Here is a 57,671-nt window from a genome sequence, read left to right as displayed (position 1 = left end):
TCAACCGGGCGCTGGTCGGTGCCAATGATGAACTGGAACAGCGGGTTGAACGCCGCACCCTGGCCTTGACCCAGGCCAGTACCGCGCTACAACGCGAGATCGACGAGCGCAAGCTGCTGGAGAGCCAGCTGGTGCAATCGGAAAAACTCGCCTCCCTCGGCCAGTTGGCCGCAGGCGTTGCCCACGAGGTCAACAACCCGATCGGTTTCGTCTCCTCCAACCTGGGCGCGCTGGACGATTACTTCGGCCGCTTGCAGGGCATGCTCAAGGCCTACCGCGAGGCGGAACCCGGCCTCGACCCGGCGGCCTTGAGTGCAAGTCTTGCGACCCTGCGTACCGAGATCGAGCTGGACTACATCCTCGACGACATTCCCCTGCTGATTCGCGAGTCCAAGGACGGCATCAGCCGGGTCGGGCGCATCGTCAAGGACCTCAAGGACTTCTCCCGGGTCGACTCGAACCAGGACTGGCAATGGGCCAACCTGCAGCAAGGCATCGAGTCGACCCTGAACATCGTCGCCAGCGAACTCAAGTACAAGGCCGACCTGGTCAAGGACTATGCGCCCTTGCCGGAGGTCGAGTGCCTGCCCTCGCAGATCAACCAGGTGATCATGAACCTGGTGGTCAATGCCGCCCAGGCCATGGGCCCGCAGCGTGGCACCATCACCCTGCGCACCGGCTGCGACAGCGAGCAGGTGTGGATCGAAGTGGCCGATAACGGCTGCGGCATTGGCGCCGACAACCTGCAGAAAATCTTTGACCCCTTCTACACCACCAAGCCGGTTGGCCAGGGCACGGGGCTGGGGCTGTCGCTGTCCTACGGCATCATCAAGCGCCATCGCGGCGAAATCCGCGTGCACAGCGAGGTCGGTGCCGGCACTACCTTCAGGATCGAGCTGCCCATACGCCAGGCGCGGGCCGCCTAGGTCAGCAGTTGCTGCAACAGCAAGGCATCCGCCACTGCCGCGCCGCTGGCGGTATTGTCGAAGATGCACCAGGTCGGCACGCCGGCATTGACCGAGCGCTGCAGCTCAACGGCGAGCACGGCCAGGCGCTGCGGCCCGTAGGCACTGAAGTAGATCCGTGGCGAACCGTGCAGGCGCCAGTAGCGCAAGCCTTGCCAACCACCCGGCTGGTCACCCGCGTGCAAGGGCGAAGGATCGGCCGCCACCCGGGCAATCTGCAGGTGTTCCAGCAGCGCCTGGGCCTGCAGCCAGCTGGCATGGCGCGGCTCCAGCACCAGCGCGCCGTCGAAACGGCTGCGCAGCTGCTGGAAGAACCGCTCGGCAGAGTCTGCCTCATAGGCCAGGGACGGCGGCAGCTGTACCAGCAGGCAGCCCAGCTGCGGGCCAAGGCCGTGGCACTGGCCGAGGAAACTGTCGAGCAACGCCTGGCAGTCGACCAGCCGCTGAACATGGGTAATCTGCTTGGGCAGCTTGACCGAGAAGCGAAAGCCTTTGGGCACGCTCTGTGCCCAGCGGGCGTAGGTTTGCGTCTGGTGCGGGCGATAGAACGAGCTGTTGATCTCGCTCGCCTGCAATTGCCACGCGTAGCGTTGCAGGTGCGTGCCCTGCGTCGCAAAGGCCGGCCAATGCTGGCGCGGCAAGCTCCAGCCGGCACAGCCAAGGTGCAACAGCGGTGACAGGCTCACGCCGGGGCCTTGAGTTCGATCCACACCGGCGCATGATCGCTGGCGTGCGCCTCGTTGCGCACCCAGGCATCGACCCCGGCGTTTTTCAGCTGCGGGGCCAGGGCCGGGTTGAGCAACAGGTGATCGATGCGCAGGCCCGCGTTTTTCTGCCAGTGCTGGCGAAAGTAGTCCCAGAAGGTGTAGACCCGCTCGTCCGGGTACAGGTGGCGGATGGCATCGGTCCAGCCCTGGGCCAGCAGGCGCTGGTAGCAATCGCGGCTCTGGGGCTGGAGCAAGGCGTCCTTGAGCCAGGAGCGGGTGTTGTAGATGTCGAAATCGGTGGGCACGACATTGAAATCACCGGCCAGCAACACCGGATGATCGTTGCCGACCAGGGTCTTGGCGTGGGCGATCAGCCGCTCGAACCAGGCCAGCTTGTAGGCGAACTTGGGCCCCGGTTGCGGGTTGCCGTTGGGCAGGTACAGGCAGGCGATATGAATGCCCTGCACGGCGGCCTCCAGGTAGCGGCTCTGGCTGTCGTCCTCAAGGCCCGGCAGGCCGCGGCGGATCTCCAGCGGCTGGGCCTCGCGGGCAAGAATCGCCACGCCATTCCACGAGGCCTGGCCGTGGTGCAGCGAGCCATAGCCGAGGGCCTCGAAATCGGCGGCCGGAAACGCAGCATCGGCGGCCTTGAGTTCCTGCAGGCAGACCACATCGGGCTGTTCGCGCTGCAGCCAGTCGAGCAGGTTGGGCAGCCGCGCGCGAATGCCGTTGATGTTGAAGGTGGCGATCTTCAAGGGGCTCTTCCTCTGGCTGGGCAGCGATGGGCTGCAGCGCAGCCCTCAAAGCCTCAGACCGCCACTGTCAGCGTTTGATCAACGAGATTTTCGTCCCCTCGATACTCACCCCGGCCATCAGCCCCTGTTGGTCGAACACGAAGGCGTAGGCATCCTGCTTGAGGGTCGAGGTCGAGAGGTTTTTCGCCACGCCCTGGTCAACCAGCACCACGGTCGGCCCGACACCCACTTCCCAGCCTTTGGTGTCCTGCACGTACTTGACCGCCTTGTCGGTCATCAGAAACACCGCATAGGCATAGGACTGCGCCCCGGCCTGCAGGCCCCAGGAGCCAGTGACCGAGTTGTAGTAGCCGGAGACCTTGCTGCCTTTGTACAGCACCCCTTCGCCATAGCTGCCGCCAAACACCAGCCCGGCCTTGACCACTTTCGGGAAGACCAGCACGCCTTTGGCCGTGCGCGACATGGTTTCAGCCAGCGGGTGGGCCTTGTAGAGGATTTGCAACGCCTGACGGGAGTCTTTGTCGAGGTCTTCGGCAGTGGCGGCACTGGCGCTGTTGTTCAGGCCCACGGCGGCCAGGGCGACGAACGAAAGCACGAGGGCGAAGAGGATTCGCAATGGATGGTTCATGGCTGTGCTCCAACACCGGGCGGCGCCGGCATTCAATGGATGACACACCTCAGGCTAAGCGCAATGGGCCAAGCGGTCTGTTCGCTAGCGTACAGACCCGCCACAGCGCGCGCGGCACACTGGAGCTGTCAGCCTCAGCCCATACAAGGACATCATGGACAACCCCTGGCCCCGTGCCCTGATGCTGCTCAAACGCCTTGCATGGCGACCCGCTCCACGTACCTTCGGCTACGAGGCGCTGCTGCGCTCGGAGCTGTTCAGCGCCGAACAGATGGCCAGCCATGGCACCCTGCTCGCCCGTCAGCACCGTCTTGACCCGGCGCCCCAGGGCGATGGCCTGCTGGCACGCCTGGCCGACAACGAGCGGGTCCTGGCCAGCAGTTGCGCGCAGTTCATCGACGCCCAGCCCAGCACTCGGCGAGTGACCCCGGCAGCAGAATGGCTGCTCGACAATTACTACCTGGTCGAAGCCCACATCCGCCTGGCCAAGACCCACTTGCCCAAAGGCTACAGCCGCCAGTTGCCGCGCCTGGGCAATGGCGCGTCGGCAGGCTTGCCGAGGGTTTACGACATTGCCCTGGAAACCATCAGCCACGGCGATGGCCGGGTCGATGACGAAAGCCTGGGGCGCTTCATCGAGGCTTACCAGAGCGTCACCGCGCTGACCCTGGGCGAGCTGTGGGCGATTCCGATCATGCTGCGCCTGGCGCTGATCGAGAACCTGCGGCGCATTGCTGCGCGGGTCATGGCCAGTTGGGCCGACCGCAACCTGGCCAACGACTGGGCTGACCGCCTGAGCGAAACCGCCGAGCGCGAGGTCAAGAGCGTGGTGCTGGTGGTGGCCGACATGGCCCGCTCCGAGCCGCCGATGACCGCCGCCTTCGTCGCCGAACTCACCCGCAGGCTACAGGGCCAGAGCGCAACCTTGATCCAGCCGTTGACCTGGGTCGAGCAGTCGCTGGGCGAATCCGGCCTGACCATCGAACGCCTGGTGCACCTGGATGCCCAGCAGCAGGCCGCCGACCAGGTGTCGATCAGCAACAGCATTGCCAGCCTGCGACTGCTCTCGACCAGCGACTGGCGGGCCTTCGTCGAGCGCCTGAGCCAGGTCGAACGGCAGTTGCACAACGACCCGGCAGGTGCCTACGCGCAGATGGATTTCGCCAGCCGCGATCACTACCGCCACGTTATCGAGCGCCTGGCGCGGCATTGCCCGCACAGCGAAGAACAGGTCGCGCAAATGGCCGTCAACCTCGCCCAGCAGCGCGGCCAGCCGCCCCCGGCAGCGGATGTCGCCGGGCATGTCGGCTTCTACCTGATCGGCCCGGGCCTTGAGCAACTGGAGCAGCGCCTGGATGCCCGCGTGCCGCTGGCCCAGCGCTGGCAACGGCTGCTGCACCGCGCGCCGCTGACGTTCTTTCTGGCCCCGGTGGCACTGTTGTCACTGGGCTTTGCCTGGCCGTTCCTGCTCGACGGTTATCGCGCCGGCTGGCCCGGCTGGGGCCTGGCGCTGCTGGCCTTGCCGCTGCTGCTGATGACCAGCCGCCTGGCCATCGGCTTGATCAACTGGCTGGTGACCCTCACTGTCGCGCCGTGCCTGCTGGCGCGCCTCGATTACCGCGAAGGCCTGCCCGCCGAGGCCCGCAGCCTGGTGGTAATCCCCACGTTGATGGCCAACAGCGCCGATGTCGAAGAGCTGGTCGAGGGGCTCGAGGTGCGTTTTCTCGCCAACCGCGACGAGCAGCTGTACTTCGCCCTGCTCACCGACTTCATGGATAGCCCGGTCGAGGTCCAGGAGGACGACGCCGGCTTGCTGACCCTGGCCAGCGAGCGGATCAGCGCCTTGAACCGCAAATACCCGGCGCAGCTCGGCGAGCGCTTCTGCCTGCTGCATCGGCCACGGCGCTGGAACCCGGCCGAGCGCGCGTGGATGGGTTACGAGCGCAAACGCGGCAAGCTGGCCGAACTCAATGCACTGCTGCGCGGGCACGGGCTTGAGCGTTTTGCGCTGATCGTCGGCGATATCGCGGCGTTGACCGGGGTGCGCTACGTCATCACCCTGGATACCGACACCCAATTGCCCCGCGATGCCGCCCGCCAGTTCATCGGCGCCATGCAGCACCCGCTCAATCAGCCGCATTTCAACGCCCAGGGGCAGATCCATCGCGGCTACGCCATCTTGCAACCGCGGGTCGGCATCAGCCTGCCCAGCGCCGCCCGTTCGCGCTATGCACGGCTGTTCGGCAGCGATGCCGGGGTCGACCCGTACACCCGTGCGGTGTCCGATGTGTACCAGGACCTGTTCCTGCATGGCTCGTTCATCGGCAAAGGCATTTACGCCGTCGATGCCTTCGAACAGGCGCTGGAAGGCCGCTTTGCCGAAAACCGCATCCTCAGCCACGACCTGATCGAAGGCTGCTATGCCCACTCCGGGCTGCTCAGCGACGTACAGTTGTTCGAGGAATACCCGGCCCGCTACAGCGCCGACGTCAAGCGCCGGCACCGCTGGATCCGCGGTGACTGGCAATTGCTGCCGTGGCTGCTGCCCTGGGCGCCGTGCTGTACCGGCCTGCAAAGCAACCGCCTCAGCGCCCTGGCGCGCTGGAAGCTGTTCGACAACCTGCGCCGCAGCCTGGAGCCGGCGGCGTTCCTCAGCGTGCTGCTGTGCGCCTGGCTGATCGCCCCGCAACCGGGGCTGTGGACCCTGGCCGTGGTCGCCCTGCTGCTGACCCAGCCGCTGCTGGACAGCTTGCTCGCGCTGCTGGGCAAAACCACCGACGTGCCGATTGCCGAACACCTGCTGGCGGTGCTGCACGGCGCCGGCCAGCACGGCGTACGGGCTACCTTCAACCTGGCCTGGTTGCCGTTCGAGGCCCATTACAGCCTGGATGCCATTGCCCGCACGCTGTGGCGCATGCTGGTGAGCAAACGGCGGTTGTTGCAATGGAGCCCGTCGCGGGAGGTCGAACGCAGCAGCGTCAACAGCCTGCCGGGGCTGTACCGCACACTGTGGATCGCGCCGGCACTGGCCCTGGCGCTGACCGCCGTGCTGGCGCCAACGCCGGCCCTGCTCGCCCTCGCCGCACCGTTCCTGCTGCTGTGGCTGGCCGGCCCGGCCCTGGCCTGGTGGGTCAGCCGCGCCGACAGCGGCGCCAGCCAGGCCATCTCGGCCCAGGGCATGCATTTTTTACGCTTGCTGACCCGGCGCAACTGGGCGTTTTTCAACCAGTACGTGAATGCCGAAGAACGCTGGCTGCCACCGGACAACATCCAGGAAGCGCCCTACGCCAACGTCGCCCATCGCACCTCGCCGACCAACATGGGCATGGCCCTGCTCGCCCACCTGGCCGCCCATGATTTCGGCTACCTGGGCAGCGCACGGCTGTTGCAGCGGCTGTCGGCGATGCTGCAGAGCATGCACAGCCTGGAGCGTCATCATCAGCATTTCTACAACTGGTACGACACCCGCAGCGGCTTGGCGCTGCACCCGCTGTATGTATCGACGGTCGACAGCGGCAACCTCGCCGGCCTGCTGCTGACCTTGCAACCCGGCCTGCTGGCCCTGGCTGACGCGCCGCTGCTCGATGGTCGCCTGCGCCAAGGGCTGCTGGACAGCCTGGATGTGCTGCTGCAAGCGTACAAGGCGGCGGGCATCGCCGACGCTGACCTGCAGGCGCTACGCACAGCGCTCGACGCCAGCCAGGAGCCAGGGCAACTGCCGGCCCTGCTGCAACAGCTGCTCGACTGCCCGCTGTCGCAACCCGACCCCAGCGGCGACTGCACCTTCTGGCTCGGTGCCCTGCATGAGCAGTGCCAGGACCTGCTCGGCGAACTGCGCGCGTTCGAGCTGCCGGCTGGCGACGACCCGGCTGCGCAGCTACCGCTGAGCTGGCGGCAACTGGCGCAGCTCGATGCCCAGCGCTGGCCGACCGCCGAGCGCGCCCGGGTGGTTGCCGTGCGGAACCTGGCCCGCGGGCGCATCAGTAGCGCGGCAGTGCTGGCCGAGCAGACCGCAGCCCTGGCGAAAATGGATTTCCGCTTTCTCTACGACTCACAGCGCGACCTCTTCGCGATCGGCTACAACGCCGACGAACAGCGCCTGGACAGCGCCTTCTACGACCTGCTGGCCTCGGAAATGCGCCTGACCAATTTCGTCGTCATCGCCCAGGGCCAGATCCCTCAGGAAAGCTGGTTCGCCCTCGGCCGCCTGCTGACCAGCAATGCCGGTGAACCGGTGCTGTTGTCGTGGTCGGGGTCGATGTTCGAATACCTGATGCCGATGCTGGTGATGCCCTCCTACCAGGGCACGCTGCTGGAGCAGTCCTGCCGCGCCGCGGTCAACCGGCAGATCGCCTATGGCAACCAGCTGGGCATTCCCTGGGGGGTGTCAGAGTCTGCCTACAACAGCCTCGATGCCCACTTCAACTATCAGTATCGGGCCTTCGGCGTGCCCGGCCTGGGCCTCAAGCGCGGCCTCGGTGAAGACCGGGTAGTGGCGCCCTACGCCAGTGCCCTGGCGCTGATGGTCGCCCCCACGGCGGCCTGCGCCAACCTCCAGCGCCTGGCTGAACAGGGCGTGGCCGGGCGCTTCGGGCTCTATGAGGCGGTCGACTACAGCGAAGCGCGGCTGCCGCCCGGGCAGGACGCGGTGGTAATCAAGTCGTTCATGGCCCACCACCAGGGCATGAGTTTCCTGGCCCTGACCGCCCTGCTGCTGGAGCGGCCCATGCAGCGGCGCTTTGAATCCGACCCGCAGTTCCAGGCCAGCGCCCTGCTGCTGCAGGAACGCGTGCCAAAGACCGCCGCCGCCTACCTGCATGCCGCCCAGGCCCCGGTCAGCGAAGACGGCGCCGCGCCCAGCGAGCAACAGCTGCGGGTATTCACCGAGCCCAACCGGCGCTGCCCGGCCGTGCAGTTGCTGTCCAACGGCCGTTACCACGTGATGGTCAACAACGCCGGCGCCGGTTACAGCCGTTGCAACGACCTGGCCGTGACCCGTTGGCGCGAGGACATCGCCAGCGATAGCCTGGGCATCTTCTGCTACCTGCGCGATGTCGCCAGCGGCGCGTTCTGGTCCACGGCGCACCAGCCGACCCTGTACCGGCCGCAAAGCCAGGAGGCGATTTTCAGTGACGCCCGCGCCGAATTCCGTCTGCGCGAGCGTGACATCGACTGCCACACTGAAATCGTCGTCTCGCCCGAAGACGATGTCGAACTGCGCCGCCTGCACCTGACCAACCATGGCCGCCAACGCCGTAGCCTGGAGCTGACCAGCTATGCCGAGGTGGTACTGGCCCCGGCCATCAGCGATGCCCTGCACCCGGCGTTCAGCAAGCTGTTCGTGCAGACCGAAGTGCTGCGCCCGCTGCAGGCCATCGTCTGCAGCCGCCGGCCGCGTTCGCAGCAAGAGCCTGTGCCGTGGCTGTGCCACCTGCTGGCCGCCCATGGCGTGGATATCGAAGCGATCTCGTATGAAACCGACCGCGCCCGCTTCATCGGCCGAGGCCGCACCCTCAAGGCCCCGGCGGCGTTGTTGCCGGACGTAGAGCAGTTGTCCGACAGCGCCGGGGCGGTGCTCGACCCGATCGTCGCGATTCGCTGCCGGATCAGCCTCGATCCGGGGCAGAGCGCGACCATCGACCTGGTCACCGGCATCGCCCCGAGCCGCGAAAGCTGCCTGCAGCAGATCCACAAATACCGCGACCGCCACCTGGCAGACCGGGTCTTTGACCTGGCCTGGACCCACAGCCAGGTGCTGCTGCGCCAGCTCAATGCCTCCCTGGCCGATGCGCGCCTGTTCGAGCAGATGGCCGCCTCGGTGATCTATGCCAACCCGTCGCTGCGCAGTGAAAGCGCAGTGCTGGCGAGCAACCGGCGCAATCAGTCCGGGCTCTGGGGTCAGGCGATTTCCGGCGACCTGCCGATCGTGCTGGTGCAGATCAGCGACCCGGCCAACATCGAACTGGTGCGCCAGATGGTCCAGGCCCACGCCTACTGGCGACAGAAAGGCCTGAGCCTGGACCTGGTGATCTGGAACGAAGACCAGGCCGGCTACCGCCAGCAACTGCAGGACTTGATCATGGGCCTGGTGACCTCGGGCAGCGAAGCGGCGCTGCTCGACCGCCCGGGCGGGATCTTCGTGCGCCCGGCCCAGCAGTTGTCCAGCGAAGACCGCGCGCTGATGCTCAGTGTGGCTCGCCTGGTGCTCAGCGACAGCCGTGGCAGCCTCGCCGAACAGGTGCATCAGCGGCGCAGCGAACACGCCTTGCCGCGCTTCGAGCCTAACCCGATCGGCCTGGTGCAGGCACCGGTGCGGCCAGCGCCGAGCGTGCAGCCGGGGCTGCTGATGGAAAACCCCTACGGCGGTTTCAGCGCCGACGGCAGCGAGTACATCATCAACCACCGCCCCGGCCAGCCGACGCCGGCACCCTGGGTCAACGTGCTGGCCAACCCGCAGTTCGGCTCGGTAATCAGCGAAAGCGGCGGCGCCTACACCTTCAGCGACAACGCCCACGAGTTCCGCCTGACACCCTGGCACAACGACCCAGTCAGCGATCCCAGCGGCGAGGCCATGTACCTGCGCGACGAAGACAGCGGCCGCTATTGGTCACCGACCCCGCAACCCTGCCCTGGCCAGGGCAGCTACCGCACCCGCCACGGCTTTGGCTACAGCGTCTTCGAGCATGACGAAGACGGTCTGCACAGCGAGCTGTGGGTGTTCGTCGCCCTCGACGCACCGGTGAAGTTCTCGCGCCTGAAGGTGCGCAACACCTCGGGCCGGCCGCGCCGGTTGTCGGTGACCAGCTATGTGGAATGGGTGCTGGGCGACTTGCGCAGCAAGGCGGCCATGCATGTGGTCAGCGAGGCCGACCCGTTCAGCGGCGCGCTGTTTGCGCGCAATGCCTACTCGATCGAATTTTCCACCCGGGTGGCGTTCCTCGACAGCGACCTGCCCTACCGCAGCCTCAGTTGCGACCGCCTGGAGTTCATTGGCCGCAACGGCACTCTCGGCGCGCCTGCAGCCATGGGCCGGGCCCGGCTCTCCGGGCGCAGCGGCGGTGGCCTGGACCCCTGCGCGGCGCTGCAGGTGGCCCTGGAGCTGGCCGACGGTGAAAGCCAGGAGGTGGTGTTCCGCTTGGGCGCCGAGCACGACGCCACGGCCGCCACCCGCCGGGTGCAGCAGTACCGCGGGCTGCGCGCGACGGCGATTGAGCTGGAACGGGTGCGCGCGCACTGGCGCGAGGTACTCGACGTCATCCGCATCGAAACCCCGGAGCCGGCCCTGAATATGCTGGTCAATGGCTGGCTGATGTACCAGGTGATCGCCTGCCGCTTCTGGGCACGCAGCGGTTTCTACCAGTCCGGTGGCGCCTTTGGTTTCCGCGACCAGTTGCAGGACAGCATGGCGATGATCCACGCCGATCCGGCCGCGGCGCGCCAGCACCTGCTGTTGTGTGCCAGCCATCAGTACCGCGAAGGCGATGTTCAGCACTGGTGGCACCCGCCGTTGCAGCGCGGCGTGCGTACCCGCTGCTCCGACGACATGCTCTGGCTGCCCCTGGCCACCAGCCGCTATGTGCAGGTGACCGGTGACCTCGGCGTGCTCGATGAACAGGTCGGCTATATAGAAGGTCGCGCGCTGAACCCTGGCGAGGAGTCCTATTACGACCTGCCGACCCGCTCGGCCCTCAACGAAAGCCTCTACCAGCATTGCCAGCGCGCGCTGCAGCATGGCTTGCAGTGCGGCGTGCATGGCCTGCCGTTGATGGGCAGCGGCGACTGGAACGACGGCATGAACCGCGTCGGCGAACAGGGCCTGGGCGAAAGCGTGTGGCTGGGCTTCTTCGGCGTCGAGGTGCTGCAGCAGTTCGCCCGCACCGCCCAACGCCAGGGTGACAGCGCCTTCGCCGAGGATTGCAGCAGGCGCGCCGCCACCCTGCGCGGCAACCTCGAAGCCCATGGCTGGGACGGCGGCTGGTACCGCCGCGCCTATTTCGATGACGGCCAGGTACTGGGCTCGGCCAACAATGAAGAATGCCGCATCGACTCCATCGCCCAGAGCTGGGCGGTGCTTTCAGGGGCCGCCGCCCCGGGGCGTTGCCGCCTGGCCATGGAGGCGCTGGACCGCTACCTGGTGCGCCGCGACATCGGCATCGTCCAGCTGCTTGACCCGCCTTTTGACCAGGGCAGCCTGGACCCGGGCTACATCAAGGGCTACGTGCCCGGCGTGCGTGAGAACGGCGGCCAGTACAGCCATGCCGCCGTCTGGGCGAGCATGGCCTTTGCCCGCCTGGGCGACAGCGCCAGGGCCTGGGAGCTGCTGCGCCTGATCAACCCGTTGCGCCAGGGCAGCGCCGAGCGCATCGACAGCTACAAGGTCGAGCCGTACGTGATGGCCGCCGATGTCTATGGCGCGCCGCCCCATGCCGGGCGTGGCGGCTGGAGCTGGTACACCGGCGCCGCCGGCTGGATGTACCGGCTGATCGTCGAGTCGCTGCTGGGCCTGCAGCGCAGTGGCGAAACCTTGAGCCTGCAGCCGCTGCTACCGGCCGAATGGCCAGGCTACGTGCTGCACTATCGCTATGGCGCTACCCGCTACCGCATCGAAGTGCGGCATGCGGGCGCCGGCGCGCTGCGCCTGAGCCTGGATGGCTTGCCCCTGGCCGACGGCGTGGTCAGGCTTGTGGATGACGGTCAAACACACCAGATCAGCGCGCATTGCCGGCCGGCCACCGCCAGCCTCCCCTAGGCCGCGCGGATTGGAGTACCCTGTGGCCAGACAGCTCTTGTCTGCCATCGGTGGCTCCGTATGCCCGCATCACCCAAGCCACAGGCCAGGCCACAGGACAATCACCTGCTGGCGGCCCTGCCGACAACCGCCCTGGAGCGCCTGCTGCCGCACCTGGAACTGATCGCCCTGCCGCTGGGCAAGGTGCTCTACGAGTCCGGCGACGCTTTGCGCCACGTGTACTTCCCGACCAACTCCATTGTCTCGCTGCTGTATGTCATGGAAAACGGCGCCTCGGCGGAGATCTCCGTGGTCGGTAACGAAGGCCTGATCGGCGTTGCGGTGTTCATGGGCGGAGAAAGCACCCCGAGCCGCGCCATCGTGCAAAGCGCCGGCCATGCCTACCGCCTGCCCGGCCAGCGCCTGAAAGACGAATTCAACCGCCATGGCGAACTGCTGGTGCTGATGCTGCGCTATACCCAGGCGCTGATCACGCAGATGGCCCAGACCGCCGTGTGCAACCGCCATCATTCCATCGACCAGCAGCTGTGCCGCTGGCTGCTGCTGTCGCTCGATCGGCTCAACGACAACCAGCTGACCATGACCCAGGAACTGATCGCCAACATGCTCGGCGTACGCCGCGAAGGCGTCACCGACGCCGCCGGCAAGCTGCAACGCCTGGGCGTGATCGAGTACAGCCGCGGGCACATCAAGGTCCTTGATCGGGCGCGCCTGGAGCAGTTGAGCTGTGAGTGCTATGCGGTGGTGAGGAAGGAAACCGAGCGCCTGCTGCCGTATCTACCGACGCGACCGCAGGCGTGAACAAGGCCGGGAGTACATTTGTACTCCGCTAGTGGAACGGGAAGATGTAGTTCATCCAGGCCGCCATGCGCAGGAGGATCTTGCGCATGGTTGCGATGTGCGGAAAGTGCTTGCTGTACAGCGCTGCCTGGCCATAGGCGCCGCCGGGCATCTGTTTGGCGTACTGGGCGAACGCCGGGTCGTCGATCTCGATGATCACCGGCACCCGCCCGGCCGGTGGCGAGCCGGTGTAGCTGACCAGGTTGCCGGAAGGCTGCACCTGACCTTCGGCGATCACCGCGATGACATTCTTGACCTTGCCGTGAAACACCTTGCCCGGAATGCCGTCGAACGCCACTTCGGCGTCGTCGCCCGGCACCAGGCGCAACAGGCTGTTCTGGCGCATCCAGGCGGCGAAATACTGGCCTTCTTCAGGTATGAACACCATCGACGGGCGCAGCGGCAAGGCACTGGCCATCATTCCGGCGCGCAACGACACATGGGTGACATAGCCCCTGCTCGGCGCACGCACCACGGTGCTGTCGAGTTCGAACTGGGCGTTGTCCAGTTGCGCCTGCAGATCGTCAACCCGGGCGATGGCCGCTTCCTGCTCGCGGCGGGTGCCGAAGTTGCGCTTGATCAGCTCGTTGATGCGGTACAAATCGCCCCTGGCAGCGACGATCTGCGCTTTCAGCGAGCGCAAACGGTGTTCAAACGGCGCCGGGTCGATGCGAAACAGTACATCGCCCTTTTCCAGCGGCTGGTTGCCCTGGACCGGCACCTCGATCACTTTGCCGGTGACCACCGGGATCACCGGCACCGAAACGAAATACGAACGGGCTACCTCCGAATACGGGTGGTTGTAGTTCATGGTGAAGATCAGCGCGCCGATCATGACGATGCCGCCGAGCACCGCGGTAGGCACTGTCCATTTGTTCAGCGGGATGCGAAACAGCTTGAAAATTGCCACGCAGATTGCTGCATAGGTGAGGATCAGCAACAGGTCCATGGCTCAGATACCTTCGCCGCGATCGTCGGCGGCGGATGTTCCTTCGAGGCGCTCCAGGCGCTGCTGCAGCTCGCGCACCTGTTGCTCCAGGCGCAGCACATGGCTTTGCGGCGACTTGCCGTCGCCAAAGCCCCAGCCGCGATCTTCGCGATAGAGCATCGCCCAGATCCACAGGAACGGCCACAGCGCATGCAGGGTGAACAGGCTCACCCAGCCGGTGGCATGGATCGCATCCTGGTGCGGGTGGTTGCGGTGCACGGCGATTTCGTAGGGGATGTCGTGCAGGACGATGATCCCGTAGAACAGCACCAGGCCGACAAAAATCAAAACACCCAAGGCGAAGTAATCGAGCATGATCGCTTACCGGCACAGCAGTGTGGGCAGAGGCTTGAGTGTAGTTCAACCGCTCCCTCGACGCTGGCCCGCAGGAATGGATTGAACTCCCGGACAGCACCGGCTTCGTACGCCTAGGCACCCTGAAGGGCCCAGGCTCATGACTACCAGCAAACCACAGCTTCATGTCGGCATCTCGGGTTGGCGCTACGTGCCCTGGCGCGGGGTGTTCTACCCCGAGGGCCTGCGCCAGAAGGACGAGCTGCGCTTCGCCTCGCGGGCGGTCAACAGCATCGAGATCAACGGCACCTTCTATGCCCTGCAGCGCCCGGAGCGTTTTGCCGAGTGGGCGGCGCACACCCCTGCCGGGTTTGTCTTCAGCGTCAAGGCGCCGCGCTACATCACTCATGTACGGCGCCTGCGCGAAATTGCCGAGCCGCTGGCCAACTTCTACGCCTCGGGGCCTTTGGCGCTGGGCGAAAAGCTTGGGCCGACGCTGTGGCAGTTCCCGCCGAACATGCGCTTTGACCCGGTGCTGTTCGAGGAATTTCTCGCCCAGTTACCGCGCACCGCTGCCCAGGCACTGAAACTGGCACGCCATTCCCTGTGGTTCGTCCCGCCAGACGACCTGCCTGCCTCGCAGCGTCAGCACCTGCGCCATGCCGTGGAAATCCGCCATGAAAGCTTTGTCACCCCGGCATTTGTCGAGCTGTTGCGCCGGCATCAGGTGGCGTTGGTAGTGGCCGACACGGCGGGCAAGTGGCCGAAGGTCGAGGATGTCACGGCTGACTTTATCTATTTGCGCCTGCATGGTGACAAGACGCTCTATAGCAGCGGTTATTCGGATGCGGCGTTGCAGCGCTGGTACAAACGCATCCTGGCCTGGAAGCGCGGAGCCCAGCCTGGCGACGCGCACCTGATCGACCCGCGCAGCGAACCGGGTGCGGCTGAGCGGCGTGATGTCTATTGCTACTTCGATAACGACATCAAGGTCCAGGCACCCTTCGATGCACGGCGCCTGCTGGCCTTGCTGAAACTGGACAAGGCACTGCGGACCACGCCTGGCGAGCCTGCGCAGGATCTGGACTAGATAATTCCTGATGTCCAGTCTGCACTGGCCTCATCGCCGGCAAGGCCGGCTCCCACAATGGACCGGCGTACACGGAGCCCGGTGGGAGCTGGCCTTGCCGGCGATCGAGCGCGCAGCGGTCGTAATCCAGACGACACCTGAGGTGCTGGCTGCACCGGCCTCATCGCCGGCAAGGCCGGCTCACAATGGACCGGCGTACACGGAGCCCTGGACTGCCCCAAGGGGTGGATTGGTGTCCAACTTCTTGGGGGCAGTCCATCCTGTGGGAGCTGGCCTTGCCGGCGATCGAGCGCGCAGCGGTCGTAATCCAGACGACACCTGATGTGCTGGCTGCACCGGCCTCATCACCGGCAAGGCCGGCTCCCACAGAAAGGAAAAAAACCATAGCCCCGCGCCAGCGCCGACTATATTGACCTAGTCCCCGCCCGCAGCCAGAGCGCGCGCCATGCTGGATACCCATCAGTTGATCATCTGCGAACATTGCGACTGCGTGTACCAGAAGGTCAGCCTCGGCAAACACCAGAAAGCCCTGTGCCAGTGCTGTGGCGCGGTGCTGCAGCGTTATAACGGCCTGAGCGTGCAGCAACGCCTGGCCTTGAGTGTCACCGCGCTGATCCTCTGGGTGTTCGCCAATTTTTACCCGATCATGAGCATCAGCCTCAAAGGCCTGCACAACAGCGCCACCCTGTGGGACTCGGTCAAGGCCCTGGCCACCGGGCCAATCACCTTTATCGCTCTGGTGGCGGCGATCTCGATCATCATCGCCCCGGTGTTCCAGTTGCTGCTGTTGATCTGGGTGCTGGGCTTTGCCCTGGCCGGCGGCCGCGCCCCGGGTTTCAGCCTGTGCATGCGCTGGCTGGAGACCCTGCGCCCCTGGAGCATGCTCGAAGTCTGCCTGCTCGGCGCCATGGTCGCGGTGTTCAAGCTGGCCGGCATGCTCGATGTGCTGCCGGGCATCGGCCTGCTGGCGCTGGCGGCCCTGAGCCTGTTGATTCTGCGCATCGCCGGGCGCGATATCCGCGAACTCTGGGACCTGCTGCCATGAGCCGCCCGCCGCGGGCCGCCGAGCTCAACCTGGTGCTCTGCCACGCCTGCGGCATGGCCTGCGACAACACTCACCAGCCGCACGATTGCGAGCGCTGCGGCGCGCCGCTGCATGCGCACAAGCCCGATTCCCTGACCCGCACCTGGGCCTACCTGATCGCCTCGCTGGTGTTCTACATCCCCGCCAACCTGCTGCCGGTGATGAACACCACGCTGTTCGGCAGCGGTGCCGACAGCACCATCATGAGCGGGGTCATGGAGTTCTGGGAACACGGCGCCTGGGACATCGCCCTGATCATCTTCATCGCCAGCATCGCCGTACCGGCGACCAAGTTCGTCGCCCTGGGCCTGCTGTTGATCACCGTGCAACGCCAGAGCACCTGGGCGCAGAGCCAACGGGCGCGACTGTTTCGCTTCGTCGAGCTGATCGGCTACTGGTCGATGCTCGATGTACTGGTGGTCGCCCTGGTGGCGGCGCTGGTCAAGTTCCAGGCCCTGGGCGATATCGAGCCGCGCCCGGGTATTCTGTTTTTCGGCATGGTGGTGGTGCTGACCATGCTCGCGGCAATGAGCTTCGACCCTAGACTGATCTGGCAGCGCGACAAGGAGCAGGCCGATGACTGAAACCCGCGAAGACAGGCCACAACCCGGCCAGCCCGGGGTCAAGACCCGCCGTTTCAGCATCTCGCTGGTATGGATCGTGCCGCTGGTGGCGGTGCTGGTGGGCCTGTCGCTGGTAGTGCACAACGTCATGCAGCAAGGCCCGACCATCGAGATCACCTTCAAGACCGGCCAGGGCCTGGAAGCCAACAAGACTGCGGTCAAGTACCGCAACGTGGTGATCGGCCAGGTCACCGCCGTGGAGTTGAGCAAGGATCAGAAGAGCGTCACCGCCACGGTCAAGCTGGTCAAGCAGGCCGACAACTTTACCCGCGAGGATTCCAAGTTCTGGGTGGTGCGTGCGCGCATCGGCGCCGGTGGTGTATCGGGTATCGACACCCTGCTGTCCGGCGACTTCATCGGCGCCGACTCCGGCGAATCGAACACCCGCGCCAAGGCTTTCGTCGGCCTCGAATCGCCGCCGCCGATCACCTACGGCGAGCCCGGCAAGCGCTTTTTCCTGCACGCCAGCGACCTCGGCTCGCTGGGGGTCGGCTCGCCGGTGTACTACCGCAAGATCCCGGTCGGCCAGGTGGTCGCCTACGGCCTGGACGAGAACGGCAAAGGGGTGAATATCGAGGTGTTCATCAATTCGCCCAATGACGCCTTCGTCACCGACAACACGCGGTTCTGGAACGCCAGCGGCGTTGATGTCGAAGTCGGTGCCAACGGTTTTGCCTTTCGTACCGAGTCGCTGTCGTCGGTGATTGTCGGCGGTATTGCCTTCCGCGCCCCGGACTACAGCCCCGACGACAAAGTGGCCGTCGAAGACCGCCAGTTCGAGCTGTTCGACGACCGCGCCCGCGCCCTCGCCCCACCGCATGGCAAGGCCCAGTACCTGAGCCTGCGCTTTGACCAGGCCCTGCGCGGGCTCAAGGTCGGTGCACCGGTGGAATTCCTCGGTGTCGAGATCGGCTCGGTGGTGTCGGTGGACCTTGACTTCGACGTCGACAAACGCACCTTCCCGGTCAATGTCGGCATCGTCATCTACCCGCAACGCCTGGGCCGCGCCCACACCAAGCTGCTCAAGGCGCTGAACCACGACCCCGACGATGAAAAGGCTGCGGCGCAGTTGCTCGGCACCTTTGTCGAGAACGGCCTGCGGGCCCAGGCGCGCAGCGGCAACCTGCTCACCGGGCAGTTGTACATCGCCCTGGATTTCGACCCCAAGGCGCCGAAAGTGGTGTTCGACCCCAGCGCCCGGCCGATTACCATACCCACCGTACCGGGTAGCCTGGAACAACTGCAGGAGCAGTTCCAGGCCATAGTCGAGAAGCTCAACCGCCTGCCCATCGAGCGCATCGCCACCAACCTCGACGCCAACCTGGTGGAACTGCGCAAGGGCCTGCAGCAGTTCAACAGCCGAACCTTGCCGGGCGTCCAGGGCACCTTGCAGGAAGTCAGCAAGACCCTGCAATCGGCCAACTCGACCCTGGCCGAGGACTCGCCACAACGCGAGCAGCTGACCCAGACCCTCGATGAGCTGGGGCGCATGTCGCGCTCGCTCCGGGACCTGGCCGACTACCTGGGGCGCAACCCCGAGTCGCTGCTGCGAGGCCGGCCCAAGGATGCACCCGCTGACTCATTGAAACCTTCGTCGCGCGACTGACCGCAGGAGCACCCCCATGGCGCATGCCTTGAAGTTTGCAGTGTTGAGCCTGGCCGTGTTAGTGGCGGCTTGCCGCAGTGACCCGATCCACTACCACACACTGATCCCGCAGCAGCCGGTAGCGGCCAGCAGCGTCGATGTGCAGCTGGAGCAGGTCAGCGTGCCGCCTCAGGTCGACCGCCCGCAGGTCGTGATTCGCCAGGGCAACAGCGGCCTGGCGATCCTTGAAACCGAATGGTGGGGCGCAACCCTCGCCGACGAGTTGCGTAATGCCCTGGTCAACCAGTTCGTCAGCAGCAGCGCCCAACCACGCCTGGGCCTGCGCGTGGACGTCCAGCGTTTTGACTCGGTGCCGGGGCAATACGCCCTGTTCGATGCCCGCTGGCGCCTGCGTGGTGCTAACGGCGGCGCGGCGCTGAACTGCCGCAGCGTGATCCAGACCCCGGCCGGGGGCAGCATCGACGAGCTGGTGCTGGCCCACCAGCAGAACCTCAAGCGCTTCACCGAACTGGTCAGCCAGGCGGCCAACGGCGGCGCCAGCCGTTGTCCAGCTCTGCGCTGAGCGGCGCCGGGGCTGTCATGGACTAGACTTCAAGCACGGGGGGCTGGCAACACAACGCAACCGGAGGTGCCCCATGAGCCAGTACCAACGCCTGTTCCTGATGGTCGGTTCCGACCTGCGCCACACCCCGGCGCTGGCGCGCGCCGCCGCCCTGGCCCATGCCACGGGCGCCACCTTGCATATCTGCGCCTTTATCGACGAGATCGACACCCTGGGGCTGATGAGCGGCGACGATCATCGCCTCGATACCCTGATGCAGGACAACCGCCAGTGGCTGGCCGATGAAGCGACTTTGCTGCACGAAAACGGCATTCGCGTCAGTACCGAGGTGTTCCTCGCCCGCGACGTGCTGCAGGCGGCCTTGACCCAGGTCGTCGAGATCGCCCCCGACCTGCTGATCAAGGATGTGCAGCACGAGCCGCTGCTCAAGCGCCTGGTGGTCGCGCCGCTGGACTGGCAACTGCTGCGCGAGTGCCCGTGCCCGGTGCACCTGGTCACCGACGTGCATTGCCCGCTGCCGCGCATTGTTGTGGCGGCGGTCGACCCGCCCCACCCCGAACACCCGCATGACGACCTCAACGAAAGCGTGATCGACGCCGCGGCCGACCTTGCCCGCCAGTGCAACGCCGAGCTGCACCTGTTGCACGTGTGTGACAGCGCCCACACCCACATGGCCGACTTTGGTGCCGGCACTGTGACCATGCCGGGCTTTGGCAATGACGTGCGCAAGTCGATCCACAAGGCTTTCGAACAGATGGCCGCGCGTCATGGCGTACCCGTGGAGCGCCAGCACTTTTTGTCGGCGCCGATCACCCGCAGCATCGCCGAATTCATCGCCCACAGCCGCGCCGACGTGCTGGTGATGGGCAACCACCCGCGCAAGCTGCTCGAACGCCTGACCGGCAGCACCACCGAGCATGTGCTGGAACGGCGCTTGTGCAATGTGCTGGCGATTCGCGGGCAGGAACGAGACAGCCTCAGCCTAGGCGCAACCAGTCGATAAAACGCGCAAACAGCTCGGACTGGGAATTGATCTCAAGCTTCAGGTAGAGGTTCTTGCGGTGCATGCGCACGGTTTCCGGCGAGATGCCCATCTCGCCGGCGGTGGATTTCACCGAGTGGCCACGCAGGATCATCTGCGCGACCTCGCGTTCGCGCTCGGTCAGCACGTTGCAGCCAAAGCTGTCGAAGGCCGCCTGGACACTGCCCTGGCCACGCTCCTGGCTGCCTGGCTCGAGGCCGTGCTGGGCGAAGCGGCTGAGCAGCTCCCGCACCAGCGGTTCGACCGCCTGCAGCAGGTGCAGTTGCGCGGCGCTCAGGGGGCTGGCGCCATTACCCTGGAACAGGCTGAGGGAGATTTTGCTGTGCGGGTCGATGTCGACGATGTAGTAGCTGTCTTCGCTGCAGCCAGTGCCCAGGTAATAAGTCTTGTAGTAGTCGCTGTCGAAGAAGTGGTCCGGGGCGATGTCCTGCAGGTGGTAAAAGCCCTGGGCCAGGCCCTTCTCCACCGCCAGGCAGAACGGGTCGAGCAGGTAGCCGGCGGTAAAGTAGCGGTTGAGGATGGCGTCGCGGTAACGCTCGGGGATGCCCTGCTGGTACAGCAGTTGCGGCGGCTGGCCCTGGCGTTCAAGGCTGATCATCATCGACTCGACCGCCACCAACTGGCTCAGGGCAGCGGCGAGGCTGGCCAGGGCGTCGGCTTCGCGGCTGCGGGCAAAGGCGTGCTGCAGCGCCGCATGCCATTGCTGCAGGGCTGAGAAAGACAGGCAGATCGGGGTGTCGGCAGTGGCTCGGGTCATGGCCGGCAGTCTAACCCGCCGGGGGGCTGCGATGCAGCCCATCGCCGGCAAGGCCGGCTCCCACAGGGGAGCTGGCGTGTCATGCACCCGCGTACAATCCTTCCTGGCGCAGTTCTTCAGCGGTTTCGATGATGCACTGGCGCAGGGTTTCGACGATTTCGTCCACCTGCGCGCGGGTGATGATCAGCGGCGGCGACATCACGTTCAGGTGCATGATCGGCCGCACCAGCAAGCCTTTGGCCTGGGCCCGGCGGTGGATGCGCTCGCCGATGTTCACCTCATCGGCAAACAGCGCCTTGCTGCGCTTGTCGGCGACAAACTCGACGCAGGCCATCAGTTTCATGCAGCGTACCTCGCCCACCAGCGGCAACCCGGCCAGGGTCTGCAGGCGCTGCTCAAGGTAGCCGCCGACCTCATCGACATGAGCCAGAAGATTCTCGCGCTCGATGATCTCGATGTTCTTCAGCGCCGCGGTGCAGCACACCGGATGGCCGCTGTAGGTGAAGCCATGGGTAAAGCAGCGGCCCCTGCCCGGCTCGGCGATGACCTTCCAGATCCGCGCAGAGAAGATGCACGCCCCCAGCGGCAGGTAGGCCGAGGTCAGGCCCTTGGCGGTGGTGATGATGTCCGGTTGCACGCCGAACAGCGCCTCGCTGGCGAAGAACTTGCCCAGGCGGCCAAAGGAGGTCACCACCTCGTCGGCCACGAAAAGGATGTCGTAGGTCTGGCACACCTGCCACATGCGCAGGAAATAGTCCTTGGGCGGGATGATCACCCCGCCCGAGCCCATGATCGGCTCGGCGAAGAACGCGGCGACATTGTCGGCGCCAAGCGAGAGGATCTTGTCTTCGAACTCGGCCACCAGAAAGTCGAGAAACTCCGCTTCGTCCATGTCATCCGGCGCCCGGTAGGGGTTGGGGTTGGAAACGTGGTGGATCAGCTCGTTGGCATAGTCGAACTCAGGCACGCGGTCGGCGGCCTTGTTGCCGATCGACATGGTCAGGCAGGTGGAGCCGTGATAGGCGTTGTAGCGGGCGATCACGTGCTTTTTATGCGGCTTGCCGCGGCAGTTCTGGTAGTACTGGATCAGCCGGTAGGCGGTATCGACCGCAGTGGAGCCGCCGGTGGTGAGGAACACGTGATCGAGATCGCCCGGGGCGAGCCTGGCGAGTTTGGCGCACAGCTCGATGGCGACATTGTTGGCCATGTCCGAGAACGGGTTGGAATAGGCCAGCTGGCGCACCTGGTCGGCGATGGCCAGGGCCATCTCTTCGCGGCCCAGGCCGATGTTGGTGCACCACATGCCGCCGACGGCATCGAGAAAGCGGTTGCCCTCGGTGTCGTAGATGTAGGCTCCCTCGCCTTCGACGATATTCAGCGCGCCTTGCTCGGCATGCTCGTCGAACACGTGGTAACCGTGCATGTAGTGGGCTTTGTCGGCGGCCACCAGGGCGTCATTGGCGGCGGGTGCTACGAAGGCTTTGTTTGGCGTGGCCATGGCAGTGTCCTTGGCGAGGGAAAATGAAAAGTCAGCTACCGGTCTTGACCGTGCTCCAGACCCGGGTAATGGCGCGCATGTCCTTGCCGCTCTGGGTTTTCTGCGCAAACAGGCGCTGGCGGGTGGCGGCGTCCGGGTAGATCGCCGGGTCGTCGCGAATCTCGGCCTGCACCAAGGGCGTGGCGGCAGCGTTGCTGTTGGCGTAGTGGATGTAGTTGCTGACCTTGGCGATGTTCTGCGGCTGCAGGAGGAATTCGATGAACCGGTGGGCATTGGCCGGGTGCGGCGCGTCGCTGGGCAGGTAGAGGTTGTCGAACCAGATCAGCGAGCCTTCCTTTGGGATGAAAAACGACAGTTTGATGTTCTTCTTCGCCTCCTCGGCCCGCGCCTGGGCGGTGGCGTAGTCGCCGGACCAGGTCAACGCCAGGCAGGTATCGCCGTTGGGCAGACTGGTCAGGTAATTGACCGAGTCGAATTTCTTGATGAACGGGCGCACGCCGAGCAGCAGCTCCTGGGCCGCCTTGAGGTCGTCGGCCTTGGCGCTGTTGGGATCGCGCCCCAGGTACTTGAGGGCCAGCGGGATGACTTCGCTGGGCGCATCCATCAGGGTCACGCCGCAGTCGGCAAAGCGCGAGACGATCTTCGGGTCGAACAGCATGGCCAGCGAACCGATGGGCGCATCGGGCATGCGCGCCTTGATCTTGTCGACGTTGTAGGTCACCCCCGAGCTGCCCCAGGTGTAGGGCGCCGAATACGCAAGGCCCGGGTCGTAGCCTTGCAGGTTGTTGAGCACCTGCGGGTCGAGGTTGTTCCAGCTGGGCAGCTGCGTTTTATCCAGCGGCTGGAATACCCGGGCCTTGATCAGCGGCGGTACCAGGGATGCATTGAGCACCACCAGGTCGTAGCCCGAGCGCCCGGTCAGCAGTTTGGTCTGCACCGTTTCGTAGCCGTCGAAGGTGTCGTAGATGACCTTGATGCCGGTGGCTTTTTCAAAGTCGGCGAGGGTCGTTTCGCCGATGTAGTCCGTCCAGTTATACAGCCTGAGTGTGTTGCCCGCCTCCTCGCCGGCGGCGAGCGCCGCCGTTGCCAGGGGCGCGAGCAACAGACTGGAAATCACCTTCAGTGTCTTTCGCATAGCCACTCCGTCGTGTCACCAGATCTGCTCGGTGTGAGCCGACGGAGTTACTATCGCGGGAGCCGGTGATGGCGACCATACCCCGAATGGGTAGGTGCGCAGCATTTACCTTACGGCCAATCGCCGGCAAGGCCAGCTCCCACCGGGCTTCGTGTACGCCGATCCATTGTGGGGGCCAACGTTGCCGGCGATGAGGCCAGTGCAGTCTGCACAAGAGGTGTTGACTGGATTACGACCGCTGCGCGCTCGATCGCTGGCAAGGCCAGCTCCCACCGGGCTCGGTGTACGCCGATCCATTGTGTGAGCCGGCTTTGCCGGCGATGAGGCCGGTGCAGTCTGCACAAGAGGTGTTGACTGAATTGCGACCGCTACGCGCTCGATCGCTGGCAAGGCCAGCTCCCACCGGGCTCCGTGTACGCCGATCCATTGTAGGAGCCGGCCTTGCCGGCGATGAGGCCGCTACAGCTACCCTCAAGCCAACGGATACAACGCCTCGTCAAACTGCGCCAGGCGCGGAAACACCAGCGGCTGCTCATCGGATAAATGCTCCAGCCGTTGCTGGTAGCTGCGCAAAAAGTCCTTGCGCGCCTCGTCGCTGATGTACGGCACATGCCAGGCCACAAACGGCTCCAGCACCTCGAAGCCGACATAGGCCAGGGTGCCGCGCAGGATCGGCCGCAGCATGTCTTCCAGCGGCCCGTGGATCGCCCCTTCGCCAAACATGTGCTCGCGCCCGCCAAGGGTCACGGTCACCAGCGCCTTCTTGCCCACCAGCCCGCCCTGGTCATAAAAGCGCTTGCCGCCGTAGCACACTCCGGACACCAGCACGCGGTCGATCCAGCCCTTGAGCATGGCCGGCGCCGAGAACCAGAAGATCGGGAAATTCAGCACCACCAGGTCCGCCCACAGCAGCTTGTCGAGCTCCTGCTGGATGTCGGCGGCAATCGACTGGCTTTTGACCCCCAGGCGCTGCTCCAGGGCATACACCAGGTAATCGGGGTTCTCGCGGCTGAAGAAGTCCGCGGCGCTGGCCACCGGGTTCCAGTTCATCGCGTACAGGTCGCTGACCTGCACCTGATGGCCCTGGGCGGTGAAGGTTGCAACGGCCTGGTCACGCAGGGCGGTGGTGAAGGATTGCGGCTCGGGGTGAGCGTGAACGATCAGTACATTCATGGGGAGTCCTTAAACGGTTGGGACAAAAACACAGTGGCGCATCAGCACTGGATCGCCTTGACTTCAACGAACTCGGCCAGGCCCTCCTCGCCCCATTCGCGGCCATTGCCCGAGGTTTTGTAGCCGCCGAACGGCGCCTGGTAGTTGAACGCCGCGCCATTGATGAAGCACTGCCCGGCGCGCAGTTGCCGGCCCAGGTGCAGGGCCCGCTCGCGGTCGGCCGCCCACACCGCGCTGGACAAACCAAAGGGCGAGTCGTTGGCGATGGCCAGCGCTTGCGCCTCATCGGCATAGGGGATCAGGCACAGCACCGGGCCGAAGATCTCTTCCTGGGCGATACGCATGCGGTTGTCGACGTCGGCGAACAGCGTCGGCGCTACATAAAAGCCACGCTCGAAACCTGGCGCCGTGTCGCCGCCACACAACAGCCGTGCGCCCTCCTCCTGGCCGGTGCGGATGTAGTCCAGCACGGTGCGCCGCTGCGCTGCCGAACACATCGGCCCAAGGAAGCTACCGGGATCTTGCGGGTCACCCATGACCAGGCTGCGGGTTTCATCCACGGCGATTGCCAGGGCCTCTTCATAGCGGCTGGCCGGCAACAGCATGCGCGTCAGCGCCGTGCAGGTCTGCCCGGAGTTGATCATCACGTCCTGCACGCCATAGCGCACTGCCGCTTCCAGGTCGGCGTCGGCGGTGATCAGCAGCGGCGACTTGCCGCCCAGTTCCAGGCATACGCGCTTGACCGACGGCGCTGCGGCCTGGGCCACGCGCACACCGGCGCCGGTGGAGCCGGTGAACGAGACCATGTCGACCTGCGGGTGACGGGCCAGCGCCTCGCCGACCTTGGCGCCGGGGCCGCTGACCAGGTTGAACACCCCGGCCGGCAAGCCGATGGCATCGATCATCTCGGCCAGTAAAAATGCATGCAGCGGTGTTTCCTGGCTCGGCTTGACCACCACCGTGCAACCGGCGGCCAACGCCGGGGCGAGCTTGCCGATCAGTTGGTGCAGCGGGTAGTTCCAGGGGTTGATGAAGGCGCACACACCCACCGCCTCACGCACCACCAGCGAGTGGCCGACCTCGCGCACCTCGTCCATCAGCCCGGCCAGTTCGATGTACTGCTCAAGGCCGACAATCGGCCCGTCGACCTGCACCGCCCGGCACCACTGCACCGGCATGCCCAGCTCGCAGGTGATGACGGCGGCCATTTCATCGGCGCGGGCCTTGAGTTGTGCGGCCAGGGCGCGAATGTAGCCGGCGCGCACGCTGGACGGGGTTTGCGACCAACTGCCAAACGCGTGGCGCGCTGCTGCCACCGCCCGGTTGACGTCGTGCTCGTCGCCCAACGGCACCCTGCCCGCCAGTTCTTCGGTGGCCGGGTTGATCACCTCGGCCAGGCCCTGCCCCGACGGCAACTGCCAGCTGCCATCAATAAATAGCCGCGAATAGTCACGCATGGGTCTTGCTCTCCATCAGTTCGGCGGCGCAGCGGGCAATGCGCTGGCAGGCCTCGCGCAGCGGTTCGGCGCCGAGCACCAGGCCCAGGCGGATATGCCCGGCGGCGCTAGGGCCGAAGGCTTCGCCGGCAAGCACCGAGACGCCATGGTGATCGAGCAGGCGATAGGAGAACGCCTGGGCGCTAAGGCCGGTCTGGCGAATATCAACCATCACGAACATGCCGCCGTCGGGCTTGAGCGCACGCAGGCCCGGGCAATCGGCCAGGCACTCGCAGACCAGGTCACGGCGCTGGCGATAGGCTTCGCGCATGGCCGCAAGCTCCGGCAGTTGTTGCTCCAGGGCCACCACAGCGGCGTCCTGGATGAAATCCGGCGAGCCATAGAGCATGCACAGTGCGAGGTTTTCCAGGTGCGTGGCCAAAGCCTGCGAGCCGACTACCCAGCCCACCCGCCAGCCGGTCATGGCATGGGACTTGGACAGGCTGTTCAAGGTTGCGGTGCGCTCGGCCATGCCCGGTAGGCTGCCGGGGCTGATGTGCTCGCCGTCGTACAGCAGTTCGCTGTAGACCTCATCGGAAATCAGCCACAGGTCATGGGCAATGCACAATTCGGCCAGGGCCTCCCAGGTGCTGCGCGGCAGGCTGGCGCCCGAGGGGTTGTGCGGGCTGTTGAGGGCCAGGGCGCGAGTCTTGAGGGTGATGCGCGCGGCGACATCTTCAGCCTGGACCCGAAAGCCGTTCTCCGGGCGCACCGGCACCGGGATCACCGTGGCGCCACAGGCGCCGAACACCGCCTCGTAGGTGACGTACATGGGCTCGGCGACGATCACTTCATCGCCGGGGTTGAGCACGCACTGGGCCACGCAGAACAGCGCACACTGGGCCCCGGCCAGCACGGTTACCTGATCGGCGCCGGTCGGCTGGCCGCTGCGTTGCTGATGGCGGCGGGCAATGGCCTGGCGCAGGGCCAGTTTGCCGCGCACGTCGGAGTAATGGGTATGGCCGTTATGCAGGCTGTCGATGGCGGCCTCAACGATCGGCGCCGGGGTGTCAAAATCCGGGTCGCCGACCGACAGCAGCAACACGTCCTGGCCTTTTTCCAGCAGCTCCAGGGCGCGGTAGTGGATGTCCCAGGCAGCGGCGCCGTCACCGGCGATACGTTGGGTCAGAGCGGAAAAGCGCATGGCAGTCTCCCAAAGGGGCGGTTGAAGCTCAGTGCGCGCAGGCGTGCTTGAGCTCGATCAGGGTCACGCCATTGCGGGCAAAGCCGCTGCGCAGTTCCCGTTGCAGGTCATCCAGGTTTTGCGGCTGCGCCACGCTGCAGCCAAAGGCCCGGGCCAGGCCGATAAAGTCGGGGTTGCGCGGTAGCACGCCGATCGGCTCGATATCCAGGCCGAGCATATCGTCGCGAATCTGCCCCAGGGCATCGTTGTTCCACAGCAGGACCACCAGCGGGCGCTCCAGCTCTTCGACTGCGGTGGCCAGTTCCTGGGCGGTGTAGAGGAAACCGCCATCGCCGACCAGCACCAGGCCCGGGCGGTCATCCGTGGCAAACATGCCGCCAATCCCGGCCGGCAAGCCGTAACCGAGGGTGCCGTAGCCGGTGGGGTGCAGCCAGCTACGGGGCGCGCGGCTGGCATAGACATAGTTGCCGGTGTAGGCCAGCTGGGTCATGTCGGTGCTGATAAAGGCGTTGGCCGGAAGCTCGGCGGCAACCCGGTCAAGGATCGCCTGGTGGATCGCCTGCAGCGGGCCGTGGCTGGTCTTGACCGCCTGGCGCAGGCTGGCGACCGCATCACTGGCGGCAGCGGCATCGCGCGGTGTTTGCGGTAAACGCTCGAGCAACGCCGCGACGCTCTGCCGGGCATCGCCCTGCAAGGCCACGGCGCACGGATAGAAGTCATTGAATTTGCGCGAGTCGATATCCACTCGCAGCAGTTCGCCATTGAGTTGCAACCGTTCACGCCAGAAGTCGGTGTCGGCCATTTCGGTGCCAACCGCAAGGATCACATCGGCCTCGGCGATCAGTTGCCAGCCCGGCTCCACGCACAACGATGAACCGGCATTGAGCGGCGCATCAGGTGGCAGTAGGCCTTTGCCGGCCACGCTGGTGAACAGTGGCGCAGCCAGGCGGGTGCTCAGTTGCTGCAGCTCCTGGGCCGCGGCCAGGGCACCGCCGCCGGCGATGATCATCGGCCGTTTGGCGCTGGCCAATTTGCCTGCGGCCTGATCCAGCGCGCTGCTGGCCGGCACGCCCCGGCCCGGGCGGCGCACCACCTCATTGCTCCAGTCGCGGGCGACCGGTGCAGCGAGCACGTCCAGCGGCACCGAAATATGCACCGGGCGCGGGCGCTCGCTGTCGAACACCGCGTAGGCACGGGCGATCAGTTCGGGCAGGTCCTCGGCGCTCAGGGCCACGGCGGAAAACGCCGTGATCGGCGCGGTCATGGCGCGCTGGTCCTGGGTTTCGTGCAGGCAGCCCCAGCCTTTGCCCAGGCTCGCGGTATGGTTGACGCTGGAAATCACCAGCATCGGAATCGAGTCGGCATAGGCCTGGCCGATGGCGGTGGCGGCGTTGGTAACGCCGGGGCCGGTGATGACGAAGCACACCCCCGGCTTGCCGCTGACCCGCGCATAACCGTCGGCCATGAAACCCGCGCCCTGCTCGTGGCGGGTCAGCACGTGGCGGATGCCGCTGCCGGGCAGGCCGCGGTAGAGCTCCAGGGTGTGCACCCCGGGAATGCCGAACACGGTATCGACGCCGTAGTTGGCCAACAAGCGCACCAGGGCCTGGCCACCGGTCAATGAGCTGTTGTGCATGTTCATCTCCTTACACCTGGCCGAGGCGAATCAACGCATCGACCGCGGTGGTGCCCCGGGCACCGACCATTAATGGGTTGACATCCAGTTCCAGCAATTGCGCGGCGTTCTCACAGGCGTAGTCGGCCACCGCACGAATCGCGGCCACCAGCGCCTCCAGGTCGGCCGCTTCACGGCCGCGAAAGCCCTGGAGCAAGGCGGCGCTGCGCAGGCCGAGCACGGCCTTGCGGATGGCGCCGTCGGTGGTCGGCAGCAGCAGGCTGGTGCTGTCCTTGAGCAACTCGACGAGGATGCCGCCCGCGCCGATCACCAGCGCCAGGCCGAAGTCGTTCTCGCGCTTGATGCCGACGATCAGCTCGGCCAGCGGCGCGCTGGCCATGGGTTCGAGCAGCACCTGATCGAACGCGACACCCGGCGCATAGGCGTCGATCCGTGCGCGCATCTGTTCCAGGGCCGCGCCCAGGGCCTGCGGGTCACGCAGGTTGAGGGCGACGGCACCGGCTTCGGTCTTGTGTGGCAGTTGCGCACTGACCGCCTTGAGCACCAAGGGATAGCCGACTGCTTCAGCATCCTTGAGGGCCTGCTCAGGGCTGCTCAGCACGCCCTTGGGTACCGGCAAGCCGAACGCCTGCAAGGCTTGCTTGGACTGCCACTCGTTGAGCAGCTCGCCCTCGCCGTGCAGCGCCTGCGGGCACAACGGCGGCAATGCCGACTCGCCCAGATCAAGCAGCGCCTGACGCCTGGCCTGGTACGCGGCAATCCGCCCCCAGGCCGCCAGGCCATCCTCGACGCCCTGCAGGGCGGCAATGCCATGGCCATGCAGGCGCTCGCGGGCTACCGCCGGCAGCAGTTCAGGCAAGGCAGAAGTGACAAAACCGCTCTTGCCATGACGCTTGAGCGCCGCGCAGTACAGCTCCAGCAACAGGTCGCACTCCTTGCGCTCGCCGGTGAACTCGGCCGGGTAGTCGAGCACCAGCATGGCGGCATCGGCCTCGGTGCGCAGGGCGCTGTCGAGCATGCGCTCAAGCGCGGCGGCGTCGCCCCAGATTGCCGTGGTGAAGTCCAGCGGGTTGACCAGGTTGGCGTAGCTCGGCAGCACCTGGGCCAGCTCGCCGACCTGGCCGTCCTCGAGTTTCGGCAGGCTCAGCGCGTTGCGTTCGGCATAGTCGGCGATCAGCCCGGCATCGCCCCCGGAACAGGCCAGGGCAATCAGGCTGCCGCCCTTGGGCAACTGACCGCAGGCGGCGGCCTTGAGGGTTTCGACAAAGCTCACCGGGCCGCTGACACGAATCACTCCGAGGCGCTCGAACAGGCTGTCGTACAGCGCGTCGGAGCCGGACAGCGAACTGGTGTGGCTCAGCGCCAGTTCCGCGCCGATCTGCGACACGCCGGTTTTCAGGGCGATGATCGGGATGCCCTTCTCCAGCGCCTTGTGCGCGGCGCGGGCAAAACCCGGCACGTTCTTCAGGCCTTCCAGGTGCAGGCCGATGGCAGTCACCCGAGGCTCGTCGAGCAGCGCGTCCATCAGCTCGGCAATGCCGATCTGCGCCTGGTTGCCCACCGAAGCCATGTAGGCCACCGGCAGCGAGCGGTCGCTCATCGACAGGTTGTAGGCAAAGTTGCCGCTCTGGGTCAGCACCGCCACGCCCTTCTCTACCGCCTTGCCGCCATGGGCCACCGGCCACAGCGCCGAGCTGTGCAGGTAGTCGAGCAGGCCATAGCAGTTGGGGCCCAGCAGCGCCATGTCGCCAGCAGCCTTGAGCAGTTGCTGTTGCAGGGCCAGGCCTTCAGCGCCGGTTTCGGCAAAGCCCGAGGCGTAGCAGATCGCCCCGCCGGCGCCCTTGGCGGCCAGCTCAGCCACGCAGGTCAGGGTCAGCTCGCGGTTGGTGGCGATGAACACCGCATCCGGCGCACACGGCAGCTCGGCGACACTGCGCACGCACGGCACGCCGTCGAGGCTGTCGTGCTGCGGGTTGACCAGCCACATCTGGCCTTGGTAGCCGCCTTCGGCACAGCGCGTGAGGGCCCGGGCCATGCTGCGCCCGCCGACAAAGGCCAGGTGGCGCGGAGCGAGCAGGCGCTTGAGATTGTCTCGTAACATGAGCAGGCTCCTGGTCAGCGCAGCAGCGGGCGCAGCAGTTCACGGGAAATGATGTGCCGCTGGATCTCCGAGGTGCCCTCCCAGACCCGCTCGATCCGCGCATTGCGCCAGATCCGCTCGACCGGGCCTTCGTCCATCAGGCCCATGCCGCCGTAGATCTGCACCGCCTCGTCGGCAACTTTGCCGAGCACTTCACTGGCAAACAGCTTGGCCATGCCGGCCTCGCCGTCGGTCATCGTGCCCTGGTCCATCTTCCAGGCGGTGTGCAGGGTCAACAGCTCAGCGGCGCGGATCTGCGTGGCCATGTCGGCGAGCTTGAACGAGATGCCCTGGTAGGTGCCGATCGGCTGGCCGAACTGCTTGCGGTCGGCCGCCCATTGCAGCGACACATCCAGGGCACGCTGGGCCTGGCCAACACAGTTGGCGGCAACCATCACCCGCCCGGCGGTGAGCCAGGCGTTGGCCACTTCCCAGCCCTTGCCGACCTCACCCAGCACCTTGCTGGCCGGCACCGTGCAGTCATCGAAGAACAGCTCGAAGGTGTGATAGCCGCGATTGCTCACGCATTTAGGCCCGCGGCGGATGGTCATGCCCGGGGTGCCGCGGTCGACCAGGAAGGCGGTCACCGCATTGCGCGTCTTGCCGTTGTGCTGGTAGGTGTCGGTGACGGCAAAGACAATGGCGAAATCGGCATGCCCGGCATGGCTGATGAAGTGCTTGCTGCCGTTGAGCACGAAATTTTCGCCCTCGCGCACGGCGCGGGTCTTGATCGCATTGGCATCGGAGCCGGCGCCAGGCTCGGTCAGGGCAAAACAGTCGGTCTTCTCGCCCTGGATGCACGGCAGCAGGTAGTCGTTGATCTGTTCGTCCTTGCAGGCCATGAGGATCTTCGACGGCCGTGCGACAAACACATGCAGGGCCCACGACACCTTCGACAGCTCGCGCTCGATCAGCGCCTGGGACAGGTAGTCGAGGCCGCCACCGCCGACTTCCTCGGGCATGTTGAAGGCATAGAAGCCTGCGGCAATGGCCTTGCCGCGAATCTGCGCGGCAAGCTCTGGCGAAACTTCGTCGGCGCGGTCGACCGCCTCCTCATGGGGCAGTAACTCCTTGGCGACAAAACTGCGTACCGCTTCCACCAACATTTGTTGTTCTTGGGTCAGTTGGAAATTCATGAGTCGATCCTGAAGAAGTGCTTGTAAGTTGTTATTTACCAACGAAATTAGCGCTGCGCTTTTCGACGGCAGCGCGCAACGCTTCGGCGCCGTCCGCACTGCGCCCACACAGCAGGCCGGCAGCCAGCTCCGCCTGCAGCTGCTCGGCCAGGGTGCGCTGGGCGCCGTCGCGGATCAGCCGTTTAGTCTGGGCGAAGGCGAAGGTCGGGCCCTTGGCCAGGCGCCCGGCAAGTTCTGCGGTTACCGCCAGCAATTGATCGTCGGCGCACACCTCGCCTACCAGCCCGGCTGCCAGGGCACGCTCGGCGCCCCACAGTTCGTCAAGAAACAGCAGGCGCTTGGCCTGCTCGCTGCCAATCAGCCGTGGCAGGTGCCAGCTGGCGCCGGCATCCGGGCTGTAGGCCATGCTGGTGTAGCCGGCCTTGAAGCGCGCCGAAGCTGCCGCAATGCGCAGGTCGCAGCACAGGGTCAGGTCCATGCCGGCGCCGACGGCAGTGCCGTTGATGGCGGCAATGGTGGGTTTGTCGAGGCTGTGCAGGCGCTGCATCAGGGCGTGGGCGGTTTCGGTCCAGCCGTAGCTTTCCAGGGCGCCGCGGGCTTCGGCTTCAGCCCACTCGGCAAGGTCCGCGCCCGCGCAGAAGCTGCGGCCAGTACCGGTCAACACCACCACGCGCACAGCCGGGTCGGCGTTATGGGCATCGAGCAAGGCATGCAGGTTTTTCAGGCTGGGGATGTCCAGCGCGTTGCGCTGGTCGGGGCGGTTGAGGGTGATCCAGGCAATGCCGGCTTCGACCTGGCTGAGCAGCGACGCAGGAGGGGTCATGGGGGCCTCGAATTATTGTGGTTGGAGGTGGGCTTGAGGCCATACTAAACGAGTGTTCAACAACGTATCAATCCTTCGTAAAACTTCTGACAAAATTTATGAATAGACCTCATCCTTTTGTTTTTTAAAGATTTTTAGTTTTTTATGTAGATTGAGACGACACCGCTGTTACAAACTTGAACATCACGGCACAAAAAAAAAGGACCACCTTTAACGGCGGTCCTGCGGGTGGAGGTTGACAACAGCCTAGCTGAAATAGAGGGTCCTGGTTATTCCGTAAGTAGCGGTCATCGTTACTGTTTCTGCCCGCGTATGGGTGACATCGAAGAAGAAATAAGATGTTTTCGAGGTCATCCCAGTGACCGGTATAATTGCAGTCGAACTTGAATAACCGACAATTTGCGCACCGCCCGAGACGGAAACAGTTATTTTATCAAGATTAACATAAAAACCCGAGTTGTTTACCACCTGGATAAAGACTCGATTGAACTGGCGGCCGTTAGCTAAAGCACCACTAGCACAATTCGCACTAAGATGAAGATAGCCAAAAGCATGATAGGGAGGAACACCCACCATAAACGCCAACTGGGCACTTACTGTTTTACCCCCATGGTTAGCCGTAAAGACTGTGGTGTTGTTGGTGTTGGTTACCATACCGACCAGTTCTTGATGTTCGCCCACGTTATTCAGCGTTACTTGTTTCTCAGCCGTTCCATTGGCAAATCTCCCACCTCCACTTAGCCGCAACGTTACAACCTGGCCAGGCCTGCCGATGATAAGCGCGTTGTTTGCGGGAATGCCAAGGCGCGAAATGCCGTTCCACACGCCCAGGTGGGATACTGCAATTGCTACTTCGGCCCCCACATCCATCTCATAATCGATGCCAGGTGCTTCAATCGCCTCACCCTCATTGTCCGCACCCTTGATGTTCACTCGCAAACGAATGCTCAAACGCGAGCGATCTTTGAGCTTTTCCAGATCCGAACGCGATATTGGCCGGCTGATCCCGTTTTTTACCTCATCAACGCTTACGGGGTGCGCTCTCAGTAACTGCAACGTCCAGTCTGCGCCGTTCGCCAGTGTTCCCTGCAACTGCACCCACACCCGCTGACCAGCAGCAATACCTTGCCAGGGGTCAATCCGCAAGGTGGCATCACCATCAAAAAATGCCAACTCGAGCCTGTTGCCCCGGGCCTCGGGTATTCTGGGCGCAATCAGGTTGACTTGAACCTGAAGGATTTGGTATTCGCGCAGCGGAAACTTGATCGCTTCTGACTCCTGCGCATCCAAACGCAATGCCACCGTCATCTCCAGGGTTATCCGGCTCTGGTGGGCAAATGCCTGCAGATCCGCCCTGTCCAGCGTAGCCCGTACCCCCAGGTTGACTTCACTGGCTGACACCTGTTGGCCTTCCGCCAAACGAATGATCTTTGGATTACCTTGTGCATCCTCTCCACGGCAGCGAAACCAGTAACGTTGACGTTCGCTGATCCCGGTCCACTTCGCCACGGTTGCCAGCGCATTGCCGGGAAAATTCAGCAAATTGACTAAATCGCCATTGGCCTCCTCGATCCGCGGCCGCGGTGGGTTACTCAGCACCGGGCCGATGCCCAGGCGCAGGTAGTCCGAAAAGCGCCGACGTTGTCCCACCTCGCTGACGTGGTAGCGGATGCGTACCTCATGCCCCAGGCTGCGTACCATGTCTCGCTCATACACGGGAAAGCCGATGTCACCGATAACCTGCACATCATAAAAATCGATGATGTTCGCCCCGGCCACCGGGCTCAACCACTCCATGGTCACCCTTTGGCCGTTCAGCATGCCGTCGTATACCGGAGCCTCGACGTCAGCCACCACAAGGCCCACCGGGTCGAGGGTATCGTTCTCTGCCTGGGGCACGTTCGGGGTGGCCAGATCGGGGGCGGTTTCACCGACCCACAGTTTCAGGACTTGCGACTCCCGCGGCTCGCTGCTGCCGTAGAACACCCGGTAGGACAACTCCAGGTACCCGCCCGACAACGCGACGATATGCTCGGGCGGCACGATAAGCGCCACCTCTTTGCCTACCCCAAGTTCAGTCACCTGCCAGTCGCGAAAATAAGAATAGACGTGACCGTTGGCCTGCTTGCCTTGCCACACCAGGCGTGCCTGCTGGTTGAGGTGCATGCCCACCCACGGCGGAACGATCACCACGGCACGCGACAGGGTGTCAGGGAGGTAATCCCCTTCGCTATCGTTCACCCTCGGCGGCAGCAACTCAGCCGCCTTGCCCCGCACCCCCACGGCAGTGGTTCGCGAAGCAAACTCCTGGCCTTCGCGGGTGACCTTGTAGGAGACATAGGCCAGCCCCCCCGCGATTGACTCGGCGATGCTGTTGGGCACCTTGTGGACAATGGGCCGCGGAGGCTGAACGATGCCTACCGGGTACGGGAGGGATTCATGCGGCGGGATCGCCACCACGTCTTCGGTGAATCCACGGAAGATGAACACCACCTGGTCGCCGACCCGGAAGTCGGGCCGGCCGGCAATCACCAAGACCTCAACATCGGCCCCCTGCAGGTCCCCCAGGTCGAGGAAGCCTTCCTCGTCGAGCCCGGCCACCGCCGGCCCTGGCAGCAACACCAGGCTGACCTCGACAAAGGCGTAACTGGGCAACGAGGCGCCATCGGATTCGTTGCCCACCTCGTCTTCGAGCCAGTACAGCACCAGCAGGCGTTCATCATCGCCCCCGGCCTCGATGGTGGCAAAGTCGACGAACACCGGTATGGTCATGCCCACTTCGCCTTGCTGGACAACATGGGTGACCGTGGCCCCACCCCAGCTCAAGCTGAGAACATCACCGGCCTCCATGATGCGCCAGCGGTTGACGTACACCGTGATGCCGTCCTGGGCCATTTCCCAGTCGATCAGGCCGAAGGGCACGTCCGGCGACATCAGGTTGGCATTATGAGGGCTGCCGGGGATGGGTTTGGGCCCGCCGGGCAAGCTAACCTTGACCTTGACCCGCAAACGCGCCGACGCGCGTTTATTGCCGCTCAGCGGCTCGACCGTGAACCATACCTCGCTGACGCCTTTGGGAATGCGGGCAGCGGGCACGTACAGGGTGTATGTTCTGTTCAAGTCTTCAAGTTCTACAACCTGCGGAATCGGCGTGGCCGGCACCTGTTCATCGCCAAAATGCACATGAAGCTTGTCGCCAACGGCCATTTGCAGGTACGCCTCGATCATGACCATCAGCCCATCGGGGTGGGTTTCCAGGGCCCGCACACCAATGCCGCCATCAAGGCCTGCGGGATGATCGATGAACTCTTTCCATTGCGGGATGCGCACATGGCTGGTTTCGACGCTGGTGATCTGGTTGACACGCATGAACCAGGGAGTACCGTCGGCGGCGATGCCGCGGGTCGCATAGCGCGAGGCCAGGCGGGTGAAATACAGGGTCTGGCTGAAGCGGGTCCAGCTACCGCCCTGGGGCAGTTGAAACGTCACCGTCACTTCTTCGGCGACGCTGTCGACCACGTCTAACTGGCAATCACCGGTCAGCGCCGTCAACGGCAGGCTGACCACCTGGCCGGGGTGGCCGACAATCCGCGCACTGCCGCTGAGCTCAACCTGCACATAGGTGGCGTTGGCAAAGCCGTCGGCATCGAAGCACACCCGATTGGCCGACCGGCCGTTGGCCAGCGCGCCGCTCGCCGCACGGGCGCGCACGCGCTGCTCATCTTGCTGCTGAGCGTACGGGAACACATCAACGAATTTCACCGGCATGTGCTGGGCTTGTGCGCCGCTGATCTGCGCGCTGACCAGCACCGTTTCGGCGTACGGATCACCCAGCCAGGCGATGAACTCACCCTGGGCATCGAGGGTGAAGTCCAGTTGCTGGCTGTCGTTGTCGAACTGCGCCGAACCATTGACGCTGAGACTGCCTTGCGCGCCGGGCCGACCGGCCAGGGTCAGCGCGCAGGTCTGGGTTGGCAGCGACCAGTCCGCCGGCAAGGCCGAGCTGGCCAGGCCGGCATCGGAGATGCCTATGTGCAATTGCCCCTGGCGCACGGTGTAGCTGCGCACCGGACACTCCAGCGCCGCAGCGCCGCCGTAGCTGACGCTCAGGTGCAGCGACAACAGGCTGCCGTCCTCCAGCGGTTCGAGAAAATCGCGCGGCAACGCCACGCTCAGTTGCGCCACCTGCTCGACCGGGCTGTCCTCCCACAGCGCGAGCGTGGCGGTGGCGCTGCGCACTTCCAGCCACACCCGCTGGCCCACGGCCATAAACGGCCAGGCTCTGACGCTGACCTGGGCATCGCCGTCGAACAGGTCCAGGTCCAGCTCGTTGTCGATCGCCTCATCGATTCTCGGGTGCGCCAAGTCGTGATCACCCGGTACGCCGATTTGCACCGCCTGCCTGGGCGACTCGATCGCTGCCAGCTCGTTGCGCAGCACTTCATAATAAAACTGCACCGGGACGTTGAAGTTCGCCGCCACCGCCGCCGCCGGCACGCGGATGGTGATGCGGCCGCTGTCACTGCCCGCACACTCCGGGAGGGTGGGAGTGCCGGCGCCCGCCGATCCTTTCCAGTACAGGACAATGCGATCGCCTGCACGCATGCCCGAGTAGCTGATCAGCACCTGGGCGCCATGCAGGCCGAGCATCGGGTCGTAACTGCCGTCCTGGGCGCCAATCAGCAGCGGCCGCTCAGGCGCCGGCGCCACCGAGCGCAACGCCAGCGCCCGCGCCTGGGACTGTAGCGGCCGCCCGCCCAGCGCCGGCTCGACCACGTAGCTCATCATCACCGTGCTGCCCACCCCGGCCTGGGCAATGGCCTGTGGCACGCGAAAACTGGGCACTGCGCCACTGCTGTCGACAAGCTTGGCTTCGCTGTAGCTATGCTCCGGATCCTCACCTTGCCAGGTAAAGGTGACCTTGTCCCCGGCGCGCTTGCTTGGGTAGTTGATGTTCACCTGCACCCCGAACGGGTAAAAATACGGGTCGAGCTCATTGACCGGGTCGTCCAGCTCCGGCGCCGGCAGCAAGCCGGCAGCACTGATGCGCAGGTCCAGCACCGCCGATTGGCGAAAACCGACGCTGCGCGTGCTCAGCATGCGCACCTGGTAGAACACCCTGACCGAGCCCGACTCCAGCAGGTTGATGTGCGCCTTTTCGACACTGAATGCCATCTCATCGTCACCTGCCGCCTCGTTATGGGTCACTGGCCGGCTGAGCAGGTACAACGTCGGTCGGCCATCACTTTGAGTCCCCTGCCATACCACGGTCACCTGGTGGCCTTGCGTACGCCCCTGGTACTTGGGGATCATTACCGTGGCCCGGGCAATATCATAGGCCAGCACACCCTCCGGTGCCTGAAGGACCCGGGGCACGGTCAGCGCCTTGGGCTGGCCTATGAAACCGATGCTCAGGCGCTGCGACTGCTGCTGGCCGCCAGCATTCACCAGCGTGTAGCCCACCACCGCCAAACCACTGGCCAGCGCCCAGACTTTGTCATTGGGGATGGTGAACGTCAGGGTCTGCGGCAAGGTCCCGCGGATGGTCTGGTCCAGCTCGGTTACGGTCGGCACGCCCGAATCGATGTAGCCGGTAAAGCGCAGCCTGACTGTGTCACCGGTGGCGAATGCCGGCGCGCTGGCCTGCACCTGAATCTGCAAGTCGTCGCTGCCCAGCACCTCGAGGTTGAGATAACCCTCGTGATCCAGCCCCGTGACCGATACGCCCGGCAACTGCGCATGGCCGGTGTCGACCACCACCGAGACATGCGGTGCCCAGGTCTGGCTGGTGTTGTGGACAATATCGTGCACTTCCCAGGTCACCACCAGGTTGGGGCTATCACCGGCCTGGAGGATGACGCTGCCGGGCACGGTGAACACCACCTGCTGGTTGAGGTCGGCCTCGACCAGGGTATGGCTCAGCATGACCCCGCCCCAGCTCAGTCGGATCACATCGCCGACCGCGCGGTTCTCATAGAAGTAGACCTGCACCTGTACGCCGTTTTCCAGGTGTTCGGCGGTCACCGGGTTGACACCGACATCCGCCGCCACCAGGCCCTGGTGCCCAGGCTCGGAACCGCCCGGGCGGTCCAGCTTGACCAGGACCGAGAGACCGCGGGAAGGCCCATATTCCACATTATTGCGGCTGAAGGCATAGCGCACTGTATGTGCACCCGGGGTAAACCGCTCGCTAGGCAGGAACAGGGTCAGCGGCCGGCCGAGGTCGTATCCCTCAAGCACTAGCGGCGCAACGACCGGCGTGCTGTCGGCATCCATGTACACGCGCAACTCATCACCGGCGACCACATCATTGAACGGCGGCACGGTCGCCAGCACGCCTCGCGGATCGATGCTCAGGGTATGCAGGTTGACCCCCGCGTCATGGCCGCTGACCGGTGCAACCGCGGCGAACAGGGACAAGACGGGCAGTTCGCTGGTGGTGGTTGCGTCGACGGTATCGCTTTGAAAATCATTCATGGCAGACATGCCTCGGTGCAGGGGAACGCGTTACGGCCCCGCATGCTTACCGCCATGGAAAAAGGGCCGACCTGGGTAAAGTCGACCCTTATTCAATACCTCGTTATCGAAGCCAACAACTGACAAAAATGCTAGGTGTGGGAATGGGCTGAAACGCAGCCCGGGGCTTACACCGACGGCGCCAACACGCCCTCGCGCTTGCGGTGAATGATGAAGTACGCCGCGTAACACACTGCAATGAAACCAAAACCCCAGTACAGCGACGGCCGCTGGGTTTCATCCAGGGCCAGGAACACGAACAGCGAACTGCACAGGGTGATGCACAGCAATGGCACCAGCGGGAACAGTGGCGCGCGGTACTTGAGGTCGGCCAGCTTGCCGCCATCGCGCAAATAGGCGCGGCGAAACTTGTACTGGGCCAGGGCAATGACGATCCAGGTCACGGTGCCGGACATGCCGCTCACCGCCATCAGCACCATGAACAAGGTGTCGGCGGCAACGAAACTGGTCATCAGCGACACCAGGGCAAAGCACAGGGTGATGCTCAGGGCCCGCAGCGGCACCCCGCGCTTGCTCAAGGGCGACAAGCTCTTGGGCGCCATGCCGGTCTTGGACATGGCCCAGAGGATGCGCGTCGAGGCATACAGGCCGGAATTGCCCACCGAGAGGATCGCGGTGAGGATGACGAAGTTCATCAGGTCGGCGGCGTAAGGGATGCCGACCATGTCGAACACCTGCACGAACGGGCTTTCCATCAGGCCCGCCTGCTGCCACGGCACGATCGCCGAGAGCACGACAATGGCCAGCACGTAGAAGATCAGTACGCGGAACACCACGTTGCGCACCGCACGCGGGATGCTCTTTTCCGGCTGGTCGGTTTCACCGGCGGCCACGCCCATGATCTCGCAGCCCTGAAAGGCATAGACCACGGTCATCATCACCGCGAACACCGCTGAAAGGCCGTTGGGGAACATCGAGTCGCCGATCAGGTTGTTCATCATCGGCGCCGGCTCGCCACTGGTCAGTGGAATCGCGCCGAAGATCACCAGCACGCCGACGATGATAAAACCAAGGATCGCCGCCACCTTGATCCCCGAGAACCAGTATTCGGCTTCACCAAAGGCGCGGGTGGCCAGGGCATTGAGGCCGAACAGCACCACCACGAACAGCGCCGACCAGTACCAGATCGGCACCTCGGGGAACCAGCGCACCATCAGCATGCCGGCGGCGGTGAACTCCAGGCCCACGGTGGTGGCCCAGCTCATCCAGTACACCCAGCCGATCATGAAGCCAGTGGCCGGGCCGATGAATTTGGTGGCGTGGGTCTGAAACGAGCCGGACACCGGCATCTGCACCGACAACTCGCCCAGGCAGACCATCACCAGGTACATCAGAAAACCCGCCACCAGGTAGGCGAGGATCGCGCCCATGGGCCCGCCCTGGTTGATGGTCACCCCAGAGCCCATGAACAGCCCGGTGCCGATCACCCCGCCCAGCGAGAGCATGAAGATGTGCCGGCTTTTCAGCGCGCGGGTCAGGTGGATGCCTTTACGGTCAGTAGAGTCAGTCATGTCGGCACCTCAACAGTGGTTGAAGCGCGGGAGGGACAGGCGATGGTGCGGGGACGGCTGAGCTTTACGGCAGTTCATTATTATTATCTCCAATAAGCTTCGAAGACCGCGTGCAGCGGTTGCCGTCGATTATTGGAAAGCGATGTAAGCTGGCGTTGTACCTGAAGATCGAAGATGTAAAAAGTCGTAAGGTTTTTGTACGTCAGCTCTGGATCAACTGTTTGAGGGTCGCGCCGGCCAGGCGCAACTGCTCGCTCAAGGGGGCTTGCAGTGCATTCAAGGCCGACTGATGCTTGCCCAGCGCTGCAACTTCGAGCTCGCGCAATACCGTCGCCAGGCCGCTAAAACCCAGGGAGTCGCTGCTGCCGGCGAGGCGATGGGCCAGGTGTGCGACCTCGGTGCAGTCACCGGCCTTGAGCGCCTCGGCCAGTGCGCCCTGGTGCTGTTGCAGGGCATCGCGCAACACCGTCAGCAAGCCCTGGACTTTTTGCTCACCGAGCAGGCTGCGATGGGTATCGAGCAGCGCCCAGTCCATGCCCTGCCCGGCCGTCGCGGCCTCGACCAGCGGCCCCTGCTGCGCCAGCGCCTGGCGCAAGCTGTCGAGCTTCAGCGGCTTGGCGAGGATGCCCTGCATGCCCGCCGCCAGAAATCCACGCACCAGCGCCGGCTGCACGCTGGCGGTCAGCGCCAGGATCCGGCAAGCGCGGTTGGGCCCGGGCGTGCGGCGGATCTGCCGGCACAGCTCGACGCCACTGATGCCCGGCAGGTGCACGTCGAGCAGGATCAGCTGGTAGCGCCGCTGCGCGCACAGCTCAAGCGCCTGTTCACCGTCCTCGGCCATCCACAGGCGGTGCCCGTCGCGCTGCAGCAGACCGCGCACCACCTCGCGGTTGAGCTCGACATCTTCGACCACGAGAATATCCAGGGCCTGGACCGCTGCCGCCGACAGCAGCGCCGGCGCCTCGGTGGCCGCCGCTTGCAAGCTCAACTCGAACCAGAAACAACTGCCCTGCCCCTCGACACTCTCAAGGCCGATGCGCCCACCGAGCAGCTCGACCAGGTGCTTGCAGATCGCCAGGCCCAGGCCGGTGCCGCCGTAACGCCGGGCCACGGCGTCACTGGCCTGGACGAAGCGATCGAAAATCCGCCCCTGCACCGCCGGGGCGATGCCGATGCCGTTGTCGCGCACGCTGAGCCGCAACTGTTGGCGGCCTTGCGCCTGGCCCAGGACCTGGATATCGACACTCACCTCGCCGGCCTCGGTGAACTTGATGGCGTTGGCCAGCAGGTTGCTGAGCACCTGGCGCAAAAATTGTTCGGCGCCGTGTTGGCGTGGCGCCAACTGGCTATCGATGCGGCAGCGCAGCACCGTGTCGTTGTTCAGCGCCCGCGGCTCAAGCAGGGTCATGACCTCGTCGCACAACTGGCGCAGGGAGAAATCCACCGGCTCCGGGTGGCTTTCGCCCTCTTCCAGGCGCGCGAAGTACAGCACTTCGTTAAGGATGGTCAGCAGCCCTTCACCGGCTTTGTACAAGGCATCCAGGCGCTTGCTGTCGCGGGCGTCGAGGTTCGCTTCGCGCAGCAGCTCGGCCATGCCGAGGATGCCGTTGAGCGGGGTGCGCAGTTCATGGCTCATGGTTGCCAGGAAGCGCGACTTGGCCAGGTTCGCCGCCTCGGCTTCGTCCTTGGCATGCATCAGGCTGGCGGTACGCCGTTCGACCATTTTCTGCAGTTCGTCGCGTTTGTCCTGCAGGGCCAGGCGGTCGACTTCGCGGCGATCGATGTCGCTGAGAATATTGCGGCGCATGTCGTCCAGGGCGTGGGCCACGGTGTCGATTTCGTCTTCGCGGCTGGAGCGGCGCTTGTCCAGGCGCAGCGGCTCCTGCCAGTCGCCGGCGCCGATACGCCGGGCAAATTCGGCCATCACCTGCAGGTGGCGGGTAACCAGGCGGTAGAACAACCCCGACAGCGCCACGGCCAGGCCGCAGAGGAACACGCTCATCCACAACAGGCTGGTCAGCCCGGTGGCGAACAGACGACGGTGCACCGCGCCCAGGTCGATGCTGACTTCCAGCTCGCCCAGGTGGCGCGGCGGCCCCGACGGCGGTTGGTAGTCGAGGGCGAAACGCTCGATGCGCAGCGGCCCTTGCGGCGTGGCCTCGCCTTGCAGCAAGTCGAAGTCGGCGCTGCTCAGGCGCACCCGCGCCACATCGGAGAAGTCCACCAAGCCGCGCAACTGCACGTTCAATTGCTCCTGGTTGAGGTCCCAGAGGCTGCGCTCAAGGCTCGCCAGGTAACCGGCGCGGATCAGTGCCATGCGCGCGTCGATGTCGCGCATCTCGCGGCGGTACTCGAAATACAGCTGCACGGTGCTGGCCAGCACGGTAAAGCACAGGCTGAACAGCAGAATGAACAGCAGCAGGCGCCGCAGCAGGCCGCCCGGTTGCAGGCGCTTCATCGGGCGTCCGCCGGCAGGTTGACCATGTCGCGGTAGGTGACTTCGCTCTGTTCCAGCCAGCGCTGGATCTCGCCGTTGTCGGTCATGCGCTGCAACTGCTCGTCGATTTGCGTCATGTGCTGGCTCAAGGGCGAATGGCGCGACACCGCCACCCGCAGGTAGTCGACGCTGAGCGCGGTGGGCAAGGCCTGGATGTCCTGGGCGCCGGCCAGGTGTTCGATGAACAACTGGCCGGTGCGCCGCTCCTGGATGACGAAATCGATGCGCCCGCGAATCAGCTTGCCGAAGTTCTGCTGGCTGTCGGAAACCCATTCGATGTTCTGGTGGCGGGCGACGAAACGGTCGAAGTCAGGCCCGTAGCTTTCACCGAACAACAGCCCGCCGCGGTAGCTGGCCAGGTCTTCAAGGCGCTCGAACTTCACTGGCCGCTGGCGGTTGAAAAACACCGCGACCTCTTCGCGCAGCACCGGCACCGTGGAAAACCGCATGCCCTGGTCGCGCTGGTCGCTGTTGTAGGCCAGCACCACGTCGACCCGGCCTTCGGCGGCATCGAGCAGGCAGCGCTTCCAGTTACCCAGCACGACGATCTCTACCTCATAGCCCAGGCGCGCGAACAACTGGCGCACCACGGTCGGCGCCAGGCCGCGCACCTGCTTGCCGTCGCTCCAGGAAACCGGCGGGTACACCGGGTAGTCGCAATAGCGGATGCGCTCGCCGGCCTGGGCCTGGGCGCCGAGAAACAGCAGGGCGAGCCAGCACAGCCGCCACATGCGCTCAGGCCGCCACGCTGGCGGTAAACAGGTAACCGGCGCCGTGAATGGTAATGATCAGCTGCGGCTCGGCCGGATCGTCGTGCAGCTTGCGCCGCAGGCGGCCGACCAGCACGTCGATGGAGCGGTCGTTGGGCACCCATTCGCGGTTGCGGATCTGGTCCATCAGCTGGTCGCGGCTCAGGGTGTGGCCGCTGTTGCGCAGGAACACGCTGAGCAGCTGGAACTCGCCATGGGTCAGCAGGGTTTCGCCGCCCTGGGGGTCGATCAGGCGCCGGCGGTCGGTGTCCAGGGCCCAGTCGGCGAACTGCTTGAGCGGATGATTGGCGCCGCTGGCGGGCTTGCCGGCCTGGGCATGGCGCACCCGACGCACCAGGTTCTTGGCCCGCGACACCAACTCGCGCGGGTTCAGCGGTTTGATCACGTAGTCGTCGGCGCCGCATTCCAGGCCAACGATGCGGTCGATGTCGTCGTTGCGGCCGGTGATGAGGATGATGCCGACTTCCGAACGCACCCGCAGTTCGCGAGTCAGGGTCAGGCCATCTTTACCCGGCAGGCGTATGTCGAGCATGACCAAGTCGACGGCCTGCTCGCCCAGAAAATGCTCGGCCTGCTCCGCCGTGGCGGCGCAGTGCACGTCGTAGCCTTCCTGGGACAGGTAGGCATGCAGCAAGTCGCGAATAAGCGGATCGTCATCGACGACCAGTACCCGAGGCGTCATTGCGTGTTGTCTCTTATAGGAATTGTTGTATGACTCGCGACAGCAGCGTACCCATTACTGAACGACCGATCAACAGCCCTCGGTCAGGGTGAAGCGCCGACGGCCACCGGCTTGCAAACCATCGACCCAGGCCTCGCAGATCTGCACGCCCTGCTCGGGAGTGAAGGTCCCGGGGTTGAGCCCCGACTCCAGCCACAGGCCGTCGAGCAAGGCGCTCAGGCTGATGGCCGCAAGGTCGGCGTTAAACGCCTGCCAGCCTTCGTCTGCGGCGAGGTCAGCCAGCAGCCGGCCCAGTTCGTTGCGGTATTCGCCGTAGGAGTGATCGTGCACCTGGTTGATCGCCTCGGCGGTTTTCACCGCGCCCCAGAACGCCAGCCAGGCGTCCAGCAACTGCGGGTCGAGCAGCTCGGCGCAGAACGAGGCGCGAAAGAACGCCGACAGCCGTTCGCGGGCATTGGGCGCGGCCTGGGCCATGGCTTCGCGGATCAGGCCCATGACCCGGCCGGTGACCGCCATGTAGGCCTCGGCGACCAGTTCGTCCTTGCCTGAATAGTGATGGCTGATCAGCCCCACCGAGACGCCGGCCTCGGCGGAAATCTTGCGGATCGAGGCGCCCTGGAAGCCGTGCCGCTTCAGGCACACCAGGGTCGCTTCGACCAGGTTGGCCTTGCGCAACTCCGGGACCATACGGCTGTAACGGGCTTCCTGAGACATAGGGTTTCTCGAACAGAGTGAGTTGCAGGAACCCGGTGGGAGCGGGCCTTGCCCCGCGATCGAGCGCGAAGCGGTCGTAAAAGCGGCCAATGCGGTGTATCTGTTTGCACCGTGTCGACAGGTTTTACTGCTGCTTCGCAGCAGATCGCGGGGCAAGGCCCGCTCCCACAGGATTGCGTATTGAACGACTGTACAACAAGTCCCGATCAGTCGCGATAGCCCGGCGCCACCCGATCGAGCAGGCGCAGCAACGCCGACCAGGCCAGTTGCATGCCATCCGGGTCACTCAGTTCACCTTCCTTCAGCGGCCGCGCCGGTTCGTTGAACTGGCGTTCGGTGTGGGCACAGACTTCTTCCGACGGCAGCACCAGTTCGCCGGCAGCCATCGCCGTCAGCTGGATCTCGCAGGCTTTTTCCAGGTAGTACATGCGCAGGAACGCCTCGCTGACACTGCGCCCGACGCTGAGCAAGCCATGGTTGCGCAAAATCAGCACCGCCTTGTCACCCAGGTCATCGACCAGGCGCGCTTGCTCGGCCATGTCCAGGGCGATGCCTTCGTAGTCGTGGTAGGCGACCTTGCCATGGAATTCCATGGAAATCTGGTTGACCGGCAGCAACCCGCACTTGAGCGCCGCCAGCGCGCAACCGGCCTTGGTGTGGGTGTGCAGCACGCACTGGGCGTCGTCGCGGGCACCGTGGATGGCGCTGTGAATGACAAAGCCGGCCGGGTTCACCGGATACGGCGAAGCCTCCACCGCCCTGCCCTCAAGGTCGATCTTGACCAGGTTGGAAGCGCTGATTTCCTCGAACATCAAGCCATAGGGGTTGATCAGAAAATGATGCTCGGGGCCGGGAATGCGCACCGAGATATGGGTGAAGATCAGGTCGGTCATGCGAAAGTGCGCGATCAATCGGTAGCAGGCGGCCAGTTCCTGGCGCAGGCGGATTTCGGTCTCGGTCATTATTGTTGTCCTCAGGCGAAAGGCTGGCCAGACAATAGGGCTGGACACCGCTCGATGTCCAGCCACAAGGGTTAGCGACTGGCCCAGGCGTTGAAGCGCTCTTCCAGCTCATCGCCGTGATCGACCCAGAACTCGACGTTCATCGACAAGGCGCCCTCAAGGTTCTGCCTGGACGTCGGCACCCAGCTGGCCAGCTTCGGATCAAGCTCGGCGGCGGCCTGGGTGTTGGTCGGCCCGTAGGGGATCTCCTTGACGTAGCGCACCTGGGTGTCGGGCTGGTTGGCGAAAGCGATCAGGCGCTTGGCCTGGTCGACGTGCCTGGAGCCCTTGATGATCGCCCAGTAGTCCATGCCGTAGAGGCTGCCCGGCCACACCAGGGCCAGCGGGCTGCCCTCCTGGGCGGCGACGGCGACCCGGCCGCTATAGGTCGAGGTCATCACCACGTCGCCGGCGCTCAGCCACTGCGCCGGTTGCGCGCCGGCTTCCCACCATTGGATATAGGGCTTGAGTTCGCTGAGCTTGTTGAAGGCGCGGTCAACGCCCTCGGGGGTGGCCAGGACCTTGTAGACGTCCTCGACCTTGACCCCGTCGGCCATCAGCGCGAACTCCAGGTTGTACACCGCACGCTTGCGCAGGCCGCGCTTGCCGGGGATTTTCTTGACGTCCCAGAAGTCTGCCCACGAGGCCGGCGCCTGGGCCAGCTTGTTGCGGTCGTAGGCAATCGCCACGCTCCACACCAGCACCGCCGAGCCGCACTCCTGGGCGGCGTCGGGTATCAGTTGCTCGGCACGCCCGAGCTGGGTCCAGTCGAGGCGTTCGTACATGCCCTCGTCGCAGCCGCGCATCAGGTCCGGGCCTTCGATCTGCACCAGGTCCCAGTCGACGTTGCCGGTATCGACCATGACCTTGATCCGGGCCATTTCGCCGTTGTATTCACTCTGGATCAACGTGCTGCCGTCCTGGGCACTGAAAGGCTTGAAGATCGCCGCATCCTGGGCTTTCTGGCCGGCGCCGCCATAGGCGACCACGACCATGTCCGGTGCTGCCTGGGCGCCGCCGACCGCAAGGGCAAGCAACCAGGGAGAGAGCTTGAGCAGGTTCGATTTCATCAATGGTTCCTCTTGCCGGTACCACGTGATGCGTGGCCCGTTTTCTTGTTGTTGTGAGGTGTGCCCCAGGACCCGGGGTGATTTGCAAACTAGTCAAAGGCCAGTAAAAAAACAAGTTGATTTTTTACTGGCGGTACACTTCTATAGAAAAATAATAACAACACCCCGCTGGAGCCTGACCCGCATGTCGACCTTCGCGCACCTGTTCGAACCGCTGCACATCCGTGGCAAACGCCTGAAGAACCGCATCATGTCCAGCGGCCACGACACCTCGATGCCCACCGACAACCTGGTCAACGAGCGGCTGATTGCCTACCACCAGGCCCGTGCCGCTGGCGGCGTCGGCCTGATCGTGCTGCAGGTGGCCGGGGTGCACGACAGCGCCCGCTACACCTCGCACGTGCTGATGGCCACCGACGATGCCTGCATCGACGGCTACCGCCAACTGGCCGAGACCTGCCATGCCCACGGCACCGTGGTGCTGTCGCAGATTTTCCACCCCGGGCGGGAAATCATGGAATCCAGCGACGGCTTGCTGGCGGTGGCCTACTCGGCCTCGGCGGTGCCCAACGAGCGTTTTCGGGTGATGCCACGGGCGCTCGACCAGGCCATGATCGACGAGATCGTCGCCGGTTACGCCGCCGCGGCCCGGCGCCTGCACCAGGCCGGCATTGATGGCGTCGAGGTGGTGGCCAGCCACGGTTACCTGCCGGCGCAGTTCATCAACCCACGGGTCAACCGCCGCAGCGACGGCTACAACGGTGAGCTGCAGCAACGCCTGCGCTTTGTCCGCGAAGTGATCGCCGCAGTGCGGGCGGCGACGGCAGACGACTTCATCATCGGCCTGCGCATCAGCGCCGACGAGCGCGACACCGAGGGCCTGACCGAGGATGAATCGCTGGCAGCGGTGAAGCTGCTTCAAGCAGAGCTGGACTACGTGCACATCGTCGCCGGCACCTCGGCCTCGCTCGGCGGCGCGGTGCATATCGTCCCGCCGATGGCAATCGAAGCGGCGTACCTGGCGCGTGAGGCCGGGACCTTCAAGGCGCAACTGAACATTCCGCTGTTCGTCACCGGGCGCATCAACCAGCCCCAGGAAGCCGAGCTGATCCTCGCCCGTGGCCAGGCCGATGTCTGCGGCATGACCCGCGCGTTGATCTGCGACCCACAAATGCCCAACAAGACCCGCACTGAGCGCGTTGAAGATGTACGCGCGTGCATCGCTTGCAACCAGGCCTGCATCGGCCACTTTCACAAGGGCCTGCCGATCTCGTGCATCCAGCATCCGGAAACCGGCCGCGAGCAGCAGTTCGGCAGCTTGCAGCCGACTGCCACGCGCAAACGGGTGATGATCGCCGGTGGTGGCCCGGCCGGTATGAAAGCCGCGGCAGTGGCGGCAGCGCGCGGCCATGAGGTCACTTTGTACGAAGCCAGCGCACAGCTCGGCGGTCAGGTGCTGCTCGCGCAATTGCTACCGCGTCGGGCCGAATTCGGCGGCGCCAGCACCAACCTGCAACGGGAGATGGACCTGGCCGGGGTCAAGGTGGTGCGCAACATGCGCGTGGATCGCGCCCTGGTCGAGCGCGAACAGCCGGACCTGGTGATCGTCGCCACCGGCGCCGAACCCTACTGGCCGACCTTCGAGCGCGGTGGCGAATTGCAGGTGGTCGATGCCTGGCAAATCCTGCGTGGCGAGGCCCGGCCCGGGCGCTCGGTGTTGGTGGTCGACTGGCGTTGCGACTGGATCGGCCCGGGCATCGCCGAGCGCCTGGTACGTGAAGGCCACCAGGTGCAACTGGCGGTCAACGGCACCCACTGCGGCGAGAGCCTGCCGCTGTACGTGCGCGACCAGATGGCTGGCGAGCTGCACAAGCTGGGCATCCCGATCACCCCCTATGCGCGCCTGTACGGCTGCGACGACAACACCGTGTACCTGCAACACACCGCCAGCGGCGAGCCGATGATCTTCGAAGACATCGACACCCTGGTGCTGTGCCAGGGGCATCAGCCGGTCGATACCCTGGCCGCTGAACTGCACGGCCTGGTCGAGATAAAACGCATCGGCGACTGCCTGGCCCCGCGCACGGTTGAAGAAGCCGTCTACGACGGTTTGAAGGTCGCCTGGAGCCTGTAAGGCTGTTTATACTCCGGGGCTTTGACAGTGCGGTTCGGAGCACGCCATGAGCAACAGCAACAAGACGCCGCCCGCCGCCAGCCAGGAAGGCACCAGCACCGCACATTTCCTCGGCACCCGTATCCGCGGCCTGCGCAAGCGCCGCGGCATGACCCTGGCCGAGCTTGCCGAGCAGAGCGAGCTGACCGCCGGCTACATCAGCCAGCTGGAGCGCAACCTCTCCTACCCGTCGATCCCGGCGCTGTTCAACATCGCCCGCAGCCTGGGCGTGACCATCCAGTGGTTCTTCGCCAGCGAGGCCAGCACCGCCCCGGAGGACAACGGCTACGTGGTGCGCAAGCACAGCCGCCTGAGCGTGCACTACGAAGACGGCATCGTCGATCAGTTGCTGACCCCGCAACCCAACCGCCAGCTGGAAATCCTCCACTCGCGCTTCCCGCCGGGCACCTACAGCCAGCAAAGCTACAGCCATGACGGCGAAGAGGCAGGTTACCTGCTGTCCGGCAGTTTCGAGCTGTGGGTCGGTGAGCGGCATTTTCAGTTGAGCGAAGGCGACAGTTTCAGTTTTTCCAGCCAGGAGCCGCACCGCTACGGCAACCCTGGCGAAGTGGATGCGGTGGTGATCTGGGTGATCACCCCGCCGACGTTCTGATACCTACAACAACACAGGCACGCCATGAACGAGTTGATCACCCGCGAACTGCACCAGGGCCTGCTGACCCTGACCTTCAACCGCCCCGACAAGCTCAACGCGTTGAACAACGCGATGTACAGCCAGTTGGGCGAGCTATTGCTGGCGGCCCAGGAAGACGCCGAGGTCGAGGTCATCCTCCTGACCGGCGGCGCGCAGTGCTTCAGCGCCGGCAACGACCTCAAGGACTTCCTCGACAACCCGCCCAGCGACCTGGACAGCCCGGTGTTCCGCCTGATGCGCGTGGTGCTGGCACTGGACAAGCCGCTGATCGCAGCGGTGTCGGGGGCTGCCATCGGCATCGGCGCCACCTTGCTGCTGCACTGCGATCAGGTACTGGTCAGCCGTAACACCAAGCTGCGCATGCCGTTCGTGCCGCTGGGGGTGTGCCCGGAGTTTGGCTCCAGCCTGCTACTGCCGCGCCTGCTCGGCCATGCCCGGGCGGCGCGCTTGTTGCTGTGCAATGAACTGCTGAGCGGCGAACAGGCCGTGGCGTGGGGTCTGGCCAACGAGCTGCATGAGGACGGCGAACAGTGCCTGGCGGCGGCGCGCAAGCTGGCTGAACGGCTGCAGGCCCTGCCCCAGGATGCGCTGCGCATCAGCAAGCGCCTGCTCAAGGATGCCCATCGCCAGGAATTGGAAGCGACGGTTCAACGTGAAGGCTTGCTGTTTATCGAGCGACTGCAAACGCCGGAGGCGAAGGCGGCGTTGCGGGCGTTGGTCAAGGATTGACGATTGCGGGGCTGCACCGCCTGGCCAATAGTGGCGCTGGCACATTTGAGGTACAGCAAGGCATGCACCAGCGCGTCTTCGGCGCTGACACCTGCACACACGCTGAATAGCGGCGGATGCTCCGGGCAACTGTTGACAGGGGTTTCGACGGTTTCAGCGAGGTGCAGGCTTGGGGGATCGGGGACGAGCTTTTTCATGGTCAACTCCTAACTTGTGGAGCCGCCACGCTTTCGTCGCCAAACAAAATGGGTGGCAGCTGTACGCGGGTTGGCGAACCGGTAAGTTAGGAACCCGGCAGGGCCGAAGCCCTCCCGCGCACAGCCACCATAGAGCGTAATGGTGATGTCTTAACTTGTCCGGGTCGCCAAACCCGGTCACCGAACATTCAGTGACCGAGCGAGCCTAGTGTGCAGACCTTCCCCGGGCAAGCGCGTGATATCGACAGACTGCGTAGGATAGGTCCTAGGACCTGAGATTGGCTAGCGCTGTGCCGGCCTCATCGCTGGCAAGCCAGCTCCCACAGTGGCCGGCGTGACGCTGAACTTGTGGGAGCTGGCCTTGCCAGCGATCGAGCGCGAAGCGCTCGTAATCCAGGCAACGCCGACTTTAAATCAACACCTCAACTCATACCGCAACCGCGCATTCGCCCCACCCGCCGAAGCCACCCGCCTGAACCCCAGCCCTTCCGCCAGCCGCTGACAGGCCACATTCGCCGGCGACGTGGTCAGCCACAGCAGCGAGCCTTCCAGCACCGGCAACAGCGTTTCCAGCGCCTCGGTCATCAAGCCCTGCCGGGCATGGACCTCGGCGATCCAGTAGCCCAAGCCGACCTTGCCCTGGGCATCCGGCCGCACGCCCAGGCAGCCGATCAGTTCGCCACTGGCGAGGAACAGGTAGTAGCGTTTTTCGCCCTGGGGCGCGGTCCAGTTCTGCCGGGCCTGGAGCAGGCTTTGGCGCGCTTGTTCCAGGGTCCAGTCGTCGCGGGCCCAGGGCAGGAATTCATGGTGGAAGTCGTAGCCTGCGTTGAGCACAGCCTGCAGTTGCGCAGCGAAGGTCAGTTCCGGGGCGTGGAGTTTCAGCTGTTTGCTGCGCAGGCGGCGGGGCAAGTCCATTGCGGGGACCAGGGGTGGGTAAGGATTGACCAGTATTGCATAGTCAAAATCATTGCGAGCGCTTTGCGCTCGACACACTCAAGGCGTAATCGCCACCTTCATCACCCCATCCCGCTGATGGGCAAACAACTCATAAGCCGCCTCGATATCATCGAGCTTGAAGTGATGGGTCACCAGCGGCTTGAGGTCCACCTGGCCGCTGCCCACCACTTCCATCAGCCGGCGCATGCGCTCCTTGCCGCCGGGGCACAGGGTGCTGACGATGCGATAATCGCCAAGTCCTGCGGCGAAGGCATCCAGCGGCAAGCGCAAGTCGCTTGAGTACACGCCCAGGCTCGACAAGGTGCCACCGGGGCGCAGCACCCGCAGGGCCGACTCAAAGGTCGACTGGGTGCCCAGTGCCTCGATGGCCACGTCAACCCCGCGGCCATCGGTGAGTTGCATGATCTGCTGGACCACATCACCCTGGTTGAAGTCGACCACATGGGTCGCACCGAGCCTGTGCGCCACTTCAATGCGCGCCGCAACGGTATCGACGCCAATGATGGTGGTCGCGCCCTTGAGCCGCGCCCCGGCCACCGCGCACAGGCCAATCGGGCCGAGGGCGAAGACCACGACCGTATCGCCGATCTGCACGTCGCCGCGCTCGGCGCCAGAAAACCCGGTGGACATGATGTCCGGGCACATCAGCACCTGCTCGTCGCTCAGGTGCTCGGGGATGGCGCAGAGATTGGCGGTGGCATCCGGCACCAGCAAATACTCGGCCTGGCTGCCATCGATGCTGTTGCCAAACTTCCAGCCGCCCGCCGCACGAAAGCCGTGGCGGGTGTCCGGGCCGTCCTGGGCGCCGCAGCCACACAGGCAGGCAAAGCTGTGGCCGCTGGGGGTGATGGCGCCGGCGATCACCCGCTGGCCTTCGACAAAGCCCTGCACCTGAGATCCGAGTTTTTCAATGACCCCCACCGGCTCATGGCCGATGGTCAAGCCCTTGGCCACCGGGTACTCACCGCGCAGGATATGCACGTCGGTACCGCACAAGGTTGTGGTGGTGATGCGGATCAGCGCATCCAGCGGGCCCACTTCGGGGATCGGCTTTTCGTCCAGCACGATGCGGTTCTTTTCAACGAAAATTGCAGCTTTCATCTTGGCCATGGGCGTGTCCTCGACGGGGCGGTATTGACTGCTCACCCTGCACCTGATTGGCCAGGGCACGCTTGATGGGGGTCAATGAACTGGCGGCCAGGCCAAGAACTGCTAGCGTTGTTCAGGCGATCAATCCCCTGTACCGTGCGGTCATTGCCAAGGAAACGAAAGTCGATGAAGCCCACCTTGCGCTCCACCCTGCTCTGCTGCGCCCTTACCGTTCTGGCCGGTTGCTCCAGCAACCAGGTCGACCCCAGCCAGTACTCCGGATTTCTCAAAGACTATAGCCGCCTCAAGCCCGCCGAAAGCATTTCCGGCCAGCCGGTGATGCGCTGGATCGACCCGCAGGTGAAAGCCGCACGCTTCACCAAGGTGTATATCGAGCCCAGCCAGTTCTACCCAAAGCCCCAGCCCACTGCGGTAATTTCGGCCCAGGCCCTGAGCCAGATCACCCAGTACTACAACACTGCGCTCAAGCGTGAACTCGGTGCCGAGCTGCCCTTGGCCCAAGGCCCGGGCCCAGGCGTGCTGGTGGTACGCCCGGCGATTACCGCGGTATCGACCAAGACCGAAGGCCTCAAGCCCTACGAAGTGATCCCCATCGCCCTGGTGGCCGCTGCGGTCAATACCGCCGCCGGCGGCCGCGACCAGGAAGTGGACATCGCCACCGAAGCGGCCTTCCTCGATGGCGGCAACAACAAGGTGATCGCCCAGGTGGTGCGCAAAGGCACCGGCGAGGCCCTGGAAAACGACACCTCCAAACTGGCCCTGGAGAACGTCAAGCCAGTGCTGGACGGTTGGGCCAGCGACCTGCGCAAAAGCTTCGCCAAGCTCAAGAGCGAGTCGCGCTAGTCGCTGACCACGCGCCGAGATCGCAGGCTTGATCTCGGCGCAGGATCGCCCGGTTGATACATCAGAACAGCGAAGGCTCCGGCAGCAGGTTGCGGTTGCGCAAAAACGTGCGAAATTCCTCACTGCGCAGCTCATGCTGATACTGCTGTTCGATGTCCTGCAACAGCGCATTGGCCCGCTGCAGCAGCGCTGATGAGTCATGAATGCGGTGCAGATGACGGCCCAGGCACTGCTCGATGGCGTCGAGGATGGGCCGAGGGTCGATACGCTTGAGCTTCTGATCCAGCGACATCAGCTCGCTGTTGCAGAGGTTGCGCTCGATGCGCTGCTGGTCGAGGTTGCCGTCCTCGTCCGTTGTCCCATACATGTAGGTATGCTCGTACTCCGGGTTCGACATGATGGTTTGGATGATCGCAAACTCCTGGTCCTCGACAAAATCCTCGAGATCGGTGAGCAGGTGACGGTCGGCCAGTTGCTGAAGGTCTTGCCCGAATTCCTGGAGTGCCTGCGCATCTAACTTCAACGCCTCGAGGGCTTCGGCCTCCTCCAGCAACTCCAGCACCTTCGGCTTGTGCAAAGAAAGCTGGTCATTGAGCGAGTGGACCAGGCTCCAAAGCCTGAACAGCAGCGCTTCATCCTTCACCTCGGCAAAGTCGTCGGTGCCATACAACTCATCGAACAGTTCCTCGACCAGGGTATGCGGCGCACTGGCCTGGCCTATTTTCGATAGCAGCCGGAATAGCGCAACGCGATCGCGGCATTCAGGCTCCAGGCAGATGTAGCGGGTCACGCCGTCCAACGCCGTGCGCAGTTGCATGGCTTGAGCGACATGGCTGGCGGCGGTGTCGATCTTCACCCCCTCGATCAGCGCCTGGGCATAGGCCTGGGCATCGCTGCGCCGACAGATGCGCTGACAGAGCATGCGATCGTCAAGCACGCGGTCAAACAGGGCTCTGGCGCAGACGTTGCCAGGATCTTCGATGCGCACCAGGGCTTCGTGAAAACGATTGAAGTAGAACTTGCCTTCGATCCCGTTGAAGTAAGGTTCGGCGGCACCCGAAAGGTTCTGCGAGCCAAGAAAACTCACCCCTCGATAGCTGAGCAGCTTGACGTGGCAAGCGCCATGCACAAACAGCTCGATGCCCGATTGCGGATCGAAATGCTCGAACAGCTTGTAGATCTGCGCGGCAAGCGCCTCGGAACCAATCTTGTCGATGCTCGACAGGCCGATCATCACCCGGCAAGAGCCTTTGGCACGTTGCAGGAAGGTGTTGTGCAGGTGCTTGACCATCGACGCCAGGTTGCCGGCTACGCCATAGGTGATGATCTGCAGTCCGTGCAGCTCCTTGAGGGCCAGCGCCTCGGCAAAGGCGTGTTCGCCATAGTGACGGTGCAGCACCGTGGCGCTGAGGTTGGCGATGGTTTTCATGCAGGTCCCTGTGCGACTGAATGCTGGCTATAGGCTATAGCCAGCATATCAGAAGGGGACGTCAGGCAAAGAACGAGAACAGAATCGCCGACAGTGTAATAAGACCGATCAGCACCACAAACACGTTCGAGACCTTGCCCGAGTATTTGCGCAACGCCGGCACTTTGTGGATGGCGTACATCGGCATCAGGAACAGCAGGCAGGCGATGATCGGCCCACCGAGGTTCTCGATCATGCCGAGGATGCTCGGGTTCAGGGTCGCCACGGCCCAGCAGGTGATGACCATGAACAGCGCGGTCATTTGCTCGAGGCGTTTGCTCGATACATGCTTGCCACGGCTGCGCAGGGTTTTCACGATCATGCCCTGGAAGCCTTCGCTGGCACCGATGTAGTGGCCGAGGAACGACTTGGTGATTGCCACCAGCGCGATCAGCGGCGCGACAAAGGCGATCACCGGGGTCTGGAAGTGGTTGGCCAGGTACGACAGGATCGAGATGTTCTGTTGCTTGGCGGCAGCCAGGTCGGCCGGGCTCAGGGCCAGCACGCAGCTGAAGCAGAAGAACATCACCGTCAGTACCATCATCACATGGGCGCTGGCGAGGATCTTGCCGCTCCTGGCGTCGGCCTGCTCGCCGTAGCGGTGCTTCTGGTCAACGGCAAAGGCAGAGATGATCGGCGAGTGGTTGAACGAGAACACCATCACCGGGATGGCCAGCCACAGGGTCTTGAAGAACAGCTCCAGGGGCATGCCTTCGCTTGCCTGGGCAAAGAAGGCGCCGTTCCAGTTGGGGATCAGGCTCACGGCCAGCAGCAACAGCGCGGCCACGAACGGGTAGACCAGCAGGCTCATGACCTTGACGATGATGCCCTGGCCGCTGCGCACCACGATCATCAGCCCGCAGATCAGCAGCAAGGCCAGCAGCGCCCGCGGCGGCGGGGTCATGTGCAACTGGTGCTCCATGAAGTTGCCCAGGGTGTTGGTCAGGGCGACGCTGTACACCAGCAGGATCGGGAAGATGGCGAAGAAGTACAGCAGGGTGATGAGCTTGCCGGCACCGACGCCGAAGTGCTCTTCGACCACTTCGGTGATGTCTTCGCTGGCGCCGCGCTTGCCCGAGAGCACGAAACGGGTCAGGCCGCGGTGGGCGTAAAAGGTCATGGGGAAGGCCAGCACCGCCAGGACCAGCAGCGGCCAGAAGCCCCCTACCCCGGCGTTGATCGGCAGGAACAGGGTACCGGCGCCGATGGCGGTGCCATACAGGCCCAGGACCCAGGTGGTGTCGTGACGGCTCCAGGCACGGCTTTGCGCAGGCGCAGCCGGTTCCACACGAACGGTCGTGGTGCTATTTACATCAGTCATCGATATTGCCTTGTAGTTGTTTTTGTTGCGTATGAACGAACTGCTTTGTTGCGGGGTAAAGCCTGGGGCTGCGGTGCAGCCCATCGCCGGCAAGGCCGGCTCCCACAGGATGGGTGCAATCCTTGAGGGAGATGGTTTCTAAGCGATCAACACTCGACGAAGGCGACCGCCAGGCCGCCGCGGGACGTCTCTTTGTAGTTGGCATGCATGTCGGCACCGGTATCGCGCATGGTGCGGATCACCCGGTCGAGGGAAATGAAGTGCTCGCCATCGCCACGCAAGGCCATCTGCACAGCGTTGATGGCCTTGACTGCGGCAATCGCGTTGCGCTCGATGCACGGCACCTGGACCAGCCCGCCGACCGGGTCGCAGGTCAGCCCGAGGTTGTGCTCCAGGGCGATTTCGGCGGCGTTTTCCAGTTGCATGGGCGTGGCCCCGAGCACGTCGGCAAGGCCGGCCGCGGCCATGGCGCAGGCCGATCCGACCTCGCCCTGGCAGCCCACTTCGGCACCGGAGATCGAGGCGTTCTTCTTGCACAGGATGCCCACGGCGGCGGCGCTGAGGA

Annotated in this window: 40 protein-coding genes and 1 pseudogene (2 of these 41 only partly in view); 13 read left to right on the top strand and 28 right to left on the bottom strand. The window is 64.6% G+C overall.

What is annotated here, in order from left to right; genetic code table 11:
* A protein-coding gene (locus ABIE20_RS01035; protein ID WP_429502036.1) for a DAHL domain-containing protein crosses the window boundary here: on the top strand, positions 1-926 show its 3' portion. Its footprint begins 886 nt before the window's first position; the window shows 926 of its 1,812 coding nt (coding positions 887-1,812); the start codon falls outside the window, past its left edge; it ends in the stop codon at positions 924-926.
* On the opposite strand, the gene ABIE20_RS01030 is transcribed toward ABIE20_RS01035, so the two are convergent.
* The 3 genes from ABIE20_RS01030 to ABIE20_RS01020 all read right to left on the bottom strand — a co-directional run bounded on the left by ABIE20_RS01030 (position 923) and on the right by ABIE20_RS01020 (position 3,055).
* Complete coding sequence (locus ABIE20_RS01030) at positions 923-1,651, bottom strand: DUF72 domain-containing protein (protein WP_429502034.1); 729 nt, start codon at positions 1,649-1,651, stop codon at positions 923-925. The genes ABIE20_RS01035 and ABIE20_RS01030 overlap by 4 nt on opposite strands.
* Positions 1,648-2,427 (bottom strand): exodeoxyribonuclease III, encoded by a 780-nt coding sequence (gene xth / locus ABIE20_RS01025; protein ID WP_429502032.1) that lies wholly within the window; start codon positions 2,425-2,427, stop codon positions 1,648-1,650. Before xth ends, ABIE20_RS01030 begins: the two co-directional genes overlap by 4 nt.
* Positions 2,428-2,494: 67 nt before the next feature.
* Positions 2,495-3,055, bottom strand: coding sequence for a YSC84-related protein (locus tag ABIE20_RS01020; RefSeq protein ID WP_429502030.1), 561 nt, complete (start codon positions 3,053-3,055; stop codon positions 2,495-2,497).
* 154 nt (positions 3,056-3,209) lie between these two features.
* Between ABIE20_RS01020 and ABIE20_RS01015 the strand changes: the two genes are divergently transcribed.
* Both ABIE20_RS01015 and ABIE20_RS01010 read left to right on the top strand, forming a co-directional pair.
* The gene (locus ABIE20_RS01015) at positions 3,210-11,804 is read left to right on the top strand and encodes a GH36-type glycosyl hydrolase domain-containing protein (protein WP_429502028.1); all 8,595 of its coding nucleotides are present in this window, start codon (positions 3,210-3,212) and stop codon (positions 11,802-11,804) included.
* A 60-nt stretch (positions 11,805-11,864) separates the two neighbouring features.
* Positions 11,865-12,605, top strand: a complete 741-nt coding sequence (locus ABIE20_RS01010) for a Crp/Fnr family transcriptional regulator (RefSeq protein WP_429502026.1) — start codon at positions 11,865-11,867, stop codon at positions 12,603-12,605.
* Between the two features lie 28 nt (positions 12,606-12,633).
* On the opposite strand, the gene ABIE20_RS01005 is transcribed toward ABIE20_RS01010, so the two are convergent.
* Both ABIE20_RS01005 and ABIE20_RS01000 read right to left on the bottom strand, forming a co-directional pair.
* Positions 12,634-13,593, bottom strand: a complete 960-nt coding sequence (locus tag ABIE20_RS01005) for an HlyD family secretion protein (RefSeq protein ID WP_429502024.1) — start codon at positions 13,591-13,593, stop codon at positions 12,634-12,636.
* Between the two features lie 3 nt (positions 13,594-13,596).
* A complete protein-coding gene (locus ABIE20_RS01000; RefSeq protein WP_429502022.1) occupies positions 13,597-13,947 on the bottom strand; it encodes a DUF3302 domain-containing protein in 351 nt (116 codons plus the stop codon).
* A 139-nt stretch (positions 13,948-14,086) separates the two neighbouring features.
* Between ABIE20_RS01000 and ABIE20_RS00995 the strand changes: the two genes are divergently transcribed.
* The 6 genes from ABIE20_RS00995 to ABIE20_RS00970 all read left to right on the top strand — a co-directional run bounded on the left by ABIE20_RS00995 (position 14,087) and on the right by ABIE20_RS00970 (position 19,894).
* Complete coding sequence (locus ABIE20_RS00995; protein WP_429502020.1) at positions 14,087-15,016, top strand: DUF72 domain-containing protein; 930 nt, start codon at positions 14,087-14,089, stop codon at positions 15,014-15,016.
* 445 nt (positions 15,017-15,461) lie between these two features.
* Positions 15,462-16,061, top strand: a complete 600-nt coding sequence (locus ABIE20_RS00990) for a paraquat-inducible protein A (protein ID WP_429502018.1) — start codon at positions 15,462-15,464, stop codon at positions 16,059-16,061.
* A complete protein-coding gene (locus ABIE20_RS00985) occupies positions 16,058-16,684 on the top strand; it encodes a paraquat-inducible protein A (RefSeq protein ID WP_429502016.1) in 627 nt (208 codons plus the stop codon). The genes ABIE20_RS00990 and ABIE20_RS00985 overlap by 4 nt, the downstream gene beginning before the upstream one ends.
* The gene (locus ABIE20_RS00980) at positions 16,677-18,329 is read left to right on the top strand and encodes an intermembrane transport protein PqiB (RefSeq protein ID WP_429502014.1); all 1,653 of its coding nucleotides are present in this window, start codon (positions 16,677-16,679) and stop codon (positions 18,327-18,329) included. The genes ABIE20_RS00985 and ABIE20_RS00980 overlap by 8 nt, the downstream gene beginning before the upstream one ends.
* 16 nt (positions 18,330-18,345) lie before the next feature.
* Positions 18,346-18,891, top strand: coding sequence for a PqiC family protein (locus ABIE20_RS00975; protein WP_429502012.1), 546 nt, complete (start codon positions 18,346-18,348; stop codon positions 18,889-18,891).
* A 73-nt stretch (positions 18,892-18,964) separates the two neighbouring features.
* Positions 18,965-19,894 (top strand): universal stress protein, encoded by a 930-nt coding sequence (locus ABIE20_RS00970; protein ID WP_429502010.1) that lies wholly within the window; start codon positions 18,965-18,967, stop codon positions 19,892-19,894.
* Here the strand turns inward: ABIE20_RS00970 and ABIE20_RS00965 are convergent.
* The 18 genes from ABIE20_RS00965 to ABIE20_RS00880 all read right to left on the bottom strand — a co-directional run bounded on the left by ABIE20_RS00965 (position 19,869) and on the right by ABIE20_RS00880 (position 47,653).
* Positions 19,869-20,690 carry a helix-turn-helix domain-containing protein gene (locus ABIE20_RS00965; RefSeq protein WP_429502008.1) on the bottom strand — a complete coding sequence of 274 codons (822 nt, stop codon included), beginning with the start codon at positions 20,688-20,690 and terminating at the stop codon, positions 19,869-19,871. The genes ABIE20_RS00970 and ABIE20_RS00965 overlap by 26 nt on opposite strands.
* Positions 20,691-20,769: 79 nt before the next feature.
* On the bottom strand, positions 20,770-22,188 hold the full coding sequence (locus tag ABIE20_RS00960; RefSeq protein WP_429502006.1) for an aminotransferase: 1,419 nt from the start codon (positions 22,186-22,188) through the stop codon (positions 20,770-20,772).
* A gap of 31 nt (positions 22,189-22,219) precedes the next feature.
* On the bottom strand, positions 22,220-23,323 hold the full coding sequence (locus ABIE20_RS00955; RefSeq protein WP_429502004.1) for a polyamine ABC transporter substrate-binding protein: 1,104 nt from the start codon (positions 23,321-23,323) through the stop codon (positions 22,220-22,222).
* A 471-nt stretch (positions 23,324-23,794) separates the two neighbouring features.
* Entirely contained in the window at positions 23,795-24,496 is a 702-nt protein-coding gene (locus ABIE20_RS00950; RefSeq protein WP_429502002.1) for an NAD(P)H-dependent oxidoreductase, read from the bottom strand.
* Between the two features lie 41 nt (positions 24,497-24,537).
* On the bottom strand, positions 24,538-25,953 hold the full coding sequence (locus tag ABIE20_RS00945; protein ID WP_429502000.1) for an aldehyde dehydrogenase family protein: 1,416 nt from the start codon (positions 25,951-25,953) through the stop codon (positions 24,538-24,540).
* The gene (locus ABIE20_RS00940) at positions 25,946-27,136 is read right to left on the bottom strand and encodes a pyridoxal phosphate-dependent aminotransferase (protein ID WP_429501998.1); all 1,191 of its coding nucleotides are present in this window, start codon (positions 27,134-27,136) and stop codon (positions 25,946-25,948) included. The genes ABIE20_RS00945 and ABIE20_RS00940 overlap by 8 nt, the downstream gene beginning before the upstream one ends.
* Positions 27,137-27,164: 28 nt before the next feature.
* Entirely contained in the window at positions 27,165-28,772 is a 1,608-nt protein-coding gene (locus tag ABIE20_RS00935) for a 5-guanidino-2-oxopentanoate decarboxylase (protein WP_429501996.1), read from the bottom strand.
* 10 nt (positions 28,773-28,782) lie between these two features.
* On the bottom strand, positions 28,783-30,873 hold the full coding sequence (locus ABIE20_RS00930; RefSeq protein ID WP_429501994.1) for an acetate--CoA ligase family protein: 2,091 nt from the start codon (positions 30,871-30,873) through the stop codon (positions 28,783-28,785).
* 14 nt (positions 30,874-30,887) lie between these two features.
* Positions 30,888-32,048, bottom strand: coding sequence for an acyl-CoA dehydrogenase family protein (locus ABIE20_RS00925; RefSeq protein ID WP_429501992.1), 1,161 nt, complete (start codon positions 32,046-32,048; stop codon positions 30,888-30,890).
* Positions 32,049-32,079: 31 nt separating this feature from the next.
* Positions 32,080-32,871, bottom strand: a complete 792-nt coding sequence (locus ABIE20_RS00920) for an enoyl-CoA hydratase/isomerase family protein (protein ID WP_429501990.1) — start codon at positions 32,869-32,871, stop codon at positions 32,080-32,082.
* A gap of 246 nt (positions 32,872-33,117) precedes the next feature.
* Positions 33,118-39,348 carry a hypothetical protein gene (locus ABIE20_RS00915; protein WP_429501988.1) on the bottom strand — a complete coding sequence of 2,077 codons (6,231 nt, stop codon included), beginning with the start codon at positions 39,346-39,348 and terminating at the stop codon, positions 33,118-33,120.
* Positions 39,349-39,515: 167 nt separating this feature from the next.
* Positions 39,516-40,919 (bottom strand): amino acid permease, encoded by a 1,404-nt coding sequence (locus ABIE20_RS00910; RefSeq protein ID WP_429501986.1) that lies wholly within the window; start codon positions 40,917-40,919, stop codon positions 39,516-39,518.
* Positions 40,920-41,121: 202 nt separating this feature from the next.
* The gene (locus tag ABIE20_RS00905; RefSeq protein ID WP_429501984.1) at positions 41,122-43,377 is read right to left on the bottom strand and encodes an ATP-binding protein; all 2,256 of its coding nucleotides are present in this window, start codon (positions 43,375-43,377) and stop codon (positions 41,122-41,124) included.
* Positions 43,374-44,147: a substrate-binding periplasmic protein gene (locus ABIE20_RS00900; protein WP_429501982.1), complete on the bottom strand. Its 774-nt coding sequence runs from the start codon at positions 44,145-44,147 to the stop codon at positions 43,374-43,376. The genes ABIE20_RS00905 and ABIE20_RS00900 overlap by 4 nt, the downstream gene beginning before the upstream one ends.
* A 4-nt stretch (positions 44,148-44,151) precedes the next feature.
* Positions 44,152-44,868: a response regulator gene (locus ABIE20_RS00895; protein ID WP_429501980.1), complete on the bottom strand. Its 717-nt coding sequence runs from the start codon at positions 44,866-44,868 to the stop codon at positions 44,152-44,154.
* A gap of 69 nt (positions 44,869-44,937) precedes the next feature.
* The gene (locus tag ABIE20_RS00890) at positions 44,938-45,582 is read right to left on the bottom strand and encodes a TetR family transcriptional regulator C-terminal domain-containing protein (protein ID WP_429501978.1); all 645 of its coding nucleotides are present in this window, start codon (positions 45,580-45,582) and stop codon (positions 44,938-44,940) included.
* A 206-nt stretch (positions 45,583-45,788) separates the two neighbouring features.
* Positions 45,789-46,544 carry a class II aldolase/adducin family protein gene (locus ABIE20_RS00885; protein ID WP_429501976.1) on the bottom strand — a complete coding sequence of 252 codons (756 nt, stop codon included), beginning with the start codon at positions 46,542-46,544 and terminating at the stop codon, positions 45,789-45,791.
* Between the two features lie 71 nt (positions 46,545-46,615).
* On the bottom strand, positions 46,616-47,653 hold the full coding sequence (locus ABIE20_RS00880; protein WP_123566848.1) for an ABC transporter substrate-binding protein: 1,038 nt from the start codon (positions 47,651-47,653) through the stop codon (positions 46,616-46,618).
* 184 nt (positions 47,654-47,837) lie between these two features.
* On the opposite strand from ABIE20_RS00880, the gene ABIE20_RS00875 reads away from it, so the two are divergent.
* From ABIE20_RS00875 to ABIE20_RS00865, 3 genes are read left to right on the top strand one after another with little or no spacing between them, the layout of a single operon-like run.
* A complete protein-coding gene (locus ABIE20_RS00875; protein WP_429501974.1) occupies positions 47,838-49,787 on the top strand; it encodes an FAD-dependent oxidoreductase in 1,950 nt (649 codons plus the stop codon).
* 46 nt (positions 49,788-49,833) lie between these two features.
* A complete protein-coding gene (locus ABIE20_RS00870; protein WP_429501972.1) occupies positions 49,834-50,439 on the top strand; it encodes a helix-turn-helix domain-containing protein in 606 nt (201 codons plus the stop codon).
* A gap of 24 nt (positions 50,440-50,463) precedes the next feature.
* The gene (locus tag ABIE20_RS00865; RefSeq protein ID WP_429501970.1) at positions 50,464-51,210 is read left to right on the top strand and encodes an enoyl-CoA hydratase; all 747 of its coding nucleotides are present in this window, start codon (positions 50,464-50,466) and stop codon (positions 51,208-51,210) included.
* Positions 51,211-51,821: 611 nt separating this feature from the next.
* Here the strand turns inward: ABIE20_RS00865 and ABIE20_RS00860 are convergent.
* Complete coding sequence (locus ABIE20_RS00860; RefSeq protein WP_429501968.1) at positions 51,822-52,322, bottom strand: GNAT family N-acetyltransferase; 501 nt, start codon at positions 52,320-52,322, stop codon at positions 51,822-51,824.
* A gap of 78 nt (positions 52,323-52,400) precedes the next feature.
* Positions 52,401-53,474: an NAD(P)-dependent alcohol dehydrogenase gene (locus ABIE20_RS00855; protein WP_429501966.1), complete on the bottom strand. Its 1,074-nt coding sequence runs from the start codon at positions 53,472-53,474 to the stop codon at positions 52,401-52,403.
* Positions 53,475-53,639: 165 nt separating this feature from the next.
* Between ABIE20_RS00855 and ABIE20_RS00850 the strand changes: the two genes are divergently transcribed.
* Positions 53,640-54,317 carry a DUF3313 domain-containing protein gene (locus tag ABIE20_RS00850; protein WP_429501964.1) on the top strand — a complete coding sequence of 226 codons (678 nt, stop codon included), beginning with the start codon at positions 53,640-53,642 and terminating at the stop codon, positions 54,315-54,317.
* Between the two features lie 61 nt (positions 54,318-54,378).
* Here the strand turns inward: ABIE20_RS00850 and ABIE20_RS00845 are convergent, their stop codons facing one another.
* The 3 genes and pseudogenes from ABIE20_RS00845 to ABIE20_RS00835 form a co-directional block, all read right to left on the bottom strand.
* Positions 54,379-55,746, bottom strand: a complete 1,368-nt coding sequence (locus tag ABIE20_RS00845) for a hypothetical protein (RefSeq protein WP_429501962.1) — start codon at positions 55,744-55,746, stop codon at positions 54,379-54,381.
* Positions 55,747-55,807: 61 nt separating this feature from the next.
* On the bottom strand, positions 55,808-57,106 hold the full coding sequence (locus tag ABIE20_RS00840; RefSeq protein WP_429501960.1) for a serine/threonine transporter: 1,299 nt from the start codon (positions 57,104-57,106) through the stop codon (positions 55,808-55,810).
* A gap of 146 nt (positions 57,107-57,252) precedes the next feature.
* Positions 57,253-57,671: pseudogene (locus tag ABIE20_RS00835) on the bottom strand (L-serine ammonia-lyase) (it continues 957 nt past the right edge of the window).

The sequence above is a fragment of the Pseudomonas sp. 2835 genome (assembly GCF_050435905.1).
Lineage (GTDB): Bacteria > Pseudomonadota > Gammaproteobacteria > Pseudomonadales > Pseudomonadaceae > Aquipseudomonas.
The sequence above is the reverse complement of the archived record's forward strand: the minus strand, read 5'-3'. Positions and strand labels throughout refer to the sequence as shown.

Bases quoted from the DNA above. Each gene is read 5' to 3' on its own strand.
- ABIE20_RS01020 (WP_429502030.1), bottom strand. From the start codon at position 3,055: ATGAACCATCCATTGCGAATCCTCTTCGCCCTCGTGCTTTCGTTCGTC.
- ABIE20_RS01015 (WP_429502028.1), top strand. From the start codon at position 3,210: ATGGACAACCCCTGGCCCCGTGCCCTGATGCTGCTCAAACGCCTTGCA.
- ABIE20_RS01010 (WP_429502026.1), top strand. From the start codon at position 11,865: ATGCCCGCATCACCCAAGCCACAGGCCAGGCCACAGGACAATCACCTG.
- ABIE20_RS01005 (WP_429502024.1), bottom strand. From the start codon at position 13,593: ATGGACCTGTTGCTGATCCTCACCTATGCAGCAATCTGCGTGGCAATT.
- ABIE20_RS01000 (WP_429502022.1), bottom strand. From the start codon at position 13,947: ATGCTCGATTACTTCGCCTTGGGTGTTTTGATTTTTGTCGGCCTGGTG.
- ABIE20_RS00995 (WP_429502020.1), top strand. From the start codon at position 14,087: ATGACTACCAGCAAACCACAGCTTCATGTCGGCATCTCGGGTTGGCGC.
- ABIE20_RS00990 (WP_429502018.1), top strand. From the start codon at position 15,462: ATGCTGGATACCCATCAGTTGATCATCTGCGAACATTGCGACTGCGTG.
- ABIE20_RS00985 (WP_429502016.1), top strand. From the start codon at position 16,058: ATGAGCCGCCCGCCGCGGGCCGCCGAGCTCAACCTGGTGCTCTGCCAC.
- ABIE20_RS00980 (WP_429502014.1), top strand. From the start codon at position 16,677: ATGACTGAAACCCGCGAAGACAGGCCACAACCCGGCCAGCCCGGGGTC.
- ABIE20_RS00975 (WP_429502012.1), top strand. From the start codon at position 18,346: ATGGCGCATGCCTTGAAGTTTGCAGTGTTGAGCCTGGCCGTGTTAGTG.
- ABIE20_RS00970 (WP_429502010.1), top strand. From the start codon at position 18,965: ATGAGCCAGTACCAACGCCTGTTCCTGATGGTCGGTTCCGACCTGCGC.
- ABIE20_RS00965 (WP_429502008.1), bottom strand. From the start codon at position 20,690: ATGACCCGAGCCACTGCCGACACCCCGATCTGCCTGTCTTTCTCAGCC.
- ABIE20_RS00960 (WP_429502006.1), bottom strand. From the start codon at position 22,188: ATGGCCACGCCAAACAAAGCCTTCGTAGCACCCGCCGCCAATGACGCC.
- ABIE20_RS00955 (WP_429502004.1), bottom strand. From the start codon at position 23,323: ATGCGAAAGACACTGAAGGTGATTTCCAGTCTGTTGCTCGCGCCCCTG.
- ABIE20_RS00950 (WP_429502002.1), bottom strand. From the start codon at position 24,496: ATGAATGTACTGATCGTTCACGCTCACCCCGAGCCGCAATCCTTCACC.
- ABIE20_RS00945 (WP_429502000.1), bottom strand. From the start codon at position 25,953: ATGCGTGACTATTCGCGGCTATTTATTGATGGCAGCTGGCAGTTGCCG.
- ABIE20_RS00940 (WP_429501998.1), bottom strand. From the start codon at position 27,136: ATGCGCTTTTCCGCTCTGACCCAACGTATCGCCGGTGACGGCGCCGCT.
- ABIE20_RS00935 (WP_429501996.1), bottom strand. From the start codon at position 28,772: ATGCACAACAGCTCATTGACCGGTGGCCAGGCCCTGGTGCGCTTGTTG.
- ABIE20_RS00930 (WP_429501994.1), bottom strand. From the start codon at position 30,873: ATGTTACGAGACAATCTCAAGCGCCTGCTCGCTCCGCGCCACCTGGCC.
- ABIE20_RS00925 (WP_429501992.1), bottom strand. From the start codon at position 32,048: ATGAATTTCCAACTGACCCAAGAACAACAAATGTTGGTGGAAGCGGTA.
- ABIE20_RS00920 (WP_429501990.1), bottom strand. From the start codon at position 32,871: ATGACCCCTCCTGCGTCGCTGCTCAGCCAGGTCGAAGCCGGCATTGCC.
- ABIE20_RS00915 (WP_429501988.1), bottom strand. From the start codon at position 39,348: ATGAATGATTTTCAAAGCGATACCGTCGACGCAACCACCACCAGCGAA.
- ABIE20_RS00910 (WP_429501986.1), bottom strand. From the start codon at position 40,919: ATGACTGACTCTACTGACCGTAAAGGCATCCACCTGACCCGCGCGCTG.
- ABIE20_RS00905 (WP_429501984.1), bottom strand. From the start codon at position 43,377: ATGAAGCGCCTGCAACCGGGCGGCCTGCTGCGGCGCCTGCTGCTGTTC.
- ABIE20_RS00900 (WP_429501982.1), bottom strand. From the start codon at position 44,147: ATGTGGCGGCTGTGCTGGCTCGCCCTGCTGTTTCTCGGCGCCCAGGCC.
- ABIE20_RS00895 (WP_429501980.1), bottom strand. From the start codon at position 44,868: ATGACGCCTCGGGTACTGGTCGTCGATGACGATCCGCTTATTCGCGAC.
- ABIE20_RS00890 (WP_429501978.1), bottom strand. From the start codon at position 45,582: ATGTCTCAGGAAGCCCGTTACAGCCGTATGGTCCCGGAGTTGCGCAAG.
- ABIE20_RS00885 (WP_429501976.1), bottom strand. From the start codon at position 46,544: ATGACCGAGACCGAAATCCGCCTGCGCCAGGAACTGGCCGCCTGCTAC.
- ABIE20_RS00880 (WP_123566848.1), bottom strand. From the start codon at position 47,653: ATGAAATCGAACCTGCTCAAGCTCTCTCCCTGGTTGCTTGCCCTTGCG.
- ABIE20_RS00875 (WP_429501974.1), top strand. From the start codon at position 47,838: ATGTCGACCTTCGCGCACCTGTTCGAACCGCTGCACATCCGTGGCAAA.
- ABIE20_RS00870 (WP_429501972.1), top strand. From the start codon at position 49,834: ATGAGCAACAGCAACAAGACGCCGCCCGCCGCCAGCCAGGAAGGCACC.
- ABIE20_RS00865 (WP_429501970.1), top strand. From the start codon at position 50,464: ATGAACGAGTTGATCACCCGCGAACTGCACCAGGGCCTGCTGACCCTG.
- ABIE20_RS00860 (WP_429501968.1), bottom strand. From the start codon at position 52,322: ATGGACTTGCCCCGCCGCCTGCGCAGCAAACAGCTGAAACTCCACGCC.
- ABIE20_RS00855 (WP_429501966.1), bottom strand. From the start codon at position 53,474: ATGGCCAAGATGAAAGCTGCAATTTTCGTTGAAAAGAACCGCATCGTG.
- ABIE20_RS00850 (WP_429501964.1), top strand. From the start codon at position 53,640: ATGAAGCCCACCTTGCGCTCCACCCTGCTCTGCTGCGCCCTTACCGTT.
- ABIE20_RS00845 (WP_429501962.1), bottom strand. From the start codon at position 55,746: ATGAAAACCATCGCCAACCTCAGCGCCACGGTGCTGCACCGTCACTAT.
- ABIE20_RS00840 (WP_429501960.1), bottom strand. From the start codon at position 57,106: ATGACTGATGTAAATAGCACCACGACCGTTCGTGTGGAACCGGCTGCG.